63 protein-coding genes and 1 tRNA gene are annotated in these 55,605 nt (G+C 50.5%); 10 read left to right on the forward strand and 54 right to left on the reverse strand.

The window, feature by feature from the left end; translation table 11 throughout:
* Nucleotides 1-172: 172 nt before the first annotated feature.
* From H8Z83_RS06520 to H8Z83_RS06530, 3 genes are all read right to left on the reverse strand, one after another.
* Nucleotides 173-1,363, reverse strand: a complete 1,191-nt coding sequence (locus H8Z83_RS06520) for an IS256 family transposase (RefSeq protein WP_187014331.1) — start codon at nt 1,361-1,363, stop codon at nt 173-175.
* A gap of 534 nt (nt 1,364-1,897) precedes the next feature.
* A complete protein-coding gene (locus H8Z83_RS06525) occupies nt 1,898-2,275 on the reverse strand; it encodes a type II toxin-antitoxin system death-on-curing family toxin (protein WP_108979730.1) in 378 nt (125 codons plus the stop codon).
* The gene (locus H8Z83_RS06530; RefSeq protein ID WP_108979731.1) at nt 2,272-2,523 is read right to left on the reverse strand and encodes a type II toxin-antitoxin system RelB/DinJ family antitoxin; all 252 of its coding nucleotides are present in this window, start codon (nt 2,521-2,523) and stop codon (nt 2,272-2,274) included. Before H8Z83_RS06530 ends, H8Z83_RS06525 begins: the two co-directional genes overlap by 4 nt.
* A gap of 238 nt (nt 2,524-2,761) precedes the next feature.
* Between H8Z83_RS06530 and H8Z83_RS06535 the strand changes: the two genes are divergently transcribed.
* Nucleotides 2,762-3,175 carry a hypothetical protein gene (locus tag H8Z83_RS06535; protein WP_148341862.1) on the forward strand — a complete coding sequence of 138 codons (414 nt, stop codon included), beginning with the start codon at nt 2,762-2,764 and terminating at the stop codon, nt 3,173-3,175.
* An 80-nt stretch (nt 3,176-3,255) separates the two neighbouring features.
* Here H8Z83_RS06535 and H8Z83_RS06540 read toward each other — a convergent pair whose 3' ends face one another.
* The 7 genes from H8Z83_RS06540 to H8Z83_RS06570 all read right to left on the reverse strand — a co-directional run bounded on the left by H8Z83_RS06540 (nt 3,256) and on the right by H8Z83_RS06570 (nt 11,935).
* Nucleotides 3,256-4,644, reverse strand: a complete 1,389-nt coding sequence (locus H8Z83_RS06540) for a serpin family protein (RefSeq protein WP_108979733.1) — start codon at nt 4,642-4,644, stop codon at nt 3,256-3,258.
* 14 nt (nt 4,645-4,658) lie between these two features.
* On the reverse strand, nt 4,659-6,350 hold the full coding sequence (locus H8Z83_RS06545) for an immunoglobulin-like domain-containing protein (protein WP_187014332.1): 1,692 nt from the start codon (nt 6,348-6,350) through the stop codon (nt 4,659-4,661).
* Between the two features lie 254 nt (nt 6,351-6,604).
* Nucleotides 6,605-7,900, reverse strand: a complete 1,296-nt coding sequence (locus H8Z83_RS06550) for a CCA tRNA nucleotidyltransferase (protein WP_243184797.1) — start codon at nt 7,898-7,900, stop codon at nt 6,605-6,607.
* Between the two features lie 43 nt (nt 7,901-7,943).
* Nucleotides 7,944-8,699 (reverse strand): nucleotidyltransferase domain-containing protein, encoded by a 756-nt coding sequence (locus H8Z83_RS06555; RefSeq protein WP_119347830.1) that lies wholly within the window; start codon nt 8,697-8,699, stop codon nt 7,944-7,946.
* Between the two features lie 28 nt (nt 8,700-8,727).
* A complete protein-coding gene (locus H8Z83_RS06560) occupies nt 8,728-9,930 on the reverse strand; it encodes an RtcB family protein (protein ID WP_147561599.1) in 1,203 nt (400 codons plus the stop codon).
* Nucleotides 9,931-10,055: 125 nt separating this feature from the next.
* Nucleotides 10,056-11,516 carry a DUF2828 family protein gene (locus H8Z83_RS06565; protein WP_147561601.1) on the reverse strand — a complete coding sequence of 487 codons (1,461 nt, stop codon included), beginning with the start codon at nt 11,514-11,516 and terminating at the stop codon, nt 10,056-10,058.
* Nucleotides 11,517-11,862: 346 nt separating this feature from the next.
* Nucleotides 11,863-11,935: transfer RNA gene (locus H8Z83_RS06570), tRNA-OTHER, on the reverse strand.
* A gap of 410 nt (nt 11,936-12,345) precedes the next feature.
* Between H8Z83_RS06570 and H8Z83_RS06575 the strand changes: the two genes are divergently transcribed.
* The 5 genes from H8Z83_RS06575 (at nt 12,346) to H8Z83_RS06595 (ending at nt 18,651) form a co-directional block, all read left to right on the forward strand.
* Nucleotides 12,346-13,593 carry a WYL domain-containing protein gene (locus H8Z83_RS06575; RefSeq protein WP_147561603.1) on the forward strand — a complete coding sequence of 416 codons (1,248 nt, stop codon included), beginning with the start codon at nt 12,346-12,348 and terminating at the stop codon, nt 13,591-13,593.
* Nucleotides 13,580-14,491, forward strand: coding sequence for a WYL domain-containing protein (locus H8Z83_RS06580; RefSeq protein ID WP_119347311.1), 912 nt, complete (start codon nt 13,580-13,582; stop codon nt 14,489-14,491). The genes H8Z83_RS06575 and H8Z83_RS06580 overlap by 14 nt, the downstream gene beginning before the upstream one ends.
* A gap of 51 nt (nt 14,492-14,542) precedes the next feature.
* Complete coding sequence (locus tag H8Z83_RS06585) at nt 14,543-15,631, forward strand: ATP-binding protein (RefSeq protein ID WP_147561606.1); 1,089 nt, start codon at nt 14,543-14,545, stop codon at nt 15,629-15,631.
* On the forward strand, nt 15,628-16,992 hold the full coding sequence (locus H8Z83_RS06590) for a DUF2201 family putative metallopeptidase (protein ID WP_187014333.1): 1,365 nt from the start codon (nt 15,628-15,630) through the stop codon (nt 16,990-16,992). The genes H8Z83_RS06585 and H8Z83_RS06590 overlap by 4 nt, the downstream gene beginning before the upstream one ends.
* 114 nt (nt 16,993-17,106) lie before the next feature.
* Nucleotides 17,107-18,651, forward strand: a complete 1,545-nt coding sequence (locus tag H8Z83_RS06595; protein WP_187014334.1) for a tetratricopeptide repeat protein — start codon at nt 17,107-17,109, stop codon at nt 18,649-18,651.
* Between the two features lie 529 nt (nt 18,652-19,180).
* On the opposite strand, the gene H8Z83_RS06600 is transcribed toward H8Z83_RS06595, so the two are convergent.
* The 17 genes from H8Z83_RS06600 to H8Z83_RS06680 all read right to left on the reverse strand — a co-directional run bounded on the left by H8Z83_RS06600 (nt 19,181) and on the right by H8Z83_RS06680 (nt 34,245).
* On the reverse strand, nt 19,181-19,420 hold the full coding sequence (locus H8Z83_RS06600; protein ID WP_108979743.1) for a hypothetical protein: 240 nt from the start codon (nt 19,418-19,420) through the stop codon (nt 19,181-19,183).
* 52 nt (nt 19,421-19,472) lie between these two features.
* Nucleotides 19,473-19,961: a hypothetical protein gene (locus H8Z83_RS06605; RefSeq protein WP_148337211.1), complete on the reverse strand. Its 489-nt coding sequence runs from the start codon at nt 19,959-19,961 to the stop codon at nt 19,473-19,475.
* A gap of 44 nt (nt 19,962-20,005) precedes the next feature.
* A complete protein-coding gene (locus H8Z83_RS06610) occupies nt 20,006-21,172 on the reverse strand; it encodes a GmrSD restriction endonuclease domain-containing protein (RefSeq protein WP_148337210.1) in 1,167 nt (388 codons plus the stop codon).
* The gene (locus H8Z83_RS06615; RefSeq protein ID WP_148337209.1) at nt 21,172-22,383 is read right to left on the reverse strand and encodes an adenine-specific methyltransferase EcoRI family protein; all 1,212 of its coding nucleotides are present in this window, start codon (nt 22,381-22,383) and stop codon (nt 21,172-21,174) included. The genes H8Z83_RS06610 and H8Z83_RS06615 overlap by 1 nt, the downstream gene beginning before the upstream one ends.
* A 54-nt stretch (nt 22,384-22,437) precedes the next feature.
* Nucleotides 22,438-24,981, reverse strand: coding sequence for a DUF4268 domain-containing protein (locus tag H8Z83_RS06620; RefSeq protein ID WP_187014335.1), 2,544 nt, complete (start codon nt 24,979-24,981; stop codon nt 22,438-22,440).
* Nucleotides 24,978-25,223: a helix-turn-helix domain-containing protein gene (locus H8Z83_RS06625; protein WP_148337207.1), complete on the reverse strand. Its 246-nt coding sequence runs from the start codon at nt 25,221-25,223 to the stop codon at nt 24,978-24,980. Before H8Z83_RS06625 ends, H8Z83_RS06620 begins: the two co-directional genes overlap by 4 nt.
* A 139-nt stretch (nt 25,224-25,362) precedes the next feature.
* A complete protein-coding gene (locus H8Z83_RS06630) occupies nt 25,363-26,559 on the reverse strand; it encodes a competence protein CoiA family protein (RefSeq protein ID WP_187014336.1) in 1,197 nt (398 codons plus the stop codon).
* Between the two features lie 39 nt (nt 26,560-26,598).
* Entirely contained in the window at nt 26,599-26,973 is a 375-nt protein-coding gene (locus tag H8Z83_RS06635) for a hypothetical protein (protein WP_118625572.1), read from the reverse strand.
* Between the two features lie 13 nt (nt 26,974-26,986).
* Nucleotides 26,987-27,940 carry a competence protein CoiA gene (locus H8Z83_RS06640; RefSeq protein WP_148337204.1) on the reverse strand — a complete coding sequence of 318 codons (954 nt, stop codon included), beginning with the start codon at nt 27,938-27,940 and terminating at the stop codon, nt 26,987-26,989.
* Between the two features lie 24 nt (nt 27,941-27,964).
* Nucleotides 27,965-28,933: a DUF7662 domain-containing protein gene (locus H8Z83_RS06645; RefSeq protein WP_148337203.1), complete on the reverse strand. Its 969-nt coding sequence runs from the start codon at nt 28,931-28,933 to the stop codon at nt 27,965-27,967.
* 5 nt (nt 28,934-28,938) lie between these two features.
* Nucleotides 28,939-29,898, reverse strand: coding sequence for a 3'-5' exoribonuclease YhaM family protein (locus tag H8Z83_RS06650; RefSeq protein WP_187014337.1), 960 nt, complete (start codon nt 29,896-29,898; stop codon nt 28,939-28,941).
* A 27-nt stretch (nt 29,899-29,925) separates the two neighbouring features.
* Nucleotides 29,926-31,062: a DUF4317 domain-containing protein gene (locus H8Z83_RS06655; RefSeq protein WP_187014338.1), complete on the reverse strand. Its 1,137-nt coding sequence runs from the start codon at nt 31,060-31,062 to the stop codon at nt 29,926-29,928.
* A gap of 364 nt (nt 31,063-31,426) precedes the next feature.
* Complete coding sequence (locus H8Z83_RS06660; protein ID WP_227151415.1) at nt 31,427-32,569, reverse strand: DNA/RNA non-specific endonuclease; 1,143 nt, start codon at nt 32,567-32,569, stop codon at nt 31,427-31,429.
* A complete protein-coding gene (locus tag H8Z83_RS06665) occupies nt 32,566-32,979 on the reverse strand; it encodes a ribonuclease Z (protein ID WP_187014339.1) in 414 nt (137 codons plus the stop codon). The genes H8Z83_RS06660 and H8Z83_RS06665 overlap by 4 nt, the downstream gene beginning before the upstream one ends.
* 16 nt (nt 32,980-32,995) lie before the next feature.
* Nucleotides 32,996-33,223: a hypothetical protein gene (locus tag H8Z83_RS06670; protein WP_119347327.1), complete on the reverse strand. Its 228-nt coding sequence runs from the start codon at nt 33,221-33,223 to the stop codon at nt 32,996-32,998.
* A 12-nt stretch (nt 33,224-33,235) separates the two neighbouring features.
* Nucleotides 33,236-33,559 (reverse strand): hypothetical protein, encoded by a 324-nt coding sequence (locus H8Z83_RS06675; RefSeq protein WP_119347328.1) that lies wholly within the window; start codon nt 33,557-33,559, stop codon nt 33,236-33,238.
* A 137-nt stretch (nt 33,560-33,696) separates the two neighbouring features.
* On the reverse strand, nt 33,697-34,245 hold the full coding sequence (locus tag H8Z83_RS06680; RefSeq protein ID WP_187014340.1) for a hypothetical protein: 549 nt from the start codon (nt 34,243-34,245) through the stop codon (nt 33,697-33,699).
* A 141-nt stretch (nt 34,246-34,386) separates the two neighbouring features.
* On the opposite strand from H8Z83_RS06680, the gene H8Z83_RS06685 reads away from it, so the two are divergent.
* Complete coding sequence (locus H8Z83_RS06685) at nt 34,387-34,629, forward strand: helix-turn-helix domain-containing protein (RefSeq protein ID WP_108979759.1); 243 nt, start codon at nt 34,387-34,389, stop codon at nt 34,627-34,629.
* 163 nt (nt 34,630-34,792) lie between these two features.
* Here the strand turns inward: H8Z83_RS06685 and H8Z83_RS06690 are convergent, their stop codons facing one another.
* From H8Z83_RS06690 to H8Z83_RS06820, 27 genes are all read right to left on the reverse strand, one after another.
* Nucleotides 34,793-34,978 (reverse strand): hypothetical protein, encoded by a 186-nt coding sequence (locus H8Z83_RS06690; RefSeq protein ID WP_119347330.1) that lies wholly within the window; start codon nt 34,976-34,978, stop codon nt 34,793-34,795.
* A 10-nt stretch (nt 34,979-34,988) separates the two neighbouring features.
* Entirely contained in the window at nt 34,989-35,300 is a 312-nt protein-coding gene (locus H8Z83_RS06695; protein WP_147561665.1) for a hypothetical protein, read from the reverse strand.
* A gap of 2 nt (nt 35,301-35,302) precedes the next feature.
* The gene (locus H8Z83_RS06700) at nt 35,303-36,256 is read right to left on the reverse strand and encodes a 2-hydroxyacyl-CoA dehydratase (protein WP_147561667.1); all 954 of its coding nucleotides are present in this window, start codon (nt 36,254-36,256) and stop codon (nt 35,303-35,305) included.
* Nucleotides 36,257-36,270: 14 nt separating this feature from the next.
* Nucleotides 36,271-36,531, reverse strand: coding sequence for a hypothetical protein (locus tag H8Z83_RS06705; protein ID WP_187014341.1), 261 nt, complete (start codon nt 36,529-36,531; stop codon nt 36,271-36,273).
* The gene (locus H8Z83_RS06710; RefSeq protein WP_147561672.1) at nt 36,524-37,081 is read right to left on the reverse strand and encodes a DUF2786 domain-containing protein; all 558 of its coding nucleotides are present in this window, start codon (nt 37,079-37,081) and stop codon (nt 36,524-36,526) included. Before H8Z83_RS06710 ends, H8Z83_RS06705 begins: the two co-directional genes overlap by 8 nt.
* A 209-nt stretch (nt 37,082-37,290) precedes the next feature.
* Nucleotides 37,291-37,782 carry a type II toxin-antitoxin system PemK/MazF family toxin gene (locus H8Z83_RS06715; protein WP_187014342.1) on the reverse strand — a complete coding sequence of 164 codons (492 nt, stop codon included), beginning with the start codon at nt 37,780-37,782 and terminating at the stop codon, nt 37,291-37,293.
* A gap of 22 nt (nt 37,783-37,804) precedes the next feature.
* Nucleotides 37,805-38,437 (reverse strand): DUF7768 domain-containing protein, encoded by a 633-nt coding sequence (locus tag H8Z83_RS06720; protein ID WP_187014343.1) that lies wholly within the window; start codon nt 38,435-38,437, stop codon nt 37,805-37,807.
* Nucleotides 38,438-38,519: 82 nt separating this feature from the next.
* Nucleotides 38,520-39,536, reverse strand: coding sequence for a hypothetical protein (locus H8Z83_RS06725; protein ID WP_147561678.1), 1,017 nt, complete (start codon nt 39,534-39,536; stop codon nt 38,520-38,522).
* Between the two features lie 2 nt (nt 39,537-39,538).
* Nucleotides 39,539-40,021, reverse strand: a complete 483-nt coding sequence (locus H8Z83_RS06730; protein WP_147561680.1) for a sigma-70 RNA polymerase sigma factor region 4 domain-containing protein — start codon at nt 40,019-40,021, stop codon at nt 39,539-39,541.
* A gap of 13 nt (nt 40,022-40,034) precedes the next feature.
* Entirely contained in the window at nt 40,035-40,571 is a 537-nt protein-coding gene (locus H8Z83_RS06735) for a hypothetical protein (protein WP_187014344.1), read from the reverse strand.
* Complete coding sequence (locus H8Z83_RS06740) at nt 40,572-41,024, reverse strand: hypothetical protein (RefSeq protein ID WP_108979770.1); 453 nt, start codon at nt 41,022-41,024, stop codon at nt 40,572-40,574.
* 62 nt (nt 41,025-41,086) lie between these two features.
* A complete protein-coding gene (locus H8Z83_RS06745) occupies nt 41,087-41,653 on the reverse strand; it encodes a DUF4241 domain-containing protein (protein ID WP_187014345.1) in 567 nt (188 codons plus the stop codon).
* Between the two features lie 14 nt (nt 41,654-41,667).
* Nucleotides 41,668-42,315 (reverse strand): hypothetical protein, encoded by a 648-nt coding sequence (locus H8Z83_RS06750; protein WP_148341899.1) that lies wholly within the window; start codon nt 42,313-42,315, stop codon nt 41,668-41,670.
* Nucleotides 42,316-42,332: 17 nt separating this feature from the next.
* Complete coding sequence (locus H8Z83_RS06755) at nt 42,333-42,932, reverse strand: hypothetical protein (protein ID WP_147561688.1); 600 nt, start codon at nt 42,930-42,932, stop codon at nt 42,333-42,335.
* Between the two features lie 3 nt (nt 42,933-42,935).
* Nucleotides 42,936-43,277 (reverse strand): hypothetical protein, encoded by a 342-nt coding sequence (locus tag H8Z83_RS06760; RefSeq protein WP_108979774.1) that lies wholly within the window; start codon nt 43,275-43,277, stop codon nt 42,936-42,938.
* Between the two features lie 17 nt (nt 43,278-43,294).
* Nucleotides 43,295-43,771 carry a hypothetical protein gene (locus H8Z83_RS06765; protein WP_108979775.1) on the reverse strand — a complete coding sequence of 159 codons (477 nt, stop codon included), beginning with the start codon at nt 43,769-43,771 and terminating at the stop codon, nt 43,295-43,297.
* 4 nt (nt 43,772-43,775) lie between these two features.
* The gene (locus H8Z83_RS06770; protein WP_118625530.1) at nt 43,776-44,129 is read right to left on the reverse strand and encodes a hypothetical protein; all 354 of its coding nucleotides are present in this window, start codon (nt 44,127-44,129) and stop codon (nt 43,776-43,778) included.
* Nucleotides 44,107-44,436: a hypothetical protein gene (locus tag H8Z83_RS06775; protein WP_177693566.1), complete on the reverse strand. Its 330-nt coding sequence runs from the start codon at nt 44,434-44,436 to the stop codon at nt 44,107-44,109. Before H8Z83_RS06775 ends, H8Z83_RS06770 begins: the two co-directional genes overlap by 23 nt.
* Before the next feature lie 18 nt (nt 44,437-44,454).
* Nucleotides 44,455-46,638, reverse strand: coding sequence for a vWA domain-containing protein (locus H8Z83_RS06780; protein ID WP_187014346.1), 2,184 nt, complete (start codon nt 46,636-46,638; stop codon nt 44,455-44,457).
* 15 nt (nt 46,639-46,653) lie between these two features.
* Complete coding sequence (locus H8Z83_RS06785) at nt 46,654-46,989, reverse strand: hypothetical protein (RefSeq protein WP_187014347.1); 336 nt, start codon at nt 46,987-46,989, stop codon at nt 46,654-46,656.
* Between the two features lie 18 nt (nt 46,990-47,007).
* Entirely contained in the window at nt 47,008-48,816 is a 1,809-nt protein-coding gene (locus H8Z83_RS06790) for an AAA family ATPase (protein WP_147561700.1), read from the reverse strand.
* Nucleotides 48,817-48,840: 24 nt separating this feature from the next.
* Nucleotides 48,841-49,356: a hypothetical protein gene (locus H8Z83_RS06795; RefSeq protein WP_187014348.1), complete on the reverse strand. Its 516-nt coding sequence runs from the start codon at nt 49,354-49,356 to the stop codon at nt 48,841-48,843.
* Nucleotides 49,357-49,756: 400 nt separating this feature from the next.
* Nucleotides 49,757-50,188 carry a single-stranded DNA-binding protein gene (locus H8Z83_RS06800; RefSeq protein ID WP_118625518.1) on the reverse strand — a complete coding sequence of 144 codons (432 nt, stop codon included), beginning with the start codon at nt 50,186-50,188 and terminating at the stop codon, nt 49,757-49,759.
* A gap of 252 nt (nt 50,189-50,440) precedes the next feature.
* Entirely contained in the window at nt 50,441-50,896 is a 456-nt protein-coding gene (locus tag H8Z83_RS06805; protein WP_187014349.1) for a hypothetical protein, read from the reverse strand.
* Between the two features lie 78 nt (nt 50,897-50,974).
* A complete protein-coding gene (locus tag H8Z83_RS06810; RefSeq protein WP_187014350.1) occupies nt 50,975-51,661 on the reverse strand; it encodes a hypothetical protein in 687 nt (228 codons plus the stop codon).
* Between the two features lie 63 nt (nt 51,662-51,724).
* Nucleotides 51,725-52,276 carry a sigma-70 family RNA polymerase sigma factor gene (locus tag H8Z83_RS06815; RefSeq protein WP_187014351.1) on the reverse strand — a complete coding sequence of 184 codons (552 nt, stop codon included), beginning with the start codon at nt 52,274-52,276 and terminating at the stop codon, nt 51,725-51,727.
* Between the two features lie 14 nt (nt 52,277-52,290).
* Nucleotides 52,291-52,713 carry a zinc-finger-containing protein gene (locus tag H8Z83_RS06820; RefSeq protein ID WP_226907839.1) on the reverse strand — a complete coding sequence of 141 codons (423 nt, stop codon included), beginning with the start codon at nt 52,711-52,713 and terminating at the stop codon, nt 52,291-52,293.
* Between the two features lie 260 nt (nt 52,714-52,973).
* Between H8Z83_RS06820 and H8Z83_RS06825 the strand changes: the two genes are divergently transcribed.
* The 3 genes from H8Z83_RS06825 (at nt 52,974) to H8Z83_RS06835 (ending at nt 55,583) form a co-directional block, all read left to right on the forward strand.
* Nucleotides 52,974-53,567: a helix-turn-helix domain-containing protein gene (locus H8Z83_RS06825; protein WP_147561711.1), complete on the forward strand. Its 594-nt coding sequence runs from the start codon at nt 52,974-52,976 to the stop codon at nt 53,565-53,567.
* A complete protein-coding gene (locus tag H8Z83_RS06830) occupies nt 53,554-54,363 on the forward strand; it encodes a HipA domain-containing protein (protein ID WP_187014352.1) in 810 nt (269 codons plus the stop codon). Before H8Z83_RS06825 ends, H8Z83_RS06830 begins: the two co-directional genes overlap by 14 nt.
* Nucleotides 54,364-54,593: 230 nt before the next feature.
* Nucleotides 54,594-55,583 (forward strand): helix-turn-helix transcriptional regulator, encoded by a 990-nt coding sequence (locus H8Z83_RS06835; RefSeq protein WP_187014353.1) that lies wholly within the window; start codon nt 54,594-54,596, stop codon nt 55,581-55,583.
* Nucleotides 55,584-55,605 lie beyond the last annotated feature (22 nt).

A 55,605-nucleotide genomic window follows, 5' to 3' on the forward strand; every position in this document is an offset into this window, starting at 1 on the left:
TCAGATCAGCTGATCTGTTATCCGCTTCTGTCCAAGGGCGAAGTCAGATGGCAGAATAAATAATACGAAAATGCACGGAGAAAGCATAACGCAGAACAACAGGAGGACAATATCGAGATGGTGCCGTCAAGATTTATGCGCAAAATTGTTTGCAGGCTCCGGCTGAATGAAGTCAGCCGGCAATAGAGGCGTCGTCCAGAGCCGCCTCCAAGTGCTTCATGTTCATGTATTTCTTGTTGCCCCACTGGGTGCCCGCCACATGACGGAGCCGGGCACAGACCAGCATCAGGGCGGAATTTCCGTCAGGGAATGTCCCCACCACACGGGTGCGCCGGCGAATCTCACGGTACAGCCGCTCGATCACATTGTTGGTGCGGATGCGGGTCCAGTGTTCGCTGGGAAAGTCACAGTAGGTCAGCGTCTCCTCGATGCCGTCCTCGACCTTCTTGGCAGCCTCCTTCAGCTTCATGGCGCGCAGCTCGGTGACCACAGCCTTTGCCTTCTCGCGGGACGCCTTCTTACTCTCCTGGGCATGGATCGCCTTGAGCATTTTCGTCACAATTTTGACCTTGGATTTAGGCACAACAGAGAAAACGTTGCGGTAGAAATGCACCGTGCAGCGCTGGTATTTGGCGCCCGGGAACACCTCGCCCACGGCCTCCAGCATCCCCATGCACTTGTCGCCGACGACGAGCTTTACGCCGTCCAAGCCGCGTCCACGAAGCCATTGGAAGAAACTGACCCAGCTGGCCTTGTCCTCTTTCATCCCCTCAGCGGCACCTAAAACTTCACGAAAACCGTCCTCATTTACGGCGATTGCCACCAAAATGGCTACATTTTCGTACTCTCCGCCCCAGTTGCGGCGCAGGTAGATGCCGTCCACGTAGACGTATGGATAGTGCCCGCCCTGCAAGGGGCGATTCCGCCAATCCTCAATGTGGACGTAGGCTTTCTTGTTCAGCTCGCTGATGGTGGCGGGCGACACCTTGCTGCCCCACAGTGCCTCGGTGATGTCCTCCACACGGCGCACGGAGACGCCTGCCAGATACATCTCAATGAGCGCCTCCTCCACGCTGCTCTCCCGACGGCGGTAGCGCTCGATGATGGCTGTCTCAAAGGACACACCCTTGAGTCGGGGCATATGGAGCGTGACGTCGCCGGAAGTGGTAGTAAGGTTCCTGTCATAGTGGCCGCTGCGGTAACCCTGACGGGCCTCGCTGCGCTCATAGCGGGCCGCCTGCGTCAGGGACTCTGCTTCCTTCTCCAGCAGCTCGTTCAGGGCTTCCTCCACGCTGCCGCGGACCAATTCCTTGAGCTGCCCCTTGATAATTTCCTCATTCAGCTGTACAATTTTCTCGGACATAGTTTGCTGTCTCCTTTCAGAATGGTGTGTCGTGACTTCATTCTACCAGAGCCTGCAAGCTATGTCTTCTTTTATGCGATTTTCAATTTGCGCAACTTATTGTACATTATCTGTTAGGTTGATAATTGTGCAAGCACCGCCTGCACAATTTGTGCAACAAAAAAGAGGAGCCAGTCCAGACTCCTCAAAGGTACGTTATTTCAAAAAGTTGCTCTTGTGTTCCAGCGCGTGCAGATTATGATAGTCCTCATAAATAAGTCAATTTTGCAGATAAAATTAGCAACTCAGGAAAAAATGATTTGCTTGGAGAAATCGAAACGATAAGCTGAGATAATGGTTTCTCTTCTTTAGTGAGCCTATGAAATGACGAAATGTGGCTCGCCACATCAAACAGCCGATAAAATGACAAAACAACTCGGCCATGCAGCCAAAACACTCCGGCTATCCGACAAAACAGCCCGGCTTTTTTTCGTCAAATCAGGTCGGCTTTAACAAAAAGGTTGCCTCACATTATTGCGTGAGGCAACCTTTTCGTTATTCAATATGGTCGTTGATCCAATACCGAAGCTCCGTTTCGTCCTTTGTGCCATCCGCGATACCAATGAACATATCGGCCAGCTCATTCTGCTCCAATTGGAACTGATATCCATTCCATTTGAGTAGCAGTTGCGTGACCATGGCGCCAATTCGCTTATTGCCATCGATAAATGCGTGATTGGACGCTAACCCAAACCCAATACGAGCGATTTTCTCTATGTCAGTTGGAAAAAGATCTTCTCCTCCAAATGATTGAAGGGGTGCGGCAATAGCCGCTTCTAATCCAGCACGATCACGCAGACCATCAATGCCACCAGAAACTTGAATGATACGGCTATGAATCGCTACGACATCTTCTGCTGTAACCCAAATCATTCTGCCATCCTCTTATAGTCAGAAGCGAACTCGCTCAATAGTTGATCAGTGTCCGCCAGCATTTTTTCGCGGCTCACAGCTGTTACAGGCTCCTGAATCGTGACAGCAAAAGGCATGCCTTTTGCTCGAACAAAGGCATTGGCAAAAATATTAAAGGCAGTAGAAGTTGACATGCCCAGTGCATCACAGATGGCTGCCATTTGCGCTTTCACTTCAGAATCAATGCGAAAAGTCATGTTGGAATCCATGTTCAAGCCTCCTTTGCACTACAATAATACTACATAATATGTGCATTGTCAATCCGGTCGTTTCTTGATGATGGTCGGATGCGGCTGATCCAAAGGGAATTGATTATTCGACATAGTTCGATTATATCACAGAACGGCGACAACAGTGTGGCGCGGTTTTCCTTTTTTGCTCATTATGATCGATTTGTTGCATTTTCGACCGATAATCCGTAAGACTTACCAGAATGGAGGTATGTCTATGTATCCGCGCACGATTATTGACTCACTACCGGCAGTTCCTAACAGAGATCAACTCACGCATAAAGATCTACACGCACATTTCAGCACTGGTCAATCGATTCTTCTTTCTGGTTCTGGGAGAGATAAGAAGTACGGGTACCGCAATGGTATCCAGACGGATCTTGGAGACATCAGGAACGATGTCTGGCGCGATTTGGTGCGTGAGCTCATTGTCCGGAGCCACGAAGAAGACTTGTTCGATAAACTCCTGGAGTGGGAGAAGGAGCACACCTATTGGTTAAAGACGAAAGCAGAACTGGAGCATTACACGCTTGAGCTCTACGCTGCAAGGATCTTTGACAACCCGAAATGGGTTGACTATGAAGCTTTTGCCAAGCACTATGGCTACCAGCCGCAGTCCTATGAGGGGTAAACAACTCAATGCATCGGATATACATGAAAACGGCAATGCCACATTGTGGCACTGCCGTTTTCTTATTGCCTTTTTTCAGTTCACGGTCTATTGACTACGCCAACAAAGAGTGGAAGTCCATCTGCACCAGTAATGGCGAATAAGAACGGTCGATCCAATACGAAGTCCATTTCCTCTTCAGGTGGCGCCGCAGCACCAGCCATCATCATGACGGTATATGCCGCTGCGGTAACCCCCTCTTCATCGATGGCAACGCGGGCTGCATGGTCGGCTTTGGAAAGGAATATCTCTGCAACTTTCGAAGTCATGGGACTGAAATCGGCCACCGTGGCATCGAATACACCGGTAATACCCAGCGCATTCAGGCCATCACGCAGGTCAAGATCAGAGACAACATCAAATTTGGGAACGGACATATTCACGATCAGGTGCTTGCTGTTCTCCCAGTTTCCATTGCTGTTTAGGAACTCCATCGTTTGCTCATCGGCAAGCAGATCATCCATAGCCACGCCATCATCAGGCAGGAGGAACCACATTTTGCCGCTGCCCTCCAGGCTCAGAGCAACAGCGCCGAACTGATCTGCCCAGTAATAGGTGTTGCTGCCGCCCTTGTGCATGAAGTCGCACTCCACGGTCTCTCCATCAGCACTGAACAGATGGAACAGGCCCTTTTCCGTTCCGGCCTCATTGAACTCACTGTGCCACTTGGCTCGGTAGTAGATGGTAGAGGCCAAAGCCATAACGGTCTCGGGGTCCATCGACAGACCATCGGCCTGCGCTTCCAGCAGTCCTCCGGTCTGCTCATTGATCCAGTCCCGCAAGGCCTGATTAAATTCCTCGCTGCCCATCTCACCACGGAAGGAGGACGCATAGTAATTCTTTGCCAGACTGTCCATTGTGGACTGGTTGAAATTTACGGACTCATTCAGCCACAGGGAGTTTGCCAGAATGCTTGTCACGGCGCCGTCATTGCTGTAATTGGCGTTCCAAACACTGGCTGCCTGGGAGCGCAGAGCCTCAATGCTTTCACTTCCTAGAAGGTCAAGGATCTGCTGGCGGCTTTCACTGTCCGTCACCTCTGCCAGCATGGCGAGGGCCATGTAAACACTCAGAGGAGAGTATACCTTGTTCTCCCCGTTGGAATTGCTGAGAAACTCTCGGATTGAACTGGCGAAGAACGGTTCCAGACCGTCTGCATAGCCTTCCGGCTGACTGCGTTGGGCCTTTCTGTCCGACTGCCAGGCGTCATAGACCACATCAAAGCCATCGCTGTCAAACTCACCGGTCTTTTCATCAAAATACTCCATCTCGTTTGGGTAGGGAGCCATCTCCGGATAGCTAGCCAGTGCCAGAGCATAGGCCGATGCGGAGTTGTTTGGTTTCTTTTCGTCCATATTGGTATCTCCTGCGCAGCCTACCATAGAAATCAGGCAAGCCGCTGCGAGGCATAGCGCTACAATTCGTTTCATACTGCGTACCCTCCTTAGTCTACGATGGTGTCTGTGCAGATTACCTGCGTTATGATTTCCATAGCAGTCTCGCCGTAGCGTGACCACCAGCTATTTACACCCTGGGTCGTTGCCACAAAGTTGCCTTTGCTGGCAGGGTAACTGATAAAGTTCCAGATAGCACCGCCATCGTAGGTGCCCATGGAACCATTTCCAAATTCCTTCATTGACAATCCGGTGCCACAGACGCCGAATGTAGGCCAATATTGGAAATCGATCCATCCATCTTCACCAGCGGGTCGGAAACTGACGCCATAGCTCATGCCATCGGCACTGTATTCCTCAACCTTGTATTCCCAACCAGAAAGAAGCGGCACACTGACGCCAAATCCGCCGTGTTCGTAGGAAACATTACTTGTGTCAGCGGCGTCCACGAGATCAAAGCCTGCATAATAGGTTTTGGTGTCATAATCACCGGTACCCCGGAAATCCATAACCGATTTGCTGATCCGGTAGGAACCTGCGGGAAGCTCTCCGTACAGGCGGCTCCAATTCACTTCCCATTCTGTTTCCGCATTGTTAGGGATCATCCATGCTTCTGACGTCCAGGCAAGCTCATACTCCATAGGAAGCAGCTCGACCGCAACCCACTCGCCATCCTGCAGCATTTCGAGTCCGTAGTAACTGCCGGTCTGCAGCTCACCGGTTGGTTCTCCATCTTGCTGCGTACAAACAATGGTCAATCCAGACGGGGTAATATTCTTTGCAGTAAGCTTCACTCCCCAGGGATCCTGATAGGCGCTTATCGACGGAGTACGACTGATACCAACAAGACCGGATATTGCCGGAGTGCGTTCGCTCTGTTTTCCATTGATCCAAACCTTGTCGGTGGCCTTGATCACATCGCCCATCTGCACTTCAAGGAATAGATGCCACTGAGCCATATCCTCTGTTCCTGCCTCAGGGACCTTACGGTCAATCGTAATGTCCCACCCATCCAATGCACCGTTCTCAATACGGTGACGACGCACATCTGTAATCTCATGCCGAATTGATCCGCTGCCTTCCTGCAGTACGATCAGAACAAGATTCTGCCGTTCAAAATAGGCGTTATCGTATTTGTCGCAGGCATCCAAAAAGCCGATTGTGCTGTCGGAGTAGACTGTCTCTCTTCGTTCCAGACTATAAATGTCCTTGTATGCCTCGTAATAGGCTTCCAATTCCGCTCTGGAACTGATCACGGTGTGGTAAGGATAGCCATCTTCAGGTCCGCCATTGGTCCGGATGTACTGCGCCTCAAAAGCGTATGCTCCCGGTTCAGGCGTCACGGAATCTGGATCAGCTTCATTTCCTACAATGGTCCATCCGAGTTCCGTAAGCTCTTCTATGACCTGTTCCGGAATATCGGCCTGCGTACCGTCTTCCAATTTCACACACCAATACGCACCGGTCCTGCCTGGATAGGTTTCCGCAATCCCATCGTGGAAGATCAAAATCTTATCGCCGGTCCCCAAGCCAGAGAACAGACCTTCCTTATCCTTTCGGTTTCTCATGATAATGGGTGAGTTTCCATCGATGAACATATACGATCCGTTGTCCGCTACTAAGCAGCGTCCGACAGAGAAACTCATGGAGTGATTTATCATATACCAAAGGCCACCCGCACAAAGTAGCAGTATGACTCCTATCACACAGAGGGGAATAACCCATTTCTTTTTCTGTTTCATATCAGCAGCCTCCTTTTCATATCAGACATGAATCCCTTATTGATATAGACGCAAAAATAGGGAAAATGTTCCCTTGTGATGCGATTTAGAGAGTTGCCGGAACAAGTGAGTAGCATAATCGAAGTCAAAGGCAACCTCACGATCGTCACTTTGCTTCATCACTCATTATACGACCATCGACAAAACCCTACAACCCATCTAAGTTCCTGTGCATACCAAAACGGCAATACCTGCTTGGTATTGCCGTTTTGGTATTAACTCTTCAGCTGTCTATCCTTTGCAAAGGCCATCAGCGCCTCATGCTCGTTGGGGATCTGCTCATCCAAGACTGCATCCAGGCATTCCTGCAGCACACGGCCAATGGTCGGTCCCTGAAAGCCCAATGTCATCATATCATGTCCATTAACTGCCAAGTCCTTGAGTGTGAAGCAGCTCTCTTCCTGCAGGATCTCATTGATCATTTGCGATACTTCCTCAAAGATTGCGATCCGGTGTCTGCAGATGGGCGATTGACCAAGCGTATCTGCCTTGTGCAGCTCGATCAGTTGCCGGGTAGCATCCTCACCGTGCTTGCTCAAAAGCCGTTTGATTGGCTTCCTGTCGGCCGTGATGGGCATGTCATGATAGCGAACGAGTCTTACAATTTGTTCTTTGCTGGCGTTATCGAAGCGAAGTCTACTGAGGATACTCTCCGCCATTGAAGTACTCTGATCCGAGTGCCCGAAGAAGTGGCCAATGCCATCCTCGGCGAGCGAGAAACAGGAAGGCTTCCCAATGTCATGCAGCAGGGCTGCCCAACGAAGCACCGGTTCAGGGGTGATACTTTCAATGACCGCGATGGTATGGCCCCAGACATCCTTGTCATGATGTGGATTATGCTGCGGAAAGCCAAACATGGGTGTGAGCTCCGGGATCGGGACGGCCAGCACATCGGCGAAGTCCCGCAGAACACCTGCCGCGCCCTGAGCGCAGAGCATTTTGGTAAGCTCAACCAGAATGCGCTCCGCAGCGATACCTTTGAGCAAGTGCTTGTTCCTGTGGATGGCCGCTGCCGTGGCAGCTTCGATCGTCATGCCATACACGGAGGCGAAGCGAAGGGCTCTGAGCATTCTCAGGCCATCTTCCTGGAATCTCCGATCTGGATCTCCCACGCAGCGGACAAGGTCGCCGGCAATGTCCGCCTTGCCTCCTACGAAGTCAACAACACCTGTCCTGGGGTTGTAGGCCAGAGCGTTCATGGTGAAGTCCCGGCGCTCAAGATCGTCCTTCAGGCTGCGGGTAAAGCTGACTGAGTCCGGATGCCGATGGTCGGAGTAGTCCCCGTCAATGCGATAGGTCGTGATTTCTAGAGGCTCTTGGTCAATCACAACAGTTACAGTCCCATGCTTCAAGCCAGTCTCAATCAGGTGGTAGCCTGTAAAGATCTCCTCCACCTGCTCTGGGAGCGCGTTGGTGGTGATGTCCCAATCCTTCGCAGGACTGTTGTCACGCACATAATCACGCACTGCGCCACCAACAAGGTACGCCTCATAGCCGGCCGCTTCAAGCATCTCAAATGCTGTATTCACTTGTGGTGGCAATTTCATCATAAGATCACATCTCCAGTGCGGCGAGGAACAGCGCATTGAGTTCCTCCCAGTCCTTCGTGATTTCTCTCGGATACTGCTCCACCAGAGCACGCACCTCTGCAATGCTCCGATCCATGTAAGCGTTGAGGATATCGATTCTCGGGATCATCTTCACCTCAGGGGAGTTCATCTTCAGATCAAGCAGCTTCGCAACGGTTTTCTCCAGGTAGTCCGGAAGCTGGCTCGCCGCCAGTTCAGAAAAGAGCATTGGGGGCGGAGTACCTTTTTCAAGGATCCACCGGCAAGCAAGGATTGGCCGCAGTACATAGAAGTACTTCTTGGCCTTCACCATGTCGCCGCGCAGGTATTCTCGATAGTTTCCTTCCGCCATCTGCAGATAGTGCCAAAGGCCACTCTTGGACGAGAAGTAGCGCCGCATGACGGGCTTAAACGCCTCAGTGAAGTCAGTGGTCTGATACACGATGGGAGAGGAAAACCACTCAAATACGGTGGGGTTGGATTTATGGAGCAACTTCAGTGTCTTGTCCACATCCCAACCGTTGATGTCCAGAACACCATTGATGGGAAGCTCGATCACATCACGGACCCGGTTGAGCCTGAGATAGCTCTCTCTGGGGCGCACATAAATGAAGCGCACATCATAGTCGCTGTCCGGAGAAGCAAAGCCCCAAGCACGGCTACCGGACTCCACGGCCAAAAGGATGCGGCAGTTCTCCCGCTGCTCGATTTCATGAAGCTTTTCTTTGATCAATGCTTCCACGGTCAACACCGCCTTTCATCATTGTATTTCAGTCTGCTGCCTTAAAGTTATAGACAGGACGGATCCGCTCAATAATCTCCGCAGTAGGGCCGATTTGAGCGACGATCTCCTCCATGCTCTTATAGGCCATGGGAGACTCGTCCAGCGTGTCGGGCACAACACAGGTGGTGTAGATACCCTCCATTTCCTTCTGGAACTCCTCCATGGACAGAGCATTGAAGGCCGCCTTGCGGCTCATCAGCCGACCGGCGCCATGAGGTGCGGAGCAATTCCAATCCTCGTTGCCCTTGCCGCTGCAGATCAGGCTACCGTCACGCATGTTGATGGGGATCAGCAGCTTCTCGCCGGCCTTGGCGGAGACAGAGCCCTTACGCAGGATCATGGCGTCCGTATCAATATAGTTGTGGATGGTGGTGAAGGTCTCCACCGCCGTGAAGCCCATGCCAGTCATGATAACATCCACCATGGCCTTGCGGTTGAGCATGGCGAACTGCTGTGTCAGCTTCATATCGTGGATATAGTCCTCGAACAGCTTACCCTCCACATAGGCCAGATCTTTGGGGATATTCAGCTCGTGCTCCTTCTTGAGCGCCTTGATGGTCTTCTGGATCTCCTGGAACCGGCCCTCGGCCTTCAGCTGGTCAATGGCGGCTTGAACTTGATACTGGGCGCCGCCCCAAAGGGCACGCCGACCCTCATTCTGGTAGTGCTCAGCCACCTCGGTGCCCAGATGACGGCTGCCAGAGTGGACCACCAGGAACAACCGGCCATCCTCCGCGCGATCCACCTCAATGAAGTGGTTGCCGCCACCCAAAGAGCCGATGCTGCGCATGGCCCGGTTGAGATTGACTTGATCTGTGCAGCGGAGGTGAGTCAGATCGATCTCAGCGTTCAGTGCATGAGGAATGTCTCGAACCTCACGGCCATAGGGGATCTCCCTGCGGATTAGGGCGTCCAGCTTCTCAAAGTCGACCTCCCGCTCATGAAGCTCAACAGTCTCCATACCGCAGCCGATATCGACGCCAACCATACCGGGCACGATCTTGTCCTGGATGGTCATGGTGGTACCGATGGTACAGCCCTTGCCAGCGTGGACATCGGGCATGATCCGGATCTTGCAGCCGGCAAACTCGGCCTGATTGCAAACGGTCTGGATCTGCTTGCAGGCTGCCTCCTCCAACTCGGGGGTGTAACAGACCGCAGTATTATATAAACCTTGAATCGTAATCATAACGATCTCCCTTTCCTTCATACTCTTTATTTTACGGTTCATCTCTGCCAACAGCAACACTTTTGTTGGGAAAGAAAAAGCAGGAGGCGATAACATACCTGCTATCACCTCCTGCGTCAGCTCTATTATGCCACGATCGCCGCGTAACGCTCGGAACCCAGAACATCCATCATGAAGGCATAGGGGGAAAGAATGCCGGCTTTCAGCATGGAGAAGATTCGGGGATTACAGCCGGATACCAGCGCAACGCCCTGGTCGTTGATCTTGACGGGCTGCTGCTGATTACGGCTTGCCACATTCCAGAACATCACCTCGGGCAGCTGGTAGCCATGTTCCTCGAAGAGCCGCTGCGCATACTCGAAGTTGGTCAAGGAGCAATCTTCAGTACAGTAGTCGAACTCCATATCGGAGATAATGAAGATCTTGGCAGGCATATCCTTCTGGGGCACACGGTTCTTCACGGCAGTCTTGAGGATCAACTCAAACACACGCTGGATATTGGTGTTGGCGACCTCGTTGAACTGGTGACAGTACCGCACCTTTTCGTAGATATCCTTGCCCTTAATCTCCACCAGCTTGGGATTCTCAGAGAATGTGATGAAGTGGTTTTGGAATGCGCCGGTGTTGCGCTCGGCATAGTAGATACCAAGAGACAGCGCTACAGTGGCGGGGATGGGATCAGCACCACCGTACATGGAGCCGGAGCCATCAATGACGACCAGAGCGTTCTCACCGCCAGTGAAATCCTCCTGTGTCTTCCATGTTGCGTCAATGGCCTTGCGCTCCTGATCGGAGATATCGCCGCGACCGAAGAAGGGCTTGATCATCTCATAGGGCGTCAGGGTGCCAGTGTGGAGCTGCTCCGTACCCTCGGCGACACGGCTCATGAATTCATCATAGCGGTCTCCATCATTTCGCATGAAGGCCTTACGATACTTGAACATGGCCTTGGAGGGCTGCTTGGAGTAATCGAAGGTGTAGTCTTTTTCGCGCAGGTTGTTCTCGATGATGCTGATCTTGGTGCGCAGGGCGCTCAGCGTTTTGCGGTACTGGGCGTCGTTCATTCCCAGTGATCGGGCAATTTGTTTTGCCTGCCGGATCGCATCCTCGTTGGAGGCATTGACGGAAGGAAGCCACTTGGCCAGCAGCGACACGGACTCGCCAGCCTCCAGAGCGGCACAGTCGGCTGCCAGCTGCTTTTTGATCAGATGCAGCACCTTGCCTTCGCATGTGGTGCCCATCAGGACCAGCAGGTCATCGTAGCGTCCATACTCTGCAATGTACTGGATGTTCTTCTCCAGGGATCGCGGCTCGTTGTTGGCCAGCCACTTCAGAATGGTACGGAAGACACGGCGCTCGCCGATACCGCCACGAATATCTCTCGCAAAGAACAGGGTCTTCATGGCCAGATCAGCGTCTTCGGCATAGGCGCGGAGGAAGCGATTCGTGATCTCCTCGTCACGCTCTCTGCGCAGGGCGCCGATCGTAGCGAACAGATCCAGACATTCAGACTGGGTGGAACGATATGTAACTGCGCCATTTTCCGTATGGGTCATATTTGCTTCTTTCTTTAGAAACTTCAGCATGGAAATCACTCCTCCGTGATGAATTGGTTATACAAGGCACCATCAGGGATTTGAACCCGAAAGTACGATTTCTAGTCGTAGTTGTTACCAAGAATTGCTGTTGGTGCCTTTCACAAGATGCCTGACATATCGCAAGTCCTAAGCCGCCAGTTGACCGGCGCCCTGACCTCTGCATCGGATCGGATTCAAGACCGTTGGGTGTTGCTGTGGGCATCTTTATTGATAAAACAAGGCACCATGTGAAGTGGGAATCGAACCCACGAACGACGGGTATGAACCGCCTGCTATAACCATCTTAGCTATTCGATCTTTGCTGTTGGTGCCTTTTTGTCTAAGGAGTGAATACATCATCCGGGTGGGGCTCGAACCCACGACACAGAGATTGGGGTCTCCCGTTCTACCATCTGAACTTCCGGAGATGTATTCGACAAGACGCTGTCCTTTATCATCATAAAGGGGGGCTCACCCTTTGTCGGCCTGCCCCGAAAGCAGGTGCTCCTTCGTTGAGCTAATGTTAATAGATAATGCTGTTAGCGTCTTTTACAAAGCGCATTCTTTATTCCGGAGAGGTTACTACGCCAGACCAGAACAGCGTCTATGATTAAAAGTCATATGCATGGGTTTGCTGTATGCGCTTTTCGTGATTTAAGAATACTGCCTGTTCAGAGGAAAAACACGGAAAAAAAGTTGCGAACTCAAGAGCAACTACCTAATAGTCTGCGAAAAATTGGTTCAAACCCATTCCAGACCGCAGTTGGCAAGGAGCTGTCCTTTCATTTGGACACCTCCTGTGGTAAAATGAGGCCATAAACTGCAGGAGGTGGATTTCGTGGCATATAGTGAGTTGGTCAAGAGTTTTGAGCGTATCCGGAGCTACATGCGCGAATTCTATGTCTATGGGTTTAAGAGTCGGGAAGAGTACAGCATCAAGAGTGCCCGCAGCTACGATAATGAGCGGCGAAGAATTGAGAGTTGGATCGGCGACTTTATGTCCTTCCATCAGGACACATCCGGCAAGAATGTATTCCTCTCGGTTGACAGCAGACGGATCCCACACAACCCGCTCCACAAGGCTTTTAAAGCCAAAAGCTTTACCGATAAGGACATCACCCTCCACTTCTATGTGATGGACCTGCTGGCCGATGGCAGCGCGCTTTCTTCCAGAGAGATTGTCGATTGCATCAATGATGACTATCTCTCTCATTTCAGCGGCGCCTTCTCTCCAGACGAATCCACCGTGCGGAAAAAGCTCAAGGAATATGAGGCGCTTGGTCTGCTAAGCTCCGAGAAATGCGGTCGTGAGGTACTCTACCGGAGAACGGATGATAACACCGTTGATTTGAATACCTGGGCAGACGCCCTATCCTTTTTCTCCGAGGAGGATCCACTCGGGGTGATTGGCTCCTTCTTGATCGATAAATTGGAAAAACCTTCTGATAGCTTCCGATTCAAACATCACTACATGCTCCACGCCCTGGACAGTGATGTCCTCTGTGATCTGTTGGCGGCAATCGATGAAAAAAGAGCTGCGGAACTGACCGTCAAGAGCCTGCGGAGTGGCCGCGACTATCAAAGGACGGTTTGTCCTCTGAAGATCTATGTCAGCACCCAGTCCGGGCGCCAGTATCTGCTTGGCTACCATTACCGGGGGCGGCACTTATCTTTCTTCCGGTTGGATGCCATCAAAAAGGTCACGATTGGGAATGTCGAGAAACACTACAGCAAGTACTTAGGGTACCAGGAGAAGTTTGACCAGCACCTTTGGGGTGTCTCAACGGGTCCCGACCATAATTTGGATCATATTGAAATGACGGTCCATTTTGACCCGGGCGAGGAATTCGTGCTGCACCGCCTGGAGCGCGAGAAGCGCCATGGTACAGTCGAACTATTGGACTCACAGACTTGCAGGTTTTCAGCCGATGTCTATGATGCCTCAGAGATACTGCCCTGGCTGCGCACCTTCATCGGCCGCATTGTAGATCTCAAATGCTCCAGCCAGTATGTTTTGGATATGTTCCAAGAAGATTTGGCTCGGATGGACGCTCTGTACGGAGGTGGCAACGATGTTATTCAGTGAGATCTACGGAAGCTATTTCAATGTCGTCGCAGCTGTCCTTTCCGAAGCATCCGATGGGAAGTTGACAGATCGAAGAATGACCGAGCTTGTCCGGGAAAAGGCTTTTGCGGAAAGCGCGCTTGCAATTCCGGCAGCGCTGAAATCCGGAACCTGGCCTTTACTCGATCAGGAGTATCATTCCATACTTCACCACAAGCCAACCATGCCTTTGACAATGCTCCAAAAGAGATGGCTCAAAGCGCTGCTGTCTGATCCCAGAATCGCTCTGTTTGATCCGGACACGACCGGGCTGGAAGATGTTGATCCGCTGTATGCTCAGGACACCTTCATTCTCTTTGACCAGTACGCGGACGGAGATCCGTATGGGGATCCCGCCTACATAGCTTGCTTCCAAACAGCACTGAAGGCAATTCGAAAGAAGAGAAAACTGCGTATCCGGTTCCGTGGCCATACCGGCGCCCGCCATTCGATCGAGTGTATACCTTACCGCCTGGAATATTCCGCCAAGGACGATAAGTTCAGGTTACTGGCAACCGGCAAGCGACGGCTCAACACGATCAATATGGCTCGTGTGCGTTCATGCGAGTTGCTGGATGCCTATGATCCCAAATCCATCACGCTGCCTCAGGAAAATTCCGAAGAGCTTGTAATGCTGCTTCATGACGAGCGCAACGGGCTGGAACGTGTGCTGCTACACTTCTCCCATTTTGAAAAAGAGACTCAGAAGTTGGCCGATCGGCTCTATCAGATCAGGCTCCGTTACGACAAGGACGATGAGACCGAGCTGCTTATTAGGGTGCTGTCCTTCGGCCCGGTGCTGGAAGTCATTGAACCAAGCGCTTTTGTCACGCTGATGAGAAAGCGGATTGCCGTTCAGAAACAGCGCTTCTGCCAATAATTCTCCTAAGCACAGAAAAACCCATCATTCGTCAGAAAGGCTGCACGAGAAATGATTGATAACGAAACCAATTTGACCTTACTGAATGTGAATCAGATTGTGAGCCTATTGTCCAGGGCCTATATCAAGCTCATCAAAAACGGTACCCCACTAAAATCTTTTCCCTCCGTGATGCTGTGGGGGCCTCCGGGTATCGGCAAATCCCAGGGTGTTCGTGAGATAGCGGGCAACATCCAGGCTAAGACCGGAAAAAAGGTTTCCATCACAGATGTACGCCTGTTGCTATTCAACCCGGTAGATCTCAGAGGCATCCCGACGACCAACGCGGATAAAACCCTATCGGTGTGGCTGAAGCCTCAGATTTTCCAGATGGATGAAAGTGAAGATGTGATTAACATCCTCTTCCTAGACGAGATTACCGCCGCACCGCAGTCGGTGCAGGCCGCTGCCTATCAGATCACGCTGGATCGCGTTATTGGTGAGCATAAGCTGCCGGAGAACTGTATCGTCATTGCCGCTGGCAACCGCGTTACCGATAAATCCGTTGCCTATAATATGCCACGCGCATTAGCCAACCGTCTCTTGCACATTACTGTGAAGGGCGATCCTGACTCCTGGCACGACTGGGCTGTCAAATCAGGCATTCACCGCTTTGTCACCAGTTTTCTGGAGTATAACCCAACCGCTCTCATGCGCTCCGATAGCCCTGAATCCACCTTGGCTTTTCCAACACCTCGTTCCTGGGAGATGGTCAGCAACATCCTTACCAATATCTCAGAAAACATGGACGCAATTCAGCCTTTGATATCCGGCTGTATCGGGGCAAGCGTAACTTACAATTTTGCGAAATGGTGCACTCTGTTTTCAAACCAGCCTTCAATCGAAGACATCTTCGCCGGAAAAAAGACTGCTGTTGAGAAGTCTCCGGAAATGCAGGAGGCCCTTAGGGCTGAGATGGTCGCCTATGCGCGTCAGCATCCGGAAAAGGAGCTCATCAACAACTCTATAGTATTCGCTTGTGATCTTCCTTGGACTTTCCGCACCAACCTCCTCCATGATTATCAGCTCATCCCTAAGCTCCGCCCCATTCTTGCAGAAAACGCAATATACCTGGATGCGGTTAAGGCAGGCATGAAATGACTGATAAGCGAATCAATAAGCTCAAAAGAAAACTCCAGGAGGCCCGGTATCGGCTTCTGACACGGGAGCCGGAGTTGGCGGCGCCGCTGGTAGAGATGTTGTTTGTCACCAATGTGGATGTGCGCCGGATGTCAACAAACGGGAGTTGCATCTACTTTGACGCGAGCTGGTTGGAAAAGCTCGACGACAACAGCTTGGATTTTGCGCTCTGCCACCAGCTCATGCATATCCGGTTAGGGCATCTCTCACGCCCGCAGTTTTATAAAGGTGACCGTTTTCACTTTGCCTGCAATATCGTTGTCAACTCCTCGCTTATCCGGTATGACTTCACGGATGACAAGCTCCCTGGAATCGGCGAGATCCACCATGAGACTTTTTATCCCAAAGTTGAAGGCTGCGAGTTGACGCCTTACGAGGCATTTCAGATGACACCTTTGGATCCTTCCACGTTGAGTGATGCGCAGCGCCGCAATCTCCTGCTGGATTCAGATGAGTGGTGGGATAGGCCAAACGCCCGCACCGAGGATGGGGTCCTGATTCTCAGCCCGGATGACCCTGATCCCGATGATCTAATTCCATCTGAGCGCATTCGAGGAATCATCGAGCGAGTGTGCAAAGGGTTCCGCAAGCAGGAGATGCCTGAAGTATATCGCCCGGAAGCAGATGATGATGAACTGGACGATCTCATCTTCGAGTATACAACACGCCCGAGTGCGAATCTCAAAGAGGCAATTCGGGAAATCCGGGGTTCAAAGGACCGCGATGCAGAAAACTATGACAGCAGCACCCTTTGTGAGCGCGTCCTTCACCGATCGAAAATCACGACTCACGATTGGCAATCTCTCTTGAACCACTTTATCATGGACGAAACAAGGGACTACAGCTTTACCCCTCCCGATCGCAGGCTGCAGGACCTGGACTTCTTTCTGCCGGATTACAACGAGTCTGAAACGCCCAGGCTCAATGTTTTGTTCATGGTTGATATCTCTGCCTCTTTGAAAGATCAGGAAGTGGCCATGGCCGCTGCCGAGATCTGCGCAGCTATTGAGCAATTCGGCGGGATGCTTAGCGGCTCCATCGGTTTCTTTGATTCGGAAGTCCGACGGGTAGTTCCCATTACCAGTGCGGAAAACCTGCTACAACTGAAGCCATATAGCGGAGGCGGGACAAGTTTCCAGTGCATTTTTGATTATGTTCGGGAACATATGTCTGACAATGTTCCTTCAGAAATCGTCATCATGACAGATGGGAAAAGCGATTTCCCGGAATATAAGGCCTCATCCGGCATACCTGTGCTCTGGCTGCTCACCAATAACCGTGTTAGGATCCCCTGGGGGCAGGCGGCGTACTTCCGAAAATAGGAGGTATTTGTGCATACACAGGAACAACGTATTAGTCAAAATGCATTGACTTGCCAATTCCGGCTATAAACAGTACAATGTGAGCACAGAATCATCGCCATGGGGGGGATTGCAATGGCAACGGAGAACACCCTTGAAATAATAGCTGATAAGCTTCTCGCACAATTCGACAAGATCCTACTTGATAATTCAACAGACTTTTCATCCTGCGATCAGATTGTAAAAACAGCTCCTCCTGAACACAAAGGTGGGTTGGAATCCCTTTACTGCGATCTACTTTTGGACGCACTTATTTCGGGTTACTACAGGTATTCCGAGATGGACACCAAGCAGTTGGTCGATGACCCACTATATACAAAATTCAAGAAAATGGTATATGGACTCGATAGATCGGATCCATACAATTTGCTGTACTACGCCATTATTGATTTGGTATCTGAAAAGAAAGAGAATGTTCTTCAGTACTTGTCGGCTTACCTAGATGAAAAAATCAAAAGCCTCAAAACAGAGTCTGGGATATTCACAGCTGAGGATTTCACATACATTCTGGTGGTTCCACTGAAAGAGGGCTTTCCTGGCATGTGGAGCGCCATAGGAAGAATGCTGGATAGAGACGATGTTGAAGCAGGAATCCCTGAAATGTGTGCTGCTCTGGATCACCTGTATTATGACTCAAAGAATGAGAGTATCATCGAGTCACTTACCCAGGTCTTACAGTGTAATCCGAAGATCCTGTTAGCAAAAGAACTTCTTGGATATACCTACTACAATATGCAGATGTGGGGAAATGCACTCTCATATTTTGAGCAATTTGAAGATGGAAAACCCACATCTCGCATTTTCCTTGAGGGCACCGTCTACTTCTGGATGGCATGGTGCTACGGAAAGAAAAAGGATTATCTCAAGGAAGAAGAATACTATCGGAAGTCACTTGGGGCTCTTCCTGTCGGCGAAAATACCCTAAATAATCTAGGGTACTCGCTGTATAAACAGAGGAAATTCAAAGAGGCCCAAAGCGTATTTGAAGACTGCCTGCGGCAGAATCGAGATGTGCGCTATGCCGCAAATAATCTCGTGCGAACCCTTCTCGCCCAAGGCAAGAACGGGGAGGCTCAGAGAGTCATCCAAGAGCATGAGCGTTTTGTCTCAAAGGATTTGAAGAGGAGGGCTGAAAAGCCAGTTGGCAAAGTAAAAAACGCTGTCCCAGAGCCTGCCGTTACTGATGTTGAGGCGGAAACGATCATAGACATAGGCGTAAAAAAGCAGCAATTCTCCAGCGAAAAGCTTCTCGAAGATGAACTGGTGCAGCGGATGGAAATTGGCATTCCTGTATTTGGGATGCCGCTCCGTATATATCAGAAGCGAGGTGTCTATGGCAGGCAATTTGTTTTGAGGAATGGCAGGCTTGATATCCTTGGGATTGATACCGCTGGAGACCTGTATGTTATCGAGTTGAAAAAGGACTCTGGCTATGATGACGCTTATGCACAAACGCGAGAGTATATCGATTGGATTGAGGAAGATGTTGCAGTCAAAGGACAGCGTGTATTTGGCATAATATGTTTGAATGATCCGACAAAAGATCTCATTGAAAAAGTCAAGGCTGACGATCAGATGCGGCTATTTGAGTACTCCATTTCCTATTCAGAGATTATCTAACGAAGAAGGCATGTATCCAGCAAGACCGTCCGATCAACTAGACAATCCTCGTTTCCTTGAATGAAATATGTTTTATTCCTCTAATCGGTACGGATAAAGGCAAAGAAGTGATGAAGAATCTTTTCAAAGAGCAGCTTAAACGCCAGAAAAAGTAATGTCAAAAGGCATACCTTTTGACCGACTGAACTGAACATGAAAAACACGCCCCAAGAGTGCGCCAAAACATCGGCGTTCACTTTTGGGGCGTGTCATTTTCGTTTAGTACATTTTGGGTCAGCGGGGGCAACGAGGATCTTCCCACTAACCCTCGGCTTTTGTAAAGATTATTTTGTTATCAACGACTTCGAAAAGCAGCTCATCTCCGTCGTTAAGATCCAATGCATTCCGCACCCATTTTGCAATATGGATCTGCCCATCATTAAACAAAGGTGACTGTATGTTCTTGGCATGCATCGCGCCCCCAACATTTATTCTCATTTTTATTCTATAATCCTGTTCTTTCCGGGCGATGAACAATTTATGGCAAATCTTATTTCGGAGTGCAGGCACCACCCTGCATGGGCAGCTTGTTGACACCCTTGTAGTCCACGAACTTGCCGGCAGATGGTTTTGCAGCCGGCACTTTCTGTACGGTGCTGCCCATCATTGCCTTCATCTTTTCGATCTTCTTATCGAGCTTAGGGGTAGGTTGTCCATTCCGGGTTGCCTGTGCCTTGGCCATTGTAAGACGCTGATATTGTTGCTTCAAAGACATCTCTTGTTTTTTCAATATGATCCCTCCATTAGTAGTTTTTGAGGAACAACGACTTCAGGCTAAACTATTAGGTCTTTTCCCAGAGGCTTGTCCTCATATGTATCCAGGACACATCAATATTCTCTTTGAATTCTTCCCCGTTCACAGTCGTGGCAACGATACGGCACTGCTTGAATCCTAACCGTTTGCAATGCCATTCGATTGCATCCGCATCCTGCTGCGTCAGAACATATGATATGTTGTGGTATGGGAGGATAGTGGCGTCTTCACTACTCGGAAAGCACTGAATCAGAAGTTGCTTCCGCCAACACATGTCAAAACTCTCAATGATAACCGGTGATTGGCCCACATTATAGATTTCAATACAGTACTCAGATGAACTCGTCTTTGTGCGTAACCCTTCTTCAACCAACTCGGTGTCCGGGGTAGAATTAAGTTTGAAGCAGAGGTGCGGTCTTAAACGGCGAGCTGCGCTCATCTCATTAAGACCCCAGCCGATAATCACACCAAGTACTGTAAAGGCTCCGCCAATGACTACTGAAATCAACGCATCCATCTCTCACACAATCCTTATCCTCATATGAGCTAGTTTATAAATAATCACCTGTTTCCTTTGGCGTGATTATGTGTTCTGCAGAGCATCTGGCAATTTTTGATGTCAGTCGCGCCCCCCTTGCTCCAGGCGGTAACATGATCCGCATCCATCTCAGCTTCTTTGTAGATGCGTTTGGCGTTGGCATCATGTCCCAATGCACATAGAGGACAATTGGATTCTCCTTTTTCTTGAGCAACCTTTGTTTGTTTCAAATAGACCGCTTTCTTTGTTTTCTGATCAAATACACGAATATTAAGGAGAATGGGATTCTCCTCACCGCCCAGAATATATTCGAATATTCCTTTTTTGTCTGTAACTTGCGTATCTTCAAGCAGCGTGGCAACCCTTTCAGAGACATTTTCCTTCGAGTATGCATTATTGTGGAACCGACGGTAGAGGTCGCCCCAATCTAGCCCACACATCTCGCTGCCAGTGTAATCAAATACAGAATCAATCCAATCAATCACTGTATCGAAGTGGTTTTTTAATTCGGTGATGCTGGAATCATATCTATGGAGAGCCATGTATTCATCAATGTTGTGGTTACTTACCCAATCAAGAGCAGCCTCCAAAATGTACTGCCGCTTTGGATCACCTTTTACATATGTCTGCCAGCGGTTCATATTTGCGTTCCCAGTGTTCGAAAACACCTCTCGTGCCTTCGTTACAAAAGAGCCATGATAAGATGCATTTCGCAATTCCTGTTTTACTAGTGGGACGCCCGCAATGTTTATTGTTTCAAACCATGCTTGAATCTCAGACGGTTCACCTTCGCATACATAGATGGTCAGGGGTGCGTTTGTTATCCGGTCTTGCAAATCCTTATCAAGGCTATCGAAATATCGAGGTTTCCCATCTATTTCCACAGCGAATTGCCAAGATTGGTTAACGTACCGTGCAAATGAGGTGATGCGCTGCTGTCCATCTAGAACTTCATACATTCCGTCTTTGTTTTTGACAAAATAGATCAATCCTAGCGGGTATTTCTTCAATAATGACTCGACAACGGCTACGTCGCGTTTTCCGTCTCCATAGATATAATTACGCTGATACTCCGGTTGGATAATGAGCTGCCCATCAAGGCCAAAGAGTCCCTTGCCCTCGTTTTTGTCAAAGATGAATCCCTTACAAACATCGCCGACAGTCCATTCGGTATGAAGAGTTGTGATCATTATTTAGCCCCGCCCTTCTTAGATTGAATAAAGATTCGCCCGTAGGTAATAAGTGGAATCCCTTCATCAGATAGTATGTATGTATTCTGTACCCGCCAAGTATTGTTCATATCTTTATACTTTTGTTGCATCTCAGGTGACGGTGGGGTATAGAAGTCGCACTCAGTCTCTGCCCACTTCAAGTCACCCCTTCGCCCTAGTATCTCGAACTGCTCCGGGTCATAACGATCCATAAATGTCATTGGAACACCCATTATCCCGTCGTAATCAGAAGGGATACATTCAACAAACGGAACCTCGATGGCATCATAATTGTCATAACGTGGATACTCTATTTTCCCATATTCCTTCTCTAGTTTCTTGCGCAGTTTTTTATTGTACTTCAGATTATGTGCCATGGTATCAAGAAGGAGTGGTTCGTGGCGCTTACCATGATCGATATTGGTAAACCAACACGCTGATGCCAAACGACCCATTACCACGCCATCAATAATTTTGTAAGCAGAGCCCTCTTTCTTATTCTCAATAAGCCACTGCTTATAATCATCAGTGACATGGAAATACATATCCTGGCTTAGAGATTTGTAACCAAGCCAGATTTCATTTCGTTCTAAATGCGGGAACACTTCTTTGTCATTGATAGCATTCATGTTGCCCAGAATAACGAATTTCTTATTTGCTTCCAAGATCCACTGGAGAAATCCCATTCTCCCTTTTGATGTCGAAAACTGACTAAAAGGCGGATTAGTGATGATAATGTCAGCTTCATCACGAAGAGCCGTCACTTCAACAGAACGGAAATCCCCATCACCATCAAGATATCCAGAGAATTCAATATCATCAGCATCGACACTTCCAGATCCATCTCTATCACATGTCAAGGTAAAAAGCTTGCCATGAGTCTCATGTTTTTCTTGATCAAAGAGCGGCGACTCCATTTCGAACAGCGTTAGTTGCTGGTTTCCAGCACTCTTAGCATAAGACGTTGAAATTAACTTTTTAAGGCCAAAACGATTGAAATTAGCCGCAAAATACTTCGTGAAGTTCGACCATTCCGGATCGTCACATGGCAAGAGAATGACTTTATCTCTAAACACATCTGGATTAAACTCGATATAGGCGTTGATTTCCGCCTCAATATCACTATATTGCGTATAGAATTCATCATTCTGCACAGCTTTTGCTCTGCTGAGACTCGCATTTGCTGCCATAGGTTTTCCTCCCAGCTTCCGATAATTCTTTTTCCGACTCAACTGTCAGAAATACTAAGTCCAAAACGGCTGCATAGCAGACAGCAGTTTCTTTGCCTGTTGTGTATGGAAAGCAATCATCGCATCCCAGTCATCCTCTTTAGTAATGCTGACCTCCGTCATCTTGTCATAGATCCGGCAACCTCTGACGCCTTCTTGGCAAACCCAAGTCAGTGCCTTGCCGTAGGCCGTTTCTATCTCAGAACGGTGGGTTTCAAGCAGTCTGTATACCGCCCGATTCTTATCATAATCGCCCTGATCAATGTAGATTTCCACACGCGCTGAATCGAAGTTTGCCACACAAGAAATCAAAACGCCCGGTTTATTGGTGCCGCCATAAACCGCGTTGTTTTTTTGAGGATTCGCATTCTGGAAACTGCCGGTTGTCTTCTGGATCAACGGCAGGGCTTTCTCCCAGTACTTTCTTCTGATCTTATGGCGCTCTGCCTCGTCTTCAGATCCAGTGTCTTTTGCATCATCAAGAAAGAACACCAGATCGGATGGATCCTGCTTGTACTGCTCAAAAAACTTCCGCAGTAGATTGATTTTATACTGAGTGGCAGTACCCGTCCAGACATAGATATCCTCGTCAATCTTGACGCAGCTGGAATAATTCTCGGCAGTTCTTCCCACATGAATTGAGAGTTCAACACTGTCGTCGGCATCGGCCAGATAATTAAGATAAGACTTGTCCGCATTATGGAGTTCTTTCAGAACAGCAGCATACATTTCAGCCCAAGATGTTGTGTCATGCTCCATGCCACGGAACCTGTATTTGACGAGGGTCCGCCCTGTGAGGTTTATTTCATCATCAAGGGCCACTTCATCATATTGCTTTTGCGGTGGCGTATACGAACTTGCCGCATATGGCCAGAGTTGGATTGCCTGTTGAGTCAGATATCCACATCGTTCTTCTAATTCAGCCAGTCCCCAGTGTTCCTTTTGCGCTACGCGCTGATTCATCTTTATCCCGCTCTGAAGATACCCATCCTGCATGGTTTTCTTTTCGGAGAATGGGCTATTACTGTACTTTGAGTTGTATGCTGTCAGGGTGAGATTTGCAAGGCGATGAAGCCAATCGCTATGGATAGTCTCCGCATCGTCTTTCAATTCGCTAATCCAGACCGGAGTGAGCTTTTGAGGCATGATATGTTCGATGGTATATTCTCCGCTATCCAAACGGCCATAGATTTCTTTATATTCGCTGCTATCACCATTCTCTAATCTTTCGAATAGATAGGCCTTATACCGAGGTGGCATAGCATAGATGTTCTTGTTTTTCAGTCCCTCGGCAAATGCCTCGTCATCAGGGAATGCCGCCTTCTCCTTCTTGGAAGTCAACACATATTTCAGCTTTTCGATGAACATGTTGTAGGTTCCATCAAAACGCCTGATGTCGGAGCTGAGTGTCAGGAAAACCTTGGCCAGTGTATTGGAGGGAAGATCACAGATAATTCGGCGCAGCAAATAGGACTCTACGATCCGGCAGGTCTCAGTGACCTCGTCCACAGTCAATATGCCTTCCTCCTGGAGCCGTAGCACCTCCATCAAGAAGGGGCGAGTAACACTGCTCTCAAACCGATTCAAACGGAAAATGGATGCTTTCAGTTTCGTGGGGAAGCTCTGGTGGCCGACCAGCAGCTTGTTGTACCGCTTGGCATAAGCCAGGAGATCCTTCATGATTTCTTCCATCTCACCGGTACGCTTATCGGCAAACGCCTTAAAATCGGTGTAGATGTCTTTCATGCTGGAGATTTTCTTATTCTTGATGCTTAGATAGTCACGGATGAATGGGCTGACATCGTAGGAATTGTTCTGCTTATCGTAGCCCGCATTCTTCTCAATGGGGTTCCAGTAACTATCGTAGTAACGCTCCTGTTCCTCAATGTCGAGGCCCATCAGGACGAAGTTCCGGATTTTGTCGCCCTCATTCAGTTCGAGTCCGGTAGAGTTGAGGCTCTCAAAAACGAGCTGAGGATCATCGTCAGGAGGTGTCAGCGTGATGTCGATGATCTGCAGCTTTTCAACGGCCTTGAAGAGCTGGTCGATTGTAATGGCTTGCTTTTGGATCTCATTGTAGAAGAATAGATAGTTCTGAGTGATGTTTGAAGAGCGTGCGAAGTTTTCGGGGTCTCCCCACAGGCGATCATAGGCATCCTGGTCACCCTTGATAGGTTTCAATTTGACCTTTCGGTTCTTAGGGTTAATCTCATCCACCAAGTATTTCTTGGTGATCTGCGCATAAAGAGTATCGTCCTCAGGAACAACCTTTCCATCTTTGATCAGATTGGCCATAGCCAAAAGGAGCAGGGAAACGGTCGTAATGCGCTGCTGGCCATCAATGACGAGGTAGTCAGAACTACTGCCCATAGGGTCGCTTACAGACACGATGCCGCCAAAGAAGTGCCACCGCTTCTTGTTTTGGATCGTCCGAACAAGATCCTGGTACAGCTTTTTACAGTGCTCCTCGCGCCAATCATAGTTTCGCTGATAGACAGGAATGATCAGCTTGTCCGCATTTTTCAAATAATGAGTAAGAAGTTTTCCTTGGCCGTTCATGCCTTACCCTCCAGCCCATCAGTGGCGTTCTTCTTTCCGGGTTTCTTATATTTCTCGGAGTAACCGATATACTTTCCGCTCTTTATTCTGGCATCCACTGGCTTTTCTGCGTCTTTTGGAAGGAGCCAACAATAACCAGCACGCTCTGCGCCCGGTATCCGCCCTTGAGAGCAAAGCGTTTGAATACGCCTGTTAGATAGGTTCCATTTAGTTGCTGCTTCGCTTATGGTCATATAATCCATCTCGACACCTCACACATAACAAAGAGGTCCTGTCGTGGCAGAACCTCTAAATGGCTGCCAAAGTACGCAGCTGTAAAACTATCAAGTATCAAGTTAATAATACACCATCATGCGAATAATATCAAGCCAGCTATGTGGATTAGCTACGACCATTTCGTGAACAATCGGCACAGACTCCCCGGTTTGCACCTCCCTTGCCACCGTAATAGGACATCTGCGTATCCTGCTTAATTCGGCCGCAAACCGTACACATGATCCATCGCCGATTGTAGCGATCCACTGTCCATTCATCAGAGGTCGGGTCATAGCTCTGGCAGATCCGGATATATTCCGCATCCAGCTCCTCTTGCGTAGGACCGGCTGGGACCACAGGCCTAGCAGCATACGGTGTTGGACGAGGATAGACAGATCTTCGCTCGAAAGATCTTTCTCGTTCTTCACGCAGCCGGATCTCTTCTTCATTCGTTCTCCTAATCTTATCGATGTCGAATAGCCGATCTTGCAAATCTCTCTTGAAGTCTTCTTTCTTTTGAATTCCCGCACCTGCAACGCAGAGGCAGCAAGGTGGCTGCGCTACATTGAAATGACAATGGGCACAATCGATCCACCGAGCAGAATACTTGCCCTTATATTTTCCAAATGAAATCGGGCACAGGTTGCCGGTTCCATGCTCCGGGGGCGAAACCGCTACAGCGTAGTACTTTTGCTTCCACTGTTCTTCCAGACGGCTGAAGACCCATTCGGTACGGTCGTTATCTTGAAGTGCGCTTTGAAGCCTATCCGGGGTAAACTCCGTATCTTGTTCAATCTTCGGCATGGAGATTAACAAAAGCGAGTAGTCCTCCGCTTTTGCTTCTTCTGCCAGTTCCACCCTATCATCGTCATCATAATAGCGGTCAAAATCCAACAGGATTCTTAACGGTGTCCCTTGCATGGTCACGCGTAGCAGCGGTGGATAAGACAGGGGTTCGCACTCGAAAGCGACAGAGTCAATCTTCAATCTTCGTGCTTCCTGCAAAAGTTCTGGATCATGCCATGCTGGGAACCGCAACATCACTGGGGACAACGTCAAAAAGCCACTCTGCTTCAACGCTTCGGCAAACGCCTTATAGATGGCCACCTCGCTTGCATACATACACTCGCAATTTGAAACATGAGCAAAGTGGTGGCGCCGCCGCGTTCCTTTTCGTGCCTCAAATGGTTGCAGACAAGCTGCACAGATGCAGTTGCACTTTTGACCGCTGGGCACCTCGGAGATATGTTTCAACTCGCCGGTTAGCTTATTGACGCCGAAATAGATATGACTCGCTGAACGCTTTTTGATGTTCTTTGCCATATGCACCTCGCTATATTCTACCGAGATTATCTTTGAAGATCACTTGCGTTCGAATACAAAACTGATACGGTCTTGGTATTCAGGCAACTGCTCCAGATAGACATTAAGGCGCCGTGCTACCTCAGCACGCTCCAATGCTGACGCTTCTACCGGGTTTAGGTCGTGCCCACCTTCCTCCATGATATCCACTGCCATTTCATACAGCAGCTTATCCAGAAGCTCTTCGGGGCTATCAATTACAAGGCAGTCCATGTCGCCGACAGTACCACGGCAACTATCGATGCTGATGTAGATATACCCGACCTTACCAGACCATACAATATCGAAGTATGGAGTTGTTTTGATGTACTCGGAGAATACGCTCATGACTCGTTCAATGGCCTCTTTCACGCTGGTGTCATATTCCTTTTTCATGTCGGAGTCCTCCTTAAAATCGAATGGATGGGAGATGCACCTCTCCATACTTATCCGCTTCATGGATAATGCGAGGATAAGCACAGTAGAAGAACAAACCTCCTTGCCTATAATCCGTTCCTGTCCGGAACTCGTTGATTAAATTGTTCTGACATTCCCGGCATTGGTTGTTATGCCAATCGTGCGTTTTCGGGCATATGTACCAGTCCCGTGGATTACCCTTGATTCGGCTGCACTTCGGCGCATAGGGTTGGTTATCACGGAGGAAGGCATCAAACCGCTTCCGCTTGCTCAACAGAATGTTTTGTAGGCCGTCTTCAGTAAAAAGATCTGGCGCAAAACCATCATCAATGAAGAATCGGCGATAGTCGGCATACCCATCATCGTCTACGATCGCCCACTCCACCTTCACGAGCCATTCGCAACCGTCGTCATCATGGTCTTCGGTAAGCTGCAGAACGACTGCTATATCTGTGGATCGCTGAGGAACAACTGAAGCGAGCACGCGATTCGGCCACTTCCACACAAACTTGTTCTCATCATCCAGACTGCTGGAGATATACTCATTCCCAAAGGCGTAGGTCTCATCGAACACCCAAATCACCTTATAGCCGGCCCTCGTGTAGAACTTATTGCGCCGTTCAAATTCACCGGCAGAAATCGGACTGTGCTGAAACTCAATGACATAGCCGCCCATCAAGATGTCTGCACGATGGCATTCGCCCCTGTGTTCCACGACAATCTCACGGACATTTTCGGGAAAACGCGATTGCCATCCTCGGTGCCATTCAGACATATCGTATTTCCAGTCATCCATACACGAGGTCACATGAGCGAAGTGCCACGAATTGACTTCGCCCTGGCGAGGAATCACCTGGTTGCCGCACACAGGACAGTAATACTCTTGCCCCTTCTCCGCATCGAATGCGTGAACGCGGTGATGATCCGCTGTCAAAGCATATTCCAAAGTGATCCCTCCTCACAGAATAACCTAATCGCTGTCTTCTTGGCTGCTCGCGTCTCTCTGGAAGCCATACTCAAAAAAGCACATGTCCAGGATTTTGGCTGCCGGATACTCAATTCGGCTGCCGCAATGTTTCCGGAGCTTTTCAAACTCATCCTCATGGTCAAGATACAGGTTGCCAAGGGTTCGGATGGATTTCGCACTGAAAACTTGGGATGCAGCACAGGTATCAGCAAGAGCCTTTTTGAAATACCGATCATAGGCGGGCACGCAGCCCACAGTACCCAGCAAGATCTTGGTAAGCAAGGTTTCCGTTGGGATGCCGGCACCGGACGCCACATAAGCTTCTGTAATGCTCTCGCTAAGTTTCATGATTCGGTCAGCATAATACTCCTGCGAGAGTTTCTCGGGAGAAATGTCCCAGAGATCATCCCACTCCGGCTGATAAATCAAACGGACAACATCCGCATGGATCTTGTAATCTTTCTGCATGAGGAAAGAGTTTCGAAGCATACCCCAACTGGCCAAATACCAAGCCAAGTGCAGGCAGAGATAGTCGATCGTGGCGTCAATCTGTGGGCGCCTATTCAGCCGAAACGCTTCATGGCAGTACTCCCAAGAGAGATACCGGTGATGTGGATCATCCTTCATACTGTCATAGCACTCGTATCCAGCTTGAATGGCTTCAGCAAGTTTTTTCTGATCCACAACACGATAGGGCGGCTTACTATGGTGCGTGTGGCCCTGTACTTCGCCTTTCCTGAATACGACCCATTGTTCCTCTAAACTAATGGAATCCACGACATATCCCGCACTGATCCAGCTGGAGCAAAAGGATGCAGGGTTTGAGAGATTTGCCCAGGATGGTCTGTTCTTATATGCGTGGTTAGGGATTGGGATGATCTGGTTCAACTCATCGAAAGTAAGCTTAACAGAGTCTCCTCCGTGTTCCTTCAGCCAATTTCCAAGTGGAGCATATTTCTCTCCAATAGCCATATCCGTCACCCATTCAGTTCATGAGGCTTGAACACTCTTTTGTCCAGCGCGAAGATGCGACTGCTCACCTCTCCCACCTGGAGACCGACCAAGGTCTCGCGGTAGATTTCCATCCGGCTGTCAAGCATATCGATCTGGGAGAGCAGCTCGCTCTCCGCACAGATGGGCTTCACTGCAGCGCCGAATTCTGGCTCTCCGTGATGGGAAAGAATCATGTGCTGCAGCAAAACGGACTTGTCTTCAGGGAGCCCCAGTTCCGAAGCTACGGCAGCAACTTCCTGTGCACCCATTACGAGATGACCAAGGAGCTGTCCTTTCACCGAATACTCCGTGACGAGGCCGAGCTGAGAAAAGGTAAACTCCTTCTCTTTGGCAAAGTCATGCAGGAACGTGCCTGCAAGCAGCAGGCTACGATCGATGATATCCCCGTAAAGGCCGGCCAGGAAATCAGCCGTTTTCATCATGGTCGCAGTGTGCATCAGAAGTCCGGAGATAAAGCCGTGGTGGACGCTTTTAGCGGCCGGGATCGTCTTCAGGGACTCCTTATGGCGGGCCATCATCGTGCTGCAGATCTTCCTGTAATCAGCATCCGTAATCGAACTGATCAGCCTCTCCACTTCTGCCATCGTAGTGTCTACATCAATGGGAGCCACCGGGACCAAGGCGGACAGGTCGTAAGTATCATTGTCGTCAGCCAAACGGATCCGATCGACAGTAATCTGCGGGGTGCCTCTGAACTCAGAGACAGTGCCACGGATCTTCACAACATTGCCTTCATCTGCAGAGGAGATGGGGCCAGAATAGTCCCATACTTTTATTTCGATGGAGCCGGATCGATCCGACAGAGAGGCACTCAGAAACGGCTTGCCGGTAGCGGTCGTCTTAGGATATGCAGCTTTCAAAACATAGAAGCCCTCCACCTCATCCGATAGGGACATCTCTGCGATCAGTTTGTTATACTCCATCTTTATTCCTCCGTAGTCTGTCTTCGTTTACTCGCCTTTGACACGAACCCCAAACCCATTGACTTCAATATCCTCGTCTGCGGGAATGAGCAAGTACTTCCGGCCATCAATGATCCTTGTCTCAACCAAGTAGCTGTGCTCCGGACCGACCGAAATTGTCGCATCGGCGGTCTTAACTTCAAAGCGGCTGCTATCAATCAGATTGGCCGGGTTCAGCGTTGCTCCATCACCGAACTGGGTGGCGCAACTATCACGGAACGCAAGGATCTTCTCCTCTTCCACACCGTTATCGCGCAGGATTGCTGCCGCATCACTGACGGAGAGTTCCAGCGGTTCGGGGTCATGGCTCTCCTTATGCTGTTCAATCTGGTCGCGGAGTCTGTCATGGATAGACTGGACCAGTTCCATATTGCAGGCATCACCCAAAGCTTCGCTGAGTGCATTCTGGAATGCTTCTTTTTGCTCAGCGGCAGACATGGGGGCTGTGGTATGAAATACGCTGTCGATAACTTCCTGGTGGATCTCATCTGTCTTTCTGGAATAGAACAAAGCGTTGTAGATATTGGCCGCACGATCGTCAAAGGCTGGGAACAAGAATCCCAGTTCCGGTGCGGCAACGATCTGGCCAGCACAACTGTGGAACTCATTATCTCCAGGGAAGAATCCCAACTCCACTTTGCGCTCCTTCACAGGACAGACACAGCAAACGACATAGGAGAATACGGCATCGGATGCATCTGCATCCATCTCATCGTTTTTGTTCTTCCGGGGGACATCGTATGTGTCATATGCCAGGAGGATCAGGTAGTTGCTGTCCCCAAGGTCAAGAGAGTTGATGATTTTCTGATAGAACTCCTCACGGATCTCACCATCTTTCAGTTCCGAGTCGCGCAGTGCCATGAGAAGGCGATGCTCATCACTGTCGGCTACCTGCTCCGTGGAGAAGATAATATCGATCAGGTTCTTCCCAAGTTTGCCGGAAAGAGCCTTCTTCAGCAGGTTCAGGTACTTCTCTGCTTCGTCCTGCGGGAGAATCCCCATGGATTCATCAATGTATGAAACGATTTCACGGCTGCTATTGACAAAACAGCCATAGATACGGCTGATAGCATTCCGATCCATACGAAAACGGCGGCGCAGTTCGCTTACTTCTTTCAAATTCAATTTAGGTTACCTCGCTTATCAAATTGGTCTGGCTGCTTGAAGCAGCAACCTCATCATATCACAGTCTGCCGATTCTGTCACATTCCGAGAACTCGTTGAATTATTCCTGCCAATCATCCTCACAGCCAGTTTCTTGAGCAATCATTATCGCAGTATCGGAGAAAACGCAGCAGTGTTTCTGCTCAGAATAAGGACACTGACAGGCCATTCTCTCTCCCTGGCATGCTAACTCACGGTTTTGTATTGATTGTTGATTACATCCAAACAGCGTGTTCTGATGTAATCAATCGAATAGTCCCTCAAGTGGTCCACAATCGTTTCACCACACTTAACAAGAAATAAGATTTCCTACTTGGCCGACCAGTCAAGGCTTGCAACGGCCACAGGGAGAATACCCCAGTGCAATGGTCTCATCGCGGGTGCCGAAGAACTCCTGCCTGTTCTTTTCCTTCATATCGTTCACGCTGGAACAGGTGGGATAGTGGAACTTCTTCGTGTTGGTATTAAGGATATAATCTGCCTGCGACGCCTCACTTCTGGTCACTGGCTCCTGCTTTTCAGGCTCTGGGGAAGGTGTGGGAGTTACCGTAGCCGTCTTCTGCTCCTCCTGCTGAGCACCATCTGCCAGCTTGCTCTCGCCTGTGGCATAGTCAATCTCAATGCCCGGCTGGACATTGTAGGCAAAGACGCAGTAGGAAACCCCGGCACCCTTGTCTTCCACAGAATAGCCTTCCATCAAAACACCGTTAGCCAGCAGGTTATTCCCTTCAAAGATTGGGGTCACGCGATATAGGACATGGTTATTAGTCTCCTGGATGTAGTCGGCAACCATGTTCTCAAAGGGCAACATTCCCTCAATATTCAGATACCGTGTGCCCGTGATGAGGTTCTTCGTATTGGCGTTTTCACCAGTCAGCTGATAGCCAATGAGATGGCAGCGGTTATATAAGTACTTGCCATCAACCAAATCATCATAGCGGACGGTGTGCCAGCCGGTCGGCTTTACCATGCCGATGGATCCGCGCTCCTCGGTAGGCATCAAATCCTTCCCAATACATGCGTAAGTCACTCCGCAGCGACCGAGACTATCCAGATCACTGTAGGTCTCAAAGGATTGGGTTGCCAGCTCTGCAGCGGAGAAATAAGGAACATTCCCATTGACCGAGGTATATGCCTTACCGCTATACGCAGGCACATCGCTCGTAGAGAACCGAGAGGCTGTCGTGATCTCTGCAGGAGCACTCGATTCAGCTTGCTGATCCGGCGGTGTGGCCGGTTCTACCACTTGACTTGGCTCAGCTTCTCCCTCGCTTGAATCATCGTCAGAGGTTCCAGCGGGATCCGTCTCTGAGGACTCCACCGGCGTGCTATCCTGCGAGTCAGAGATCTCGGTCTGCAAGGACGAGTTCGGACTATGATCGGACGGTGCCGTGTCACTGCCGCAGGCAGAAAGCATAGAAAAACAGAGTGCAAAGATCAAAAAGCAGGAGAGGATGCGCAATTTCATCTCAGATAAACCTCAATGGTAATTCGCTCGTGAGAGTGCCCGGTAAACTCAACCGACTCACATATTTTCCGGTTGCCTCCGGAGAGGTCTATATCAAAGTGCTGATCAGCGGGGTAGGTTCTGTGCCATCTGAAAATGATGATCTTCTCAATCCACCGTTCAAATGGTGCCAGAGCGGCATCTTCAACAAAACAGTAATCGCCATCAACCGCTTCCTGCAGGAAAGCGTCATCCACATTCAGGTGCTGAATGGATTCCGCATCAAATTGTTGGGCTGAGTAGTGGTTCATCCAGAGCCTAGCATCACCGACCAGCGCGGCAATATGCGCCCGCAGCATTCTGTCTTGGCTCTGACGTCGATGGTTGAACATCATGCCTCCATTATCATCTAAGCAGGCAATCACGATCATAGCGAAATCCCTTCCTTCAGTCTTCCACCTCGGTTGCGGTGAACTGCGTCATGTCACAGAACCCTTTCTCGGCCAACTCCTTGATCATGGAATCGGCATTGGCCCGCACGATTCTTGACACCTCATAATTGGTTCCACTTGCAGCGTACAGCAGCAACAACTGATCCTCCGGATCATAAACGGCCTCTTCCACTTCCAGCGCGATCAGAGCCTGATCCTCGGCATCTCTCAACAGTGCTCTCATAGGTTACCTCCGTCAGTCATCCAGCAATTCTTCGATTTCCTCGATCTTTTCATCGAGATCTTCACATCGCTCCTCCCACTCATCGTAGGCATCGCTGCAAGGATCGTCCGGCTCCTCATCTTCCAGATCTTCGCGTTGCTCTTGGAGTTCCTCCAGAAGGCTCTCAAGCTCATCGCGATCCATGCTCTCGTAGTCCTCATCGCCACCGGTGGAGGCCTTGATTGTTATCTTCACCTCGGCTTCAGTCTCAGATAAGGCGGCCAGAATAGCGCCAAGGCCAAATGCTTGCTCGCTGCTGCTCACTTCACCATCCCGATTGAAATCGAATATACTCATCTGTTTTGCTCCTCTCTTTGATACGATAATGTGGGAACTATACGCATCATAGCAGGGGCTCTGTCCAAAAATACGGACAGAGCTCGCCAAAAACAACAAAAGATGTGAGGCCGCCATGCGGAAGCCCCACATCCTACTTAATCTACAAAGGTCAATCCTTCCGCAATTCCTAGCACGATAAGCTCCATCTCCGACCGAACTTTGGCCTCAGACACTGTAATTCGGTAATCTCGGATAGTGTAGTCAGCTCCAACGGTAGCAGGATAGATATCAATGGCATCTTCGACATAAAGGTCAGCCAGAACAAAACCATTCTCGGCGTGGTCCTTCAAGAGAACTCGGCAATCCAAGCAAAAGTGAGAAACCTTCAGTCCCTTCGTCTCTATTGGAAGATCTACGGTACAGGTGTGGGAGCAGGTATCGCGCCGCCCGGTATAGCCGGCGCATGATGCAAAGCTAAAGGTTCCAGTGGTCTGAATGGGCGCAATCTCATACTCCGAAAAAGGCAAATCAGGATCGTAAATCCGCATTTCATTGCTCTGACCGGTTGTGAGATTGAGGATCACCGGCGCCTGATAACGCTCCCGCTTTCCACTCCCACAAAGGGAACACACCTCTGGCTGGCGATAGGTCAGATAAAGCGCAGTACTAGAGATTACGATTGCAGTACATAGTAAGCCTACCATCAGATGCCTCCAGTTGCCTCTGATCCACCCTCGCATTAGCTCCTCCTCAAAAGCTGACCAATATCACGGTCAACATTTTCTCTCATTGTACCGTAAAATGATGATGATTGCAACCAATACTGGTCAATGGGGAGAGATCATATGGAACAGAAAATCCGTCGTGACCGCAACATGGGGTCTAATCTCAGGCGGCTGCGTGATCAGTATGGCATTTCACAAGAGAAGCTCTGCGCTGAGCTCCAGCGTCGCGGCTGTGATATCGGTCGAACCGCTTATGCCAAGTACGAATCTGGAGAACTGAACATCAAGGCAAGCGTCATTATTGAGCTGCGCAAATTCTACAACTGCAGCTATGACGAGTTCTTTGCCGGCTTAGACGAATAAATCGGGGCAGCACGCTTGTGCTACCCCGATTTTCTATTCCTTGAGTTCGAAGATGTACTTCAGTGAGAAAGTGCGCCTTAGCAGTACATCGCTGAGTTTGATGAAGTTGATAGGTGCTTTGAATTCTTTTCTCGTAACCGTAACACAGCTTTACCTGATAACGCTATGTCTCTTTAAGTCCAAAACCTCTGTGGCAGAAGCCTGTCAGATTGGACAAATAATCGGAGATTTCCTCCGTATCTGTCATCCCATCCGGTATCTGGACCTCTTTGGGCAGCGAATCAAGATCCTCCGCCAAGTCCACATCCCACTCGATGTTGACGGCTTTCAAATAACGATTGGTATCCATATTCAGTTCCTCACTCTGACAGTTTTCCAAGACACCCGCTGAGCAGAAGTCCTTCAAGATTTTTAGGTGAATTGATTCTTCCTCCGGGAGGAGGATTGTCACCGAGTTTCAACTCGGTGACAATTCCACTCTTGAAATGAAGAAATACACGATATCCATTATCCAGCAACCATGTAGATAAAAACACCGACTGATCCGTGTGGATGTTCTCTACATGAAATCGAATTGCCCGCTGCGTCTGGTAATAGCCGATGAAGAACTGATGTCCTTTCGGCAGGTTACGAGGCATGGTCCAATAGTCTTCGTACCAGTGATACTCCATAATCAGCCCTCCGTTTCAGCGCAGACATTGTGGATCAGCTCACTCATGCAGTCGAAAAACCGCTGGGAGCACTGGGCACCCTTAGCTCTCATGTACCGCAGGTGCTCACACTTCCCATTTTCGATCGTGACGCTGGTCAGCTTCTCATTGATCCATCCCTGTGTGCGGAGAGGGACATTAACTCCATATTTCCGCATCAGGTAGTTGACAATAGAAAAAGCGTTGCAGCGGTACCGACTGCGATAGAACTTCACAGTCTGGTTTTGCAGGACACCACCATCTTTGATGGTTCGGATCGCTTCTTGAACGGCCTGCTCGGACAGTCGATTCTGCTCTTCACAGAATGCTCTCTCTTCGGCTTCGGCCTTAGTTCTCCGCTCCTTCGCCACTTCGTCTTCCTTCTTTCGATACACAGCTGACAGTGCAACGCACTTATCAAGCTCACCGAGGATCAGGGCACCGACATAATCTGGGAAACTTTCGCCTCCGTTTTCTTTGGATGCCCCAAAACACGCAACATTGTTGTCAAACAGCTTCTTGATGTAGGATGCTTGGCAAGCTGGGTCGCTGCCCAGGAGCATGATTCTCTCCCGCTCACGCCGGACAGCTTCCAAGACAGCATCATCGCCAGACTTGCGGAGATTATCGAAATAATCATTGCGGGCATCCTTGTTACCATACAACTCTGCGACAGCTGCAGGGTATCCGGCGTGGTCGATCAGATAGAAATCCGTGATTCGCAGAGGAACCAGATAGTCCCGGATCTCCGCATAAAGGAGATAGTTATCATTCTCTGCGCGGGGATACTGGATGTCCGGCTTCCCGTCACTTCTCCATAGCCGATAGGAAACCGTGCCATCAGAGATTTCTCGTTCGAACACAGCTCTCATTTTCTTACCATCTCGGTTAAAATTGCCATCATAAAACAGCGGTTTCATCAATCGTGCATTGCTCACAATCGTTCCTCCAATCATTCGAAAGTCTTCAGGATGTGTTCGTGTTCAATAAGATGCGTGAAATCATCTGCATTGCCATCGCCATAGGCAATGGTCTGCAGGCACTGCTTGTCCGAAGAATACTCAACCCAAGCAAGGCGGACAGCGCCCTCTTTGAAGCGGTCATTGAGATGTTCTCCACGCAGCTCTACAAAGATGCCGGGATAGTCGTAGTCAGACTTGATCCCGACCACGATCTCACCAATTGGTGTCTTGGCAATCAGTTCATCATTCATCGTCATCATCCTCCATAGAACCAGGCAGTGCCTTACTTCGTGTGCGCCGGTCAATACCGCTCATCATCGCTCTCACTTTCTCAAGCCGAACCAGATCGATTTCATCGTCATCGCTGGGCGAGGCCAGTTCCGGTGGTGGGAAAATGTCATTCTTCGAAATAAATGCAGAATAGAAGATGGCAAGTTCTTCCTCCCAAGCGGCCTTGTAAAACTCAAAGTCGGCCTCAATCTCAATGTACTGGGCCGGCGTACAAGTCACACATATCTCCTTGTGCGGCCGTCCCGATTGGGTGCCGACCGTACCGCAGCAGTGACCGCTGCCAAGATGCTTGTAGGCAATCTGTACGATGAGTTTTCTCTCCCAAAAATTGTGATACCGGATGAAGTAGTCTCGCTCTGCGGTGTCTTCAATGTCCTCTTCTGAAATGCCATACTTGGCCATCAGGCGGTTGAGAAGTGCTTCGGCATTCTCTTTTTCGCCGCCAACGCCACGCTCGGCCAGGGCCTTCACGCGTTCCAGGCGCTGCAACAATTCCTCTCGCTCAGTCATACCGCTTCCACCCCCTCTGCAGGAACGAAGTTCGCAAACTCGGTTTCGGCGTTAGGCCGGTGGAGACACAGGTCAACGATGTCAATGCAGTTATAACAAGGCGACTGGTATGTCGCCTTGTTCTTATGCAGGCAGAGTCCGCAAGGCGGCATATCTGCCATCTGACCGTCAGATCGTCTTTGGTAGAAACCTTTCATTTCACACCTCCATCAGCGCTGTTTCTGACCAAGTAGGTCAGAGCAGATACTGCCGCTGATTTCCACGCCGCACCGCTTCTGCAAAAAGCCCTCCAGAAAGCGGAGCGCAATCATGGCCAAGGCTGCATCGTCCACGCTGGGGCCCACAGGCTCAACTTTAGCCTGCTGCGTAAGAGGATGGATACTGAGAGATTTCATAAGTGCCATATCTACCTGCTCCATTTCCCCGTCCGTCAAATGGCCTTTATAGTCACCGAGCCGGCTGACATCCACAGAGGTGATCTGCTCACAGAGGGCCGTAGAGCGCCGACCAATGCTTTCGATCCGCACATGAGTGGGCATGGGCTTTTTGTACTGGCAGGTCAGGTACACGACCTCGACCACAGGGCTGTGCTCATTGCACTCTGGATTGGATACGATAATGGCGGGCCTGCCGGACCGCTGCTCGGAGCCGATAGTCTCACTGCGATTCACATAGAATACATCGCCACGGTTGATTTCCATAAACAAGTCTTCCTTTCTATTATCACGAATTTCTGCCTTGCTCGAAGGCATAGAAGTCTTCATCGCATTTGAAGCACTGGTAAGCATACCCGGAGATGTCGCTCGGAAACAGTGGATCGCCACAGCGAATACAGGTCCCGACACTCTCACGCAAGACGATGTCCTCCATTTCTTCGTCTGTCACCTCATGCTCTCGCAGATAGTCCTTTGCTGCAGTGATGCCTTTGAAGTAGAGCACTTCGCCATCATCGTTCTGCAGGTATTCAAGGCCATTGATGGTCACGCCATTGATACAGCGCCCAACAATGACCGGTTTAGGGGCCTCCTCGAGCACAAGACCAGGTCGCTGCAGAACCGGGATACCCAGTTCCTCCGCTTTCATGATCTCGGCGCTCATGCCGCTGCTGATCCGGTCGCCGTAGACAACCAGGCGGGTACACATTGCTAACAGCTTCTGCCCAAACTCCAAGGCCAAAGCGCGTTCTTCAGGGGCGGTATCATCGAGCAGAAACGGGAGATAGGCGTGCGGCGCAACGGCACGATTGCCAAACTCCTGTTCTGCTTTCATCATGTAAGTGCTTGCCTTTGCGGCATTGGCCAGCATCTCTGCCCTTGTCGGAGCGGAGAGTGGCGAGCACACATAGGTAAGTGCCATTGGTAATTCCTCCTATTCGTATGTCTGAGGCCCGGAGCCGAGGTGCAAACGCATCGCTCGACTCCGGGCCTTCTTTCAAAAATCAGATGTGGCAGTCAACGACAACAAGGAAGTCGTCATCTTGCGCTTCATTCATCAGGGTCTGCAGCTCGTCGTTCCAGGCACGCTCCTCCTTATCGTTGGTGGAGATGCCGAACCAGCCCATATCGCCAGAGCCTAACCAATCACCATTGCGATCAATGGCTGCGAACGAACTGATCATGTACTGATCCATGTCCGTTGCTCCTTTTCTGGCCTTAAACTCGTCCAGCGTTTCACCCTTCAGGTAGATCATGCTGCCCCAACTGGCAATGCCGTCCTCGACAATCTTGGTCAAAGGACCGAACCCAGTCGGGTCATTGGATGCAAACGCAGCGACACACTTCTGGTATCCCTTTTCAACCTCTTCGACAGTGAGCTGCTTCATGAGGTCCCAGCAGATATCCTTCTTGCGTGCAGCATCCACATACTTATAACCTTTGGGAGCGCCGTCAGGTTCACCACTGCTGCGATCATAGGAGATGATGCAATCCTCCAGATCCTCCTTCACCAGGAAGTTTCTGGAGAAACGGCCGCCGATCTGCCACCAGTCCCACTTGGCGTTGGGATTATAGGTGTAGCCCCACAGTCCTTCACTATCCTGAATGTAGCCACGATGCTCTTCACAGTAGGCTTCGAAAGAGGCGTACCATGCTTTGACGGGATAATCATTTACCAGCTCAAGGGCCTTAGATTCCTCCGTCTGCAGCTTGTCCGCTATGCTCTTTTCTGCACCATACTGATAAATCACATCTTCGTGGATATAGAACTTGTCGGTGAAGATGCGGTCGTAGATCGAGCGTATAGTGCCGTCCGGGTACCGGATGACACGCATGGTGTCAGTCTCGTAGTCGGCTTTTGCCTCGTCCGTCCGATCCTCGAACTCGCGATACTCCGCCTCTTCGGTCTGTTCATCATAAGGGGCCAGAATGCGATGCAGGCAATTCTCGATATCATTGGCGGTTACATGGCTGTTGCTATAATCATGGGGAACAATAACAGAAACAGAAAAGTGGCTCATAATCAAAACTCCTTCAAATTAGATAGTATTTTGCGGATCCTGGCAAAGCGCTTTTCAATCGCTTTCCGCTTAACTCCGCATAGGTCTGCAATTTCACGATTGGTGTAGCCTTGGTTGCGGAACTGGATCGCCTCAAACTGCTTATAGGTGAGGTTATCTTCGATCACACGCCAGATGCCATCATCAATCGGAGCAATTTCAGGTGCAGGGATTTCACAATAGAACTCGATTGGGATTTCCTGCGGTTTTCCGAATTGATCTCGTGCATAGTTCGATAGCTCTGAACGCAGATGGTACCAAACCACCGTGGAGAAGCTGTATTTACGCAGTTCCTCCTCAGTCAGATACCGCACCACCACTTTCAGATACCGCTGGGCTAGGAGCCCATAGTAGTCGTCATCGAGACTGTGCTTCTCCATAAAATCCAAGATGAGACCGTGATGCTCTTCAGCAAATGCCTGCTGCTCAGGGGTAAGAGGGGGCATATGAGACACCTCCTCACGCAGGGGTAGGCAGAGCCGCCTTAACACCAACCAACTCGTCATACTTTCCCCGGTCGATCGGGCGGAACTGTTTCTCGCGGATGAAGAAGTACAAGCGCACTGTCATCACGATATATTCCGCAAGATCGGCATAGAAGGTGGATAGATGGGTGTAGTCATAGCTCAGGGTGAAGCGATCCATGGCCTCACGCATGTCCACCCAATATGGGTTGGTATCCTGATAGTAGAGGCAGTTGCCCTTGGCATCCCTTGGCTGCTCACCACCAAGATTCTCATTGGAGAACCAGGTTGTCGTGTGGCCAATGACCATGGCAAAAATCTGTTCCTCCGTCTGCCGGCACATAAACTCCGGCAACACCGAGATCATGGACATGAGCTTCCTTAGCGTGCTTACCCGACACTCCAGTTCCTTAAAAAGCCAGTGATACTTGGCGTCCTGTTGGTCAAAGCCTTTTGCAAGCGCCAGCGATAGCCGGCCCTCATAGTACTGCCGGAGTTGCTGCAGCAGATCGATTCCAAAATAGAAATCCATCTACTCCACCTCCAGCTTGACATCATTGATGGCCTTGCTGATCAGCTGCTCTCTGGTGATGTGAAACACTCGGGTAAAGAGATCCATATATCGATCCTGTGCCTCGGGTCGCAGCATGTTGTAGGGAGAGACGATGCCCCAAATAGCCAACTCCTCCTCCGGAAGCGCAAAGGGGTCTTCACGCCATGTTCCGAAGTCGTATTGAGGCCGATGTGGATTGGCAGCTCTCTCAACTTCATCTGCTGTCTTGGCAATCAGGATTAGTGCCAGTTTCTTTTTCAAGATGACACCGACAAGATCCTCGCGGATCCCACGCCGCACATATTCTTCAGTCAACCCCCTGGCCTTGCGGAAAGCATCCAGCTTCTTCTCAATCAGTCGTTTCGGCTGCTCGATATCTGCCAGCAACTCGCCAAGGGCCAGGAAAAAGGTCACCTCACGATCAGAAATCATCAATCTAACACCTCCTTGAAACGGCTAAGGGAGTGCCGAAGCACTCCCTTGCCAGAAAACAATTACTCATCAATGAAAATGACGAATGCGAAGTCGATCTCGCCATCCGAACCCTTGTGCGTGTAGCAGACATAACTGCCATCGCCGAAGCCGGAGGAGGAGATGACGCCATAGGGCATGACGCCTGCCGACATCTCACTGAGCGTGATATCGCAGGCATGGTTGTACCAAAGGTCTCCGTAGTCATGCTCAGGCTCGGGCATACCCTTGAAGATCGAGTTGTCCTGATAGAACGCCTCGTCATAGAAGCCTGCCTGACCAGAGTCAACACCCACATCGATCGGCTGCTCCAACCATCCGTCCTTCATCTGATAGACTTTCCTCTGACGGATCACGCTGTAGTCGGGGCCAGTTTCCTTGTGACGTACTGCCAGGACGGCACAACGCACGCCCCAGTCGCCCATGTCAGTCTTCAGGACGCCAGCCTCCCATGTGCCGGTCTTGCACTTACCGAAAGTACCGCAGCACCAGACATCACGATCGTAGCAGGGATCACTGACACGCATGGTCTGGGATGTCATCTCAAAGCCACCGAGGACGGTCATCTCTCCGGGGAAACGCTTCCTCATATCCGGCACCTCCCTTACTGCTGCGCCGCAGCACGCTGGTCATCCAGCAGCTTCCTAGCGTCGCGGATCAGTTTCGGGCCGAAGGTCAGCTCCCACGACTCGATGAACCGGGCCGTGCGGTAGACGATGTTGAAGAAGTCCAGGTCATTGATGTTCACATACACCGAGCGCTGCTTCTTGTAAGTGCCAGACTTGATGTGAGTGCCACCGGTAGGTGTCTTCTCCTTCACGGCACGGCCGTTCTCCACGATAATGCACCAGGGATAATTCCGGCGCTTACCGTCGTTGCCGACCGACGCACGCTTGATCGACAGTTTCGTCACAGTGCTCAGGCCATTCTCATCGGGGTCGCCGAAGATCTTCTCCTCAGTGAAATCGAAACGGTCCAGGTCATTCTGCATCCGGCTCAGCACGAAGGGGAAAAAGCCGGGAGACAGATTGGCCGTGACTCGGACGGTCTTATCGCCTTTACCGTTGGAGTAATCCTGCAGCACGACGCCAATGCAGGAGTAGGCCCGGAACCCGTCCGACTGCTCCTCGCCCTGAGCGTGCATGTGTGCGTAGTACTCAACCGGTGCTGGCTTGAGCTTGTCCGTGAACTCACACAGTTTCTTATTGGTCATGTAGATTGCGATCTGATTCTGAATACGGTTGTCTTCCACTTGGACATCCCTCACTTTCAATCTTCATAGAGCAAGTCGTTGAACTCGCTGACATAAGTAGCTTCCGGCGTGAACTCCGTCGAAGTCACCTTGGCCCCGTCCACCGTGATCGTGTAGTAGGACATGCCGCCCTCGACCACAGCGAACATCTTGCCGTCCAAGTGATAGCCTCGTTCAGATAACCACCCGGCAATGAGCTCGATCCAGTCCGTGATATAGTAGGACTTCTCAGCCTCATTCCATCCCAGATAGGAGCGGCCATTGTTCGGATCGTTAAGCAAGACAAGGTCACAGTACAGGCTCGGGCACGGATTGGGCGGCTTATTCATGCTGAATTTATTGTCGAGTCCTTCCGGATATGGGCCGGCCTCATGAAGTCTTCGATTGAGATCAGGCGTCTCCACGGGAATGAAGAATGCGCCTTCCTCACCGAAGTCTCCGTCGCCAAACAGGCTCATAGGCTTTCGGTCCTCCAGATCAGGAAACAGCGTATGGAGCGTCTTCACATTGCGCTTCATATGCCGAATGTCCATGAATTGCTTGAGTCTGGTAGCCAGCGGCTCCTCAACGCAGGGTGTGATGCGGATCGCGCCGGTGAAATCTGTATTTGTTCCCATACCTTACCTCCCGGCTGTCCTGGAGTATCTCTCCAGGACAGCTTTGTCATAGCGGCAGATCGGGATCTCAACATATCCACTGCGGCGCTTCTCCACCACTTCCGTGATGAAGCCGATCGACTTCAGGAAAGCCAAAAGGCCAGTGTTTTCGCTGTAGTCCTTCACGGCAATGCAGCCCAGAGGGACTTCATCGCTCAAGTTCGCGGTTACATCCATCAGCGGCTCAGCACCTTCAGGCTCCTGCTTGGCGATACCGATATACGGCGTGCCGGAAAGAGCGCGGGAGTTGTAGAAGAAGCACTGCGGGCAATCCAGATACGGGGTCTTCAAATGAAACAATTCCATAATTGACGGGGCTCCTCTCAATAGTGATAATCCAGGGTTCCGCCAAAATAAAAGGACCCGCTGAGATCTGTCTCGCGAATCCATTCATCAAGGCTTTTCAGTTCGTCATTGAAGTAGACATAGAGGCTGAACTTATCCTGATAGTGCTCGTTCAGCTTATACATGGCCATGCCGATGTCGTACTTGGCCTCTCCTACGAAGGCGTCCAGCGAGATGCCGGTCAGCTCACAGGCCTTATCCAGGAATGCATGGTACTGTCTTTCGAAGTACTTCTGCTTGGCTTTCGGCTTAAATGTGAAGCTCTTACCATCCTCCGCCACATCCACAACTCTGGCCACAGCATCGAGGAACCACTTGATGTCGTGATCCCGGTCCGTGTCAGCATCCGTGTAGTCAGCAATGGAGTGGTAAAACCAGTCAGGGACAGAACTCTCGCACATGCGCTCATGCTTCAAAATGGGATCCTTGCTCAGTTCAATGATTCTGCTATGCATGTCCTCACCCCCTCTCTTCAATATCCATATCCATCACAGAAGACGGCGCCTTCCGATAATCAGGATCGCTTTTGAAGATGCAATGGGGGTTATCACAACGATCGCCCAAATAGCACGGGAGCTTGTCTACCTCATGATAGAACGGGTGGCAGTAGTAGCCGATCCGCTCATCAATGGCATTGATAGCATTCTCCACGATGTTGGCGATCATCAAGTCATCCCACTGGGGAATGGATAACTCAAACTTCCTCGGTGGCGCTGACTTGGCCGTTAGAGCAACGATGAGCTCATAGGCAGCATTGTTGATGACATCCTTCTTGGTCTTGCAATACCAGTCAAAATCTACTTTTCTCTTCATCTGCTTTCTCCTTGTCTTCGACATCATGCCGCCGCAGAGGGCAGTGCTTGTTATCGCACTCGTCCGTCAGGTAGCAAGGCACCTCATCACAGTAGAAAGGATGGCAGGTATAGCCGACCTTTTCTATGATGATCTCCTTGACCGCATCAACCACTTCGCCGATGATCGCCATATCCCAGTTTGGGGTAGCAGGATCATCCTCTAAAGAGGCACCGGGGTCTTCCGCCGTCAGGACGCCGATCAGCTGGTAGGCAGCGTTGTCGATCGTATCATTTCGCTCGCACAGGTAATTCTCAAAGTTCTGCATTTCTCCACACCTCCCTTCTCATCGAGGGAGGCTACGCACGATCAGGTTCGTCAGCATCACCGGCAGTTCTTGGAGATTGGTGATGTCCAAATAGCCATCACCATAGATCCGCTCAATTCGCGGGCGGTCTTCACCAATGGCTGCCGCGTAGATTTTGACACCTTTTCGCGCATACTCCAGTTTGATCCCACGCAGATCAGCTTCTGCTGCAGATCCGGAGTAACCGTCATCATTTGGCTGCCCATCGCAGATGATCATGAGGATTTTCACCTCAGATGTCTGCTTAGAGAGTTTTTCCGCCACAAAGCGCAACGCGGCGCCGTCGCGGTTACAGTCTCTGGCACTCATGTCCATCAGCCGATAGCGGTTATTCTTATCGTAGGTATCGAAATCCGAGTAGGAAAACAGTTCAACATGTGAGCTCCAGGCGGTATGACCAACGACCAGCAGCGGGATGCCAAGCGACTCGCAGAAGTCCTGAATCACAATGGCAGTTGCTCGGGCTCTGGTAATGCGATCATTTGAACACATAGAGCCACTCTCGTCGATGAGCAGGCCAACGGAAAGGTTGATCGGCTCAGTCGGAAGCCGGGAGTTGTAGAAGATGCGTCCGTCAGTCCGGTGCAAGGCGTGCTGATTCAGTCGCTTGCCGATCAGAAGACCGGTCTGCTTGCCGCCCTGCCGCTGATCACGAAGCGCTGTGCTAACACTACGCTGCAGGCGCTTTGAGAGCATCAAAAGATCGGGAGCCACGCGGTTATAGCTGTCAATGAGGTTCTGATCCACGCGAGCCATACGGTTGACCGTGATGTGGATATTGCGGTGCGCGTTGCCATATCGGATGGAATTTGCCTCACGCTGGAGTTCTTCAGAGAGTTCTTCCTCTAGTTCCTCTGTGACTTTTTCCTCCGCCATATGCTCCAAAAGCCGTTCAATGTCCTCTGCTGCGTGCTCGTAGTCATAGCCGTCATACTCGCTGTTCTGATCCACACCGCCACTGCCGCTGCTTGTGATACTATTCGTCAGATGGGCAGCAATGCGGTCACTCTCTTCCGAAATCACACGCTCGGCCTGTGCCCGGATGGCATTCATCTGCCCAGGATCGGGCGTGAAGGAGCCATTGCTCGGGACAGGTGTCGTCTTCATCGTGAAGTTAGGCGCCGCCTTAGGGAGTTGGCTGGAGAGGTCTTCCTCAACCGCCTGCTTACCCTGCTGCAATCCATTATCGTCTTCATCATCCCCGCTACCAGACTGGCCAGGGGTAGGAACGCCTCCGGAACCACTACCGCTACCGACTCCTTTCTGCTGCTGAGCCTGCTGTTGCGCCTGTTTCTGCTTATCTCGCAGAGCGTCAAAGCAGCGCTGCATCATTGGCCAGAGATCTATCAGGATCTTGCTCACGGTCTCACAGCGGGATCTGGCATCGTCGTCGTAAACACACTCATCGACCAGAGGAATGTACTGGTAGAGTTTGTCAATGAACTCACCGGTGTAGCCTGACAGGTTATTGACCTCGTGTGCCCGGATATACTGGATCAGGAGGTTGAGTACGATACTGTGGTCATAATACTTGCGATTGATCATCTCACTGATCTCCGGCACGGTATCCGCGAAGCGCAGGTTATTGAGTGCGATCCCTTTGGCGGGGGAGCCAGGAAACTCATAGGAGTACCTGGCATCCACATATCCGTCTTCCAAGATGTTCTGCAGCGCGTGCGCCACACTCATGATGACCTGATAAGGAACCGTGTCGGTCTCATCGAGAACTGCTTCGAGGATGTCGCGTGCATGGAGCTTTTGCATACTGTCCAGACCGTCAGGCATCTTCGGGTAGAATTTGCCCTTCTCCAGTTTGCTGAAGTAGCTGTTCCAAATGCGGTTATCGGTGAACAGGTTGTGTCCACACTCATGCGCATTGAAGCCCTCCAGACTCATGGAGCGCAGCAGTCGGGTCGGTAAGCTCCAGGTGATGTGGTTGCAGGCATTGATATAAATGCCGTGGTAATCCGTAAAGGCCACGGTATCATCGTCATGGTCTGCCACAACACGCACGCGCAGCGGCCGCTTATAGCGTTTCGTTGCCGCCTCGGCAAGGTCGGTCAGATAGCCGTTATAGGCTCTTGAGGAGAAGAACTCCTCATCTGATATCTTGCTTTTTGCGTCAAGGATCCGCTTTCGGATCTGTCGATGTGATGTTCTCATACGCGGTTCCTCCAATCACGCCGGGACACTGTCACAGGTGACGGGGATATCTTTGAGCATCGCTGAGAGCGTTTCACACATCTCCTCGAAGGGCTGCTGGGGGTAGAACCAGAACAGGTGCTGCTGGACGCCGGCCACGCTGATAATCAGCGGCATCTTCCCGGAGGGAGGATAGTTCCGCATAGGCTCAACGAGCACGCCAGACGCAGCAGGGCCGAGTGCCATGTCGATGACCCACTTCACGAGCCTTGCGGCCTCGTCGGAGGTCGTGGCCCGATCTGCGGGCAGGTCATAGCAGGCCAAAGCAACCGCGACGGCAAAACGGACAAAGGATTCTCTTTCGACTTTCATCAATAAACACCTCTTTCGTCAAATTGTTCTTGAGTACTGGGGCTCCAAACACGAAGAGATCAGCTCGGCACGATTATCCGGATCCGCAGAGGCAGAGGAAATGATGGTGGACAAGGCTGACTCATACGGGTCATGAGTTACCATGGTGGACAGCACCCAACTCTTGAACTCACGCATACCGCAGCTGCCGTCCGTAATCATGGTCTGGCGGCAGCGCTCAGCGACGTCACGCACGACAATGGCCATCTTCGTCGCCTCCTGCTCATCGGTAAAACCGGTGACATTCATGACGCGTTTCACCATCGTGTTCAAGTCGGGAGCTTCCATGTCATAGATCAGATCCATACGGGAAATCACGCTCTGGTTCATGTCGCGACATCCGGAGTAGTCCGAGTTGGTCGTGACTACGATCACCGTATCCGGATGACGTTTTACACGCTCTCCGGTGGGCAGAGTAATCACCTGGCAGTTATCCAGCAGAGAGTTCAAGCCGACCAGAACGCCGGGGTTTGCGATACAGGAAGGCTCCTGCAATTCACAAACATAGCCGTGCCGGATCGCCTCAACGAGAGGTGTATCCACATAGCGGATGCGCTGGCCGGGTGTTTCTTCCTTCTCCACCAGATTTCCAACAGCAATCTCGATGAGCTTCTGCAGCACATCGTCTTCCGTCTTCTCCTCGTCGTACTCACCGGTCAGCATCATATAGACACTGGGCGGATGCATGGTGATGTCGGAGATCTTCGGGAGATCCTCGATAGGAGTACTGCCATGAAAGCCGTTGGTATCAGGAATAAACTGTCCAACTAGGTCGGTGATCTCCGTGTTGGCGCTGCAGGTCATAAGCGTGTAGGGCAGATTGAGCCCTGCTGCGATTGCCTGTGCGCCCATGGTCTTGCCGGTACCAGCCTCGCCCCGGAACAGGAAGTTACGCATTGGCTGGCTGGATGCCGTAGTGACTTTGGCGTGCTCACAGACACGGACGACCTCTTTGGGGATGATGTACCAGTCGGGCAGCGTGGGCACCATTGCCAGCTCTCGTGCCGTAAGAGTACGGTTGGAGAGCGCGTACTTGGCTACAAAATCCTCCTTCTGGAAGGAAGACGCTTTCGCCGTAGGTGTCCCGGACATCTGCATGATGGTGAACTCCCCATAAGAGGCGCCGGTGGGAGCGTAGTTGCCGCTGTCCATGGCCATCTGGGTAATGACGGAGATATTGCCAGTCGTAGGGATGGAGATCTTGACGCCATCAGAACCCAGCTGCTTACTGTTCTCAATGCGACGGTAGACATTATCACAGAGAGTCAGTGCGCATTCGAATGCCGCATCCATATCTGCCCAGCCACTCTCAAGGAGGGAGACAAACTCCTGGAACTTCTGCCGGAACTCGTCATCCTCGTTGAGGACGGGCATGAGGCAGAACAGGAGGCCCGAACCGGTGCCGTTGCCGGCACCAACAGAATAGGGCTTCAAGGCCTGTGTGCCGTCCTCCACCTGTGCGGCATTGAATTTGCCGGTGACGGGGTTGAAGACCACACAGTCCGTCTTGTTGGCGGATCGATACTCACTGATGCGGTAAGTAGTGCCCTGATGCCCGATGGCGCCGAGGCCATCGACACTCTGCCCATTCTCCGTTGCGCTCACCAGCTTGGCGTATGCGAGCAAGGCCCGCATCGTAGGCGCATGGAGCGTGGACTTCTGAGCTGTACTGGATGTGTTGTACTGGGAAAAGCCCATCGACTTGGATCCGGCATATTTCGGGTCGTCAAAGGGCGCCGGTTGCTGGAGACGGAAGCTCCAAGCTTCAAACAGTTTGGTCTTAGCCATAATCACACCTCATTGAAAAATAAGTTAGGCCCAGGACACGGTGAGTTCCTGGTTACACACTTCAGCGGCAATGTCATCTTCGCGTGCCAGAACACACAGATCCTCCCACGCAGGACGGGGCGGAAAGTCGGGGATGGTATCCACCGGCTGCTGCTTACCACTGGCTGTGACGAAGACATCTCCGTTCTCCTTGATGGTCAGGCGCTTGTGGCCTTGCACATTCAGCTCGTCAATCAAAGCGCTGAGCAATGCGATGCCTTTCTGCGTGTACCACTGCTTCACATCGCTGCGATCCAGGATGTCCTGCTCTTCAAGGTCCTCATCGTTGTGCGGCTGCAATTCAGCCTCCGCAAGAGGAACCATCTGGACCAGGGCGATCTCCAACTTTCCAGTGGCGCTCAGCGTCACCTCACCGAAGTTGAATGGATCACAGTGATAGAGCTTGATGCGTTTGGTGCAACCCTTGCTGATCTCCTCGGAGCTCGGACGAGCCTCCCAGAGCCATGCGACCGTGGGATAGCTCTGCTTCAGCTGCTCCATGATTCGATAATTGACCTGTCTGAGCAAGCTCAGTCGGGTATCATCATCTGCTTCTTGCGGAGTCTCCGTAAGCGGTTTGGTCTCCTGCTTCGCAGGAAAGGCCTTTTGCTCTGCGGGCATCTTTTTGCAGTGTTTTCTGTGCGAGCGAAATAGCTTCGAGATCACGAAACACACCCAGACAAAAAGCGCAGCGCAAGCGATCCATTGGAATATGGGGCGCTTGAAGATCGCGCAGAGAAACAGACAGGGTACAACAAGAACCCTCAGCAGGGTCCATGCGTCAATTCGGCTTTTGACAGCCACAAATAGTCAGTCCTTTCGTATGTAGATTTTGGAATGGACAAAACAAAATGGGCTGCAAGCATTCACAACACTTACAGCCCATATATGTATGTCCAGATCAGAGGGGGAGGTCGTCATCGTCATCGCCACTTGGAATCGTCTGCTCCGGGCGTACCTTACCGGTGCTCTTCTGTGCGGTTTTTGCCGTACCCTGCGAAGAGTCCGCCTCATCGCCTTTCGGCTTTGAACCAGTAAAGTGCCACTCGAGGACACCGACATCCGCAGAGATCTGACGGATGCCCTCATCCGTCTCGTAGGGACGCAGATTCAGATTACCGATGATCTCGATCAGACGGCCCTTCTTGATGCCGGCCTTCTGCATCCGATTGGCGATGTACTCGCTTGCGGTGCAGTTGAAGAAAGAGGCGTTATCCTGATTTCCATATTTTGTGTTGACCACAAATCGGAATGTGCAGTAGTCTCCATTCTTTCCGCTCTTGATCTCCGGATCGGTGACCAGACGGCCCTCCATAATGATGGTTGCGTGCATAATCCTTTTCCTTTCTGCCTTACGGCTTAAAATATTCCAAACGCCTTACGACGCATGGTACAAAGTCATCCAGCCGAAGCCGGATAAAGAAAAAGACAGAGGCGGATGGCAATAGAGTCACAATCCACGATTCTGCCTGATATGCCTGCGTGGTTGGTCACAGGCTCACATCTTAAAAAGCTCCAGTTGGAGGATCAATCTAATAAAGAACACAGTAAGCATATCATCCGCTTCGGCGCCCTTCCAGAATACCTAAATCTGCTTTCCTGACGAAAAAGACAGCTCCTCATGACCAAGTACGACGATGGCCGGCTGGAGGATTTCTGGGAGTTCAATCTGGATCTCGGCGATCGGTTCCCGCTTGAGGTAGAAGCGATAGTCGGTTCCAATCTTGAGTTTGTATCGGCCTTCCAGGATTCTCTGCTCCAACGAGCCGTCTTCCAAAGCCAGCACGATCGTGTGCCGCTTCCTTGCATAGCCGGCCTGTTCCCGGACAAGCGTCCCTTCAATGCACTCATAGTGCTCTCCCTTGATCGTTCGATAGTAGTCGATGATCTTCACGCCTCCGGCAACAGCTACACCAGCTGATAGCATAAGGAGCGTATGGTCTTGGGAGACGAACGAGAGGATGATGCCGAGAATGGTAATGGCAAGGATCGTAAGAACCAACTTAGTGAACTTAGTTGCTATGGGTGGTGGCATTTTCATAACAGGTTCCTTTCTCTGTTTATAAGACAGTGGTAAAATCAAGCGCCCAGAAAGCGATGAAGCTTTCTGGGCTTGTATCTATGCGTGTTCCAAAATGACCTGGCGTGTCAGGTAGAGATTCGCTGTCGCCTCCAGGACATCGTGGCGGTAGTCTGAGAGGCTTGATGCGTTGTTCAGCCGCGCCTGATTGTCGGACTCCTCCGTGTAGATGGCGGAAATGACCTTGTCGGCCGAACTCACATCGTGCACATTGTTCTCAAAGCAGCGAACCAGCTCCGGTACGCTCAGCGGGGTCTGAAGCACCAGCTTCATGATCCTGCGCTCGGCAACCGAACTCTTCTCCGGCTGCAGCAGATAAACAGCCTCGAAGAAGTTTACCTTCTTCTGCTTGAGCAGCTTGGCTACATTCATGAGCTTCCGGGCACCCTGGACGCCTCGAAGAGGAATCACATAGGTGTCCGAAAGCATATTGTAGAGCGCATCCGCACCGGTGTATCCTACACCCTTGATGATGAGCTTGCGCTTAACCAGCATCTCCAGGGACTTATCAAAAGAGGAAGGTTCGATCTCTGTTTCCTCCATCTTGTCATAGAACTTTTTATGAAGCTCCTCATAGGTCAGTACATCCCACAGGAGCATACTCCAGAGACTGAACTCCGGAATGGAGACTGGCTGCAGCTTTCCCAGCCGCATGATATAAGGCATATTCTTGCCGTCTTCGCTTCTGATCTGATAACTGCCTGCAGCAGCATAAAATGTCATCATTGCTGTATCCTCCTTATCCGTTCTACACTTTTCTTACGAAGGTGGCTTGGGAAGAACAACAAATCAGCACAAAATTTCCATCAGGGCAGGTTCGTTCCGGAGCTTGCTGCGGGCTCGCGAGATCCATGCATTGACATTATTGACGGTGGTCCCGTAGAGATCTGCGATCTCAACAGACTCATATCCCTGCAGCTTCAGCTCAATGGCCTCGACGCCTTTCCGAGCAACACCCTGGTACTTCTCCTTACAGGCGCGCAACGCTGCCATAGCGGAATCGTCAGTGACCTCGGCCTCGAAGTCAACGGTGGTATGGGCAAGCAGATCAAAGAGTACCTCGCCCTCTTCAAAACCTGCATCTACACTTCTCTGGAGTCGGTAATTCATCGCACGGCAGTGATCGATAATGGCATTGTAGATATAGCGACATGCGAAGGGTGCGAATTCGCCGCTATCCGCCTGGTACTTCAAAGCGGCACGGCAGATGGCCTCACAACCGATGGCATAGAAGTCATCATAGGTCAATAGCGGTCTGTTGGGAACTGAGATTCTGGTTCGGATGACCCAGTTGACCAGATCCAGATGTTCCATTACAAGCTCATTCTGATAATCAGTCATGTCAGGCACCTCCTTTATGCGACACGATGGTTTCTTGCGAGCACTTCATCGCAAAGCCGGATGAGCTCCTTGCATCGGTACTCGCTGCACATTCCAATGTGGGCATCCTTCAGACTCAATCCAAAGGAGTCCGCAAACCAGCGGTAGGCATTCTCTCGTGTCATGATCCCGGTCTGCCAGATGCGGTCAAACTTCCGGTGCGCCTGGATGCGCAGGTTCCGGAGGTCTCCGTTCGCCGGCACGCCCATCGGCTGATTGGTGCCGGGATGCGCTGCCACATAGGTGTTGCACGCGGGGTAGTTGTGACAGACATAGAGTTTCCGATCGTTCTGGCAGTCGCGGTAGATCTCCGCTGCTGGTCTCAAGATCATGGCAGCTCCACAATGGGGGCAGCGGAAGGGCCTGCTGCGCTGTGCTCTGGTCTTTCTTTTTTTCAAAATGGTCATCTCCTTTTTTGCGTTCTACTAGAGTTCACTCAAAAAACAGGGGGGTACCCCCCGTCGCTTCGAAAAGAAATTTGTAAACTTTTTGTGAATGGATGTGAAAAGAGCTATTGCACGCAAAATGCAATAGCTCTTGAAGAGAAATACAGAGTTTTGTAACGTGGTCATGTGAAATTTGACACGTTGACCAGATTATGCTATAATGTATCAAAATTAAATTAGTTGCATATATTCAATGCGAAGGAAGGAGAACAATGGACTATAGAAAGCTATGTGTAGAACTGTTCGGTACTGACGATGAGGCCACACTTCGCAAGATCGCTGCAGAATATAGAAAGAAGAACACACGCAACGCTGGCCGGAAACGCAAAATAGCCGACGAAGATATCCACAAAATGAGGGCTATGCGCAACGCCGGCACATCCATGCAGGAACTGGCAAGGACATTTGGGCTCTCTCGTCAAACGGTTGAGCGATACCTAAACACAGCCGCAGGCGATGGCTGCACAATGCGCATCACTTATATGTTCAGAAGGCAGCCTTGTACGGTTATTGATGTAGACTTCCTTGACCAAAAGGTGGTCATCCAGAACAAAACGGATGACATTCTGCATCGTGCATTCGGTGTGCTGGAGCACCCAACCTGGAATGACTTTGAAAATTTCTTACGGGATCGCTGCTTTCCTCAGACACGCGGCAACTGCAAGGAACTGCTTCAAGAAATGGATCTAACGGATTATGATCCGTTGAAGATCGTAGAAAAGACGAAGGGTCGTTTAGCTGATGACGAAATGTGGTTAAGACTTCGTTATCTTCCGAGGAAGGAGATCATTTATGCAAGTCATTGATTTTACGAGCGCGGATAGAATTATGAGCGAAGGCCATACCTCAAAGGGTGACCAACCCAAATGGAAGCAGTCAGGCAATTGGTATAAAGCGGACCACATGGGATACGAAGCACTCTCGGAAATAATCGTTTCACGTTTGCTCACATGGTCAAATGCGGATGATTTCGTGGTTTATCAACCAGTGTTCATTCACTATAACGATAAAGTAATACCGGGATGCTCCAGCCGTGACTTCATGCGCAAAGATGAAATGCTGATTCCATTTGAACGGCTCCATCGCGCCTATGAAGGTCGCGGGCTTGCTCAGGCGCTAACAAAATTTGACTCTCCTGCGGCTCGAATTGCTTACACGGTTGATTTTGTTGAGCGCGTCACAAAGCTAACCGGTGTGGGAGCATATCTTACCGCTATCCTTGAATTGGACTGCCTGACGCTCAATGAAGATCGCCACACAAACAATCTCGCTGTATTGCGGAATGAAGAAACAAAGGAATTTCGCCTTTGTCCGATCTTTGATAATGGGCTCTCTCTTCTTTCAGATCTGAATGACTACCCGCTTACCGATGATCTATATACCTGTATTGAGCGAGTACAAGCGAAGCCTTTTGATTCGGATCATGTGGAGCAGGTGACGGCGGCTGAGCAACTCTATGGCAGACAACTCATCTTTCGCATATCGCATGGAGAACTGAGGTCAGAACTGAATTTGCTATCTGAAGCCTATTCTCCAGATATACTCCAAAGAGCGGAGCGTGTACTGCTTGAGCAGAAGCGAAAACACAGCTGGCTCTTTTAGACTACTTGACCAAAGAGAGCAGCCTCGAGGAACATCCGGATAACGATGCAATATTGGATAATCATATAAAGCCGTGGGTTGGATATCTGAGAGTACTCAACCCATGGCTTTCTTTTTTGCGATACAAATAACCATTATCAAAGGTTGTCCTTTCTATTGGACAGGTTTTATGCTATGATATCATTGCCTTGCAGAAAACGGCTTGACCGAGTTGAAAGGATGATGAACATATGCCTCGCTCCTCATTTCAGAAGCTGAAGATTATCTACATCATGGAGTACCTGCTGAAAAACTCGGACGAAGAGCATGCCGTGACCACCAGCCAAATCATTGCCTACCTGAAGTCCCACGATATTACCGCAGAGCGCAAGACGATCTATAGTGATATTGAAGCTCTGCGGGATTTTGGCTTGGACATCATCCAGGTATCTGAGGGGAACAATCACGGCTACTATATAGCAAGTCGGGACTTTGAACTGCCGGAACTCAAGCTCCTCGTGGATAGCGTCCAATCCTCGAAATTTATTACCCATAAGAAGACGCTGTCCCTGATCAAGAAAATCGAGAAGCTGGCCAGCATTCATAGCGCACAACTGCTCAACCGGCAGGTATTCGTGAAGAACAGGATCAAGACGATGAATGAGTCCATCTACTATAATGTCGATGAGATTCATAACGGCATCTCAAGTAATCGGAAGATCCGGTTCCTGTATTTCGAGTATAATGTCGCCAAGGAGCGCATGTACCGACATGGTGGAGCTTATTATGTTGTCAGCCCATTTGCAATGACATGGGACGATGAGAACTACTACATGGTGGCCTTTGATTCTGCTGCAGGGATCATCAAACACTACCGCGTCGATAAGATGGAAAAGATCACCGTTCTGGATGAAGAACGAGATGGTCAGGACGCTTACGAGGCGCTCGATATGGCCGTCTATGCGCGTAAGACATTCGGCATGTTCACCGGCGAGGAGGTCAAGGTTCATCTCCGTTTCGAAAATCATCTCGTGGGCGCCGTACTCGACCGTCTCGGGCGGGATGTGATCTTAGTCCCGGATGGAGAAGATCACTTTACAGTATGGACAGATGTGATCGTCAGCCCACAGTTCTTTGCGTGGCTCTGCGGATTTCAGACGGCGGCGAAGGTCATTGGGCCTGATGATGTAGTCAAGCAGATGGCGGAGCACGTCAAGTCGATCGCAGCACAGTACGAATAAAGCTTGAACCTTGGACGCGGAG

Source organism: Dysosmobacter segnis (assembly GCF_014297285.1).
Classification (GTDB): Bacteria; Bacillota; Clostridia; order Oscillospirales; family Oscillospiraceae; genus Oscillibacter; species Oscillibacter segnis.

Excerpts from the sequence above, each read along its gene's own strand:
- H8Z83_RS06520 (WP_187014331.1), bottom strand. The coding sequence starts at position 1,363 with ATGTCCGAGAAAATTGTACAGCTGAATGAGGAAATTATCAAGGGGCAG.
- H8Z83_RS06525 (WP_108979730.1), bottom strand. The coding sequence starts at position 2,275 with ATGATTTGGGTTACAGCAGAAGATGTCGTAGCGATTCATAGCCGTATC.
- H8Z83_RS06530 (WP_108979731.1), bottom strand. The coding sequence starts at position 2,523 with ATGGATTCCAACATGACTTTTCGCATTGATTCTGAAGTGAAAGCGCAA.
- H8Z83_RS06535 (WP_148341862.1), top strand. The coding sequence starts at position 2,762 with ATGTATCCGCGCACGATTATTGACTCACTACCGGCAGTTCCTAACAGA.
- H8Z83_RS06540 (WP_108979733.1), bottom strand. The coding sequence starts at position 4,644 with ATGAAACGAATTGTAGCGCTATGCCTCGCAGCGGCTTGCCTGATTTCT.
- H8Z83_RS06545 (WP_187014332.1), bottom strand. The coding sequence starts at position 6,350 with ATGAAACAGAAAAAGAAATGGGTTATTCCCCTCTGTGTGATAGGAGTC.
- H8Z83_RS06550 (WP_243184797.1), bottom strand. The coding sequence starts at position 7,900 with ATGCTTGAAGCGGCCGGCTATGAGGCGTACCTTGTTGGTGGCGCAGTG.
- H8Z83_RS06560 (WP_147561599.1), bottom strand. The coding sequence starts at position 9,930 with ATGATTACGATTCAAGGTTTATATAATACTGCGGTCTGTTACACCCCC.
- H8Z83_RS06565 (WP_147561601.1), bottom strand. The coding sequence starts at position 11,516 with ATGCTGAAGTTTCTAAAGAAAGAAGCAAATATGACCCATACGGAAAAT.
- H8Z83_RS06580 (WP_119347311.1), top strand. The coding sequence starts at position 13,580 with ATGTTATTCAGTGAGATCTACGGAAGCTATTTCAATGTCGTCGCAGCT.
- H8Z83_RS06585 (WP_147561606.1), top strand. The coding sequence starts at position 14,543 with ATGATTGATAACGAAACCAATTTGACCTTACTGAATGTGAATCAGATT.
- H8Z83_RS06590 (WP_187014333.1), top strand. The coding sequence starts at position 15,628 with ATGACTGATAAGCGAATCAATAAGCTCAAAAGAAAACTCCAGGAGGCC.
- H8Z83_RS06595 (WP_187014334.1), top strand. The coding sequence starts at position 17,107 with ATGGCAACGGAGAACACCCTTGAAATAATAGCTGATAAGCTTCTCGCA.
- H8Z83_RS06605 (WP_148337211.1), bottom strand. The coding sequence starts at position 19,961 with ATGGATGCGTTGATTTCAGTAGTCATTGGCGGAGCCTTTACAGTACTT.
- H8Z83_RS06610 (WP_148337210.1), bottom strand. The coding sequence starts at position 21,172 with ATGATCACAACTCTTCATACCGAATGGACTGTCGGCGATGTTTGTAAG.
- H8Z83_RS06615 (WP_148337209.1), bottom strand. The coding sequence starts at position 22,383 with ATGGCAGCAAATGCGAGTCTCAGCAGAGCAAAAGCTGTGCAGAATGAT.
- H8Z83_RS06620 (WP_187014335.1), bottom strand. The coding sequence starts at position 24,981 with ATGAACGGCCAAGGAAAACTTCTTACTCATTATTTGAAAAATGCGGAC.
- H8Z83_RS06625 (WP_148337207.1), bottom strand. The coding sequence starts at position 25,223 with ATGGATTATATGACCATAAGCGAAGCAGCAACTAAATGGAACCTATCT.
- H8Z83_RS06630 (WP_187014336.1), bottom strand. The coding sequence starts at position 26,559 with ATGGCAAAGAACATCAAAAAGCGTTCAGCGAGTCATATCTATTTCGGC.
- H8Z83_RS06635 (WP_118625572.1), bottom strand. The coding sequence starts at position 26,973 with ATGAAAAAGGAATATGACACCAGCGTGAAAGAGGCCATTGAACGAGTC.
- H8Z83_RS06645 (WP_148337203.1), bottom strand. The coding sequence starts at position 28,933 with ATGGCTATTGGAGAGAAATATGCTCCACTTGGAAATTGGCTGAAGGAA.
- H8Z83_RS06650 (WP_187014337.1), bottom strand. The coding sequence starts at position 29,898 with ATGGAGTATAACAAACTGATCGCAGAGATGTCCCTATCGGATGAGGTG.
- H8Z83_RS06660 (WP_227151415.1), bottom strand. The coding sequence starts at position 32,569 with ATGAAATTGCGCATCCTCTCCTGCTTTTTGATCTTTGCACTCTGTTTT.
- H8Z83_RS06665 (WP_187014339.1), bottom strand. The coding sequence starts at position 32,979 with ATGATCGTGATTGCCTGCTTAGATGATAATGGAGGCATGATGTTCAAC.
- H8Z83_RS06670 (WP_119347327.1), bottom strand. The coding sequence starts at position 33,223 with ATGAGAGCACTGTTGAGAGATGCCGAGGATCAGGCTCTGATCGCGCTG.
- H8Z83_RS06675 (WP_119347328.1), bottom strand. The coding sequence starts at position 33,559 with ATGAGTATATTCGATTTCAATCGGGATGGTGAAGTGAGCAGCAGCGAG.
- H8Z83_RS06680 (WP_187014340.1), bottom strand. The coding sequence starts at position 34,245 with ATGGTAGGCTTACTATGTACTGCAATCGTAATCTCTAGTACTGCGCTT.
- H8Z83_RS06685 (WP_108979759.1), top strand. The coding sequence starts at position 34,387 with ATGGAACAGAAAATCCGTCGTGACCGCAACATGGGGTCTAATCTCAGG.
- H8Z83_RS06690 (WP_119347330.1), bottom strand. The coding sequence starts at position 34,978 with ATGGATACCAATCGTTATTTGAAAGCCGTCAACATCGAGTGGGATGTG.
- H8Z83_RS06695 (WP_147561665.1), bottom strand. The coding sequence starts at position 35,300 with ATGGAGTATCACTGGTACGAAGACTATTGGACCATGCCTCGTAACCTG.
- H8Z83_RS06705 (WP_187014341.1), bottom strand. The coding sequence starts at position 36,531 with ATGAATGATGAACTGATTGCCAAGACACCAATTGGTGAGATCGTGGTC.
- H8Z83_RS06710 (WP_147561672.1), bottom strand. The coding sequence starts at position 37,081 with ATGACTGAGCGAGAGGAATTGTTGCAGCGCCTGGAACGCGTGAAGGCC.
- H8Z83_RS06715 (WP_187014342.1), bottom strand. The coding sequence starts at position 37,782 with ATGGAAATCAACCGTGGCGATGTATTCTATGTGAATCGCAGTGAGACT.
- H8Z83_RS06720 (WP_187014343.1), bottom strand. The coding sequence starts at position 38,437 with ATGGCACTTACCTATGTGTGCTCGCCACTCTCCGCTCCGACAAGGGCA.
- H8Z83_RS06725 (WP_147561678.1), bottom strand. The coding sequence starts at position 39,536 with ATGAGCCACTTTTCTGTTTCTGTTATTGTTCCCCATGATTATAGCAAC.
- H8Z83_RS06730 (WP_147561680.1), bottom strand. The coding sequence starts at position 40,021 with ATGCCCCCTCTTACCCCTGAGCAGCAGGCATTTGCTGAAGAGCATCAC.
- H8Z83_RS06735 (WP_187014344.1), bottom strand. The coding sequence starts at position 40,571 with ATGGATTTCTATTTTGGAATCGATCTGCTGCAGCAACTCCGGCAGTAC.
- H8Z83_RS06740 (WP_108979770.1), bottom strand. The coding sequence starts at position 41,024 with ATGATTTCTGATCGTGAGGTGACCTTTTTCCTGGCCCTTGGCGAGTTG.
- H8Z83_RS06745 (WP_187014345.1), bottom strand. The coding sequence starts at position 41,653 with ATGAGGAAGCGTTTCCCCGGAGAGATGACCGTCCTCGGTGGCTTTGAG.
- H8Z83_RS06755 (WP_147561688.1), bottom strand. The coding sequence starts at position 42,932 with ATGGGAACAAATACAGATTTCACCGGCGCGATCCGCATCACACCCTGC.
- H8Z83_RS06760 (WP_108979774.1), bottom strand. The coding sequence starts at position 43,277 with ATGGAATTGTTTCATTTGAAGACCCCGTATCTGGATTGCCCGCAGTGC.
- H8Z83_RS06765 (WP_108979775.1), bottom strand. The coding sequence starts at position 43,771 with ATGCATAGCAGAATCATTGAACTGAGCAAGGATCCCATTTTGAAGCAT.
- H8Z83_RS06770 (WP_118625530.1), bottom strand. The coding sequence starts at position 44,129 with ATGAAGAGAAAAGTAGATTTTGACTGGTATTGCAAGACCAAGAAGGAT.
- H8Z83_RS06775 (WP_177693566.1), bottom strand. The coding sequence starts at position 44,436 with ATGCAGAACTTTGAGAATTACCTGTGCGAGCGAAATGATACGATCGAC.
- H8Z83_RS06780 (WP_187014346.1), bottom strand. The coding sequence starts at position 46,638 with ATGAGAACATCACATCGACAGATCCGAAAGCGGATCCTTGACGCAAAA.
- H8Z83_RS06785 (WP_187014347.1), bottom strand. The coding sequence starts at position 46,989 with ATGAAAGTCGAAAGAGAATCCTTTGTCCGTTTTGCCGTCGCGGTTGCT.
- H8Z83_RS06790 (WP_147561700.1), bottom strand. The coding sequence starts at position 48,816 with ATGGCTAAGACCAAACTGTTTGAAGCTTGGAGCTTCCGTCTCCAGCAA.
- H8Z83_RS06795 (WP_187014348.1), bottom strand. The coding sequence starts at position 49,356 with ATGGAGCAGCTGAAGCAGAGCTATCCCACGGTCGCATGGCTCTGGGAG.
- H8Z83_RS06800 (WP_118625518.1), bottom strand. The coding sequence starts at position 50,188 with ATGCACGCAACCATCATTATGGAGGGCCGTCTGGTCACCGATCCGGAG.
- H8Z83_RS06805 (WP_187014349.1), bottom strand. The coding sequence starts at position 50,896 with ATGAAAATGCCACCACCCATAGCAACTAAGTTCACTAAGTTGGTTCTT.
- H8Z83_RS06810 (WP_187014350.1), bottom strand. The coding sequence starts at position 51,661 with ATGATGACATTTTATGCTGCTGCAGGCAGTTATCAGATCAGAAGCGAA.
- H8Z83_RS06815 (WP_187014351.1), bottom strand. The coding sequence starts at position 52,276 with ATGACTGATTATCAGAATGAGCTTGTAATGGAACATCTGGATCTGGTC.
- H8Z83_RS06825 (WP_147561711.1), top strand. The coding sequence starts at position 52,974 with ATGGACTATAGAAAGCTATGTGTAGAACTGTTCGGTACTGACGATGAG.
- H8Z83_RS06830 (WP_187014352.1), top strand. The coding sequence starts at position 53,554 with ATGCAAGTCATTGATTTTACGAGCGCGGATAGAATTATGAGCGAAGGC.
- H8Z83_RS06835 (WP_187014353.1), top strand. The coding sequence starts at position 54,594 with ATGCCTCGCTCCTCATTTCAGAAGCTGAAGATTATCTACATCATGGAG.